Here is a 57,671-nt window from a genome sequence, read left to right as displayed (position 1 = left end):
CGGATTCGGGCTCACGCTTCCCCGTCCCAAAGTGGCCAGTTCCAGCGCCCGGCGCATGAAGAGTATGTCGTTTGGTAACCAGTCAGCCATTCGCAAAGAATAAAGAAACGTCCAATGTCAGGGGTTGGACGTCAAATGTCAAAAGTGGAATGCCAAATGTCAGCAAGATTTTGCAGATTTACGCAAAATTACGCATCTGCATGACCACGGCTAAGTCGCTGTTTGATTCGCTGGTCGGACAACTGCAGGGCTACCGCCCCGAAGAAGCCCGCGCCATTATATACCTGCTGTTTGAACATTTTCTGCGGTTTCGCCGCACGGACGTGATTGTCAATAAACCGCTGCCCGCCCAGCAGCCCGACTGGGCCGAACTGGTGCGGCGGCTGAACGAACACGAACCCGTGCAGCACCTGATCGGGACGACGGAATTCTGCGGCCTGGAGTTCCAGGTATCGCCTGCCGTGCTGATTCCGCGCCCGGAAACCGAAGAACTCATCCGGCTCATCGTCCGCGACTACGCCGAAGCGCCGTCTCCACTGAACATCATCGACCTCGGTACGGGCAGCGGCTGCATTGCCGTGACACTCGCCCGCTTTCTGCCGCAGGCCACCGTCACGGCCTGGGATTTGTCGGAGGAAGCCCTCGACATCGCGCGCCAGAACGCCGAGCAACTCCAGGCCGAAATTCTGTTCGAAAAACGGGACATCCTGAAGGCCGATGAAGAGTCCCCGTCCGCCGGTCCGAGCCGTTTTGACTGCGTGGTGAGCAATCCGCCCTACGTCACGCACTCGGAAGCCGCCGAAATGGAGCCGAACGTGCTGCGGTACGAACCGCACCTGGCCCTGTTTGTAGAAGACACCGATCCGCTGCTGTTCTACAAGGCCGTCGCCGATTTTGGCCGCGCCCACCTGACCGAAGGCGGGGCCTGTTACGTAGAAATCAACGAACGCTTTGGCGACGAAACCCGCCGGGTATTCGAGGAACGCGCGTACCGAACGGTGCAGGTATACAAGGATATACACGGGAAGGACCGTTTTGTAAAGGCAACGATATAATTGAATTTTGAATGAGTGAATGAGCGGTCCGCCGCTGCGGTGAATGACTGAATAGCTCTGACTGGGGTTGAATCTGCGAAGCTAATCAGTCATTCAATCATTCAATCATTCAATCATTCCCATGACTACCGATCTCACATATCACAATAAAATCCGCCGCGTTTTCGACGAGATGGGGCAGGTCGTAGTGGGGCAGCAGGCGCTGCTCAACCGGCTGCTCATCGGGCTGTTCACAGGCGGACATATTCTGCTGGAAGGTGTCCCCGGCCTGGCCAAAACGCTGACCATCAGCACGCTCGCCAAAACGCTGCAACTGGATTTCCAGCGCATTCAGTTTACGCCCGACCTGCTGCCCGCCGACCTCATCGGCACGATGATCTTTAACCAGAAATCGGGCGACTTTGAAGTGAAGCAGGGGCCGGTTTTTGCCAACCTGATTCTGGCCGACGAAGTGAACCGCTCCCCGGCAAAGGTGCAGTCCGCGCTGCTCGAAGCGATGCAGGAGAAACAGGTGACGATTGGCGAGGAAACGTTCGTGCTCGATAAGCCGTTTCTGGTGCTGGCGACGCAGAACCCCGTCGAGCAGGAAGGCACCTACCCCCTGCCCGAAGCGCAGGTGGACCGGTTTATGATGAAGGTTTTTGTCGGTTATCTGTCGAAGGACGAAGAACTGGAAGTGATGCGCCGGATGTCGAACCTGAACTTCGATTACGAGGTGAAACCGATGCTCGACAAGGACGATATTTTCGCCATCCGCGACGAGATCAACAAAATTACGATGTCCGAAACGCTCGAACGGTACATTGTGGAACTGGTGTTTGCCACGCGCCGCCCGCTGGATTATGCCCTGCGCGACGAGGCCCGGTACATCCAGTACGGCGTTTCGCCCCGCGCGAGTATCCACCTCAACCGCGCCGCCAAAGCCCTCGCCTACTTCGACCAGCGGGATTATGTACTGCCCGAGGACATCAAGGAGATCGCGCCGGACATTTTCAACCACCGCATCCACCTCAACTACGAAGCCGAGGCCGACGGCGTCACGACGCTGCAAATCGTCGATTCCATTCTGCGAAAAGTGGCGATTGGACGGTAACAAAACCGGGGTTTGACCGCTCCCTCGAACTGAAAACTCACCCCAGGGCTGTGTCCGCACAGCCTTTTTTGCTTTGTCGGGAATGAGCAGCGGCGTCAACGGGCTATTTGGTAAAAATCCTTTTCCGAAAAGATTCAGGGCGTAAAAAGATTACGTTGAGCCGCGGCTAGTATTGGCTTCGTAACCGACAGGCATTTTGCCTTCTACCAACTCCCGGTCCGATGAAACCTCTCAAAGCAACCCTCAAACAGGCCTGGCCTTATCAGCAGGACAGCCTGAACCTGCCCGTCCGTGATCTCGGGGCCGCCCTGCCCTTTTACGAAACGACGCTGGGTTTCCAGCTCGAATCCCGACAGGAAACGCCCTGCCCGTCAGTCGTTCTGGCCAGAGATCACATCCGAATTGGTCTGGCCGAAAATGGCGGCGATCCTGAGCAGGACGGCTGTTTTTTTGAAGTCGACAATCTGGAAAACGCATGGGCCGAGTTGAAAAGCAACGGCCTGACGGCTGAACGGCCTCCCATTACGTCGCAACAGCACGGCGATGTCCACTGGAAGGTGTTTTTTGTGGTGGCTCCCGACGGACTTTGCTACTGTTACGGCGAACGGCAGCCGACCTGACGGGACGCCGCCCGGCTCCCTTTCCCAGCGAATCTGCCACGATTCTTTACGACGGATAGCGTTCAGTCACCGAATCGCCACGTCCCAGACTTTCGCGCGGCGGGCCTGTCCGTCCGGCCCCTGCACATAGAGCGTCACGACGTAGAGGCCGGGTTGCTGGTAGGCGTGAATCGGGTGCTGCTCGGTGGAGGTGGTGCCGTCGCCGAACTCCCATTTCCAGGAGGTGATTTTGCCTTCCGAATTATCCTGAAAAGCCACCAGCCGCCGTTTTTCGTCCAGCAGTTTGAAGCTCCAGTCGGCCGTGAGGGCTTTTTTCAGGGACGTTTCCAGCGGCATGAGGCGGAAAGGCAGCAGATACGAGGCGTTGCCGTACATCGTGTGCTCTTTCGAGAGGTTCCAGAAGCCGTTGTTCTTCTCGGATTTTACGTCGTCATAATCGATAATCGCCCAGCAAAGGCCCACGTTTTTGCCTTCGGTCAGCGGCGTTTCCACGGCCCGCTGCGGCCCTTCCGAACCGGCATAATCGAAAGGCGTAATCCAGAATTCCAGCGTCAGCCGACCCGACTCGCCGGGTTTGAAGTTGTACGAAGTCGCTGCGTTGGCGTACGGCAGGCGCTTGATCCACGGCTGCGACCCCCAGGCCAGTGTCCAGTCCTTGCCTTCGGCGGGCGTAAAAATGTGGTAATTTTGCGCGTGAACGCCGTGGAAGGAGAAATACGCGTCCCACTTGTCGAGGTTTTTGTTGGGATGAAAGCGGTCGATGAGCGGCCCGCCCGACTGGTCGCCGTCCACGACGATTTCGAAGGTGTCGTTGTGCAGGTCGGGACGGGCAAAATCCCAGTAATTGTCGTAGGCTTCGTAGAGAAAATACAGCCGGTTGAGGCCCTTCACCCAGGCCACTTTCACCTTCACATCCAGATTCTTCGGGTCGGCTTTGGGCTGTTTGCCGCTGTCTTCGATGAGCTGGTCCATGCCCACGGTGTACGACTCCGGCACCATCGCCCAGTCGTCGGCCTTCCCGTCGATGCGGGGAATGCGGTCGGCGGGAAACTGGAAGATTTTGAACGAACGGGTATCGGGAACAGCCGTGGTGGAGGCCGGTGGCGTTTGTGCCCACGCTGACATTGCCAGCAAGCTGGAAAGAAAAATCGGGCAGAGGCGTTTCATCAAACTCATGGTCAGGTTTGGGATTGGCTTTCACGCAGATATTCGCAGATTGGAGGCGCAGATTTCCGCGGATTTCTGCGTTCAAAAGCAGCGAGCATCTGCGCGAAATAAATCAATGACAACTCACGCCTGCACGACCGCTTCCAGCCGTTCCGGATACGCCGCTTTTCCCTCAAAATCCCTCAAATTCAACCCTTTCACGTTTACCGCTTCGACGGCGTGGGTGAAGTAGTCGGGGACGTTTTTGCCCCATTTCACCCGGCAGTCTTCGAGCGTGATGTTGTCGGCGTGGCGCAGGCTGATGCCGGGTGTACCGTGCTTTTCGATGTCAGCAATCACCTTCGTCGGGCGGTTATCGAACAGCCCGCCTTTGTATTTCGTCCAGCGGTCGAAAGTCACCTCCACGTTTTTCAGCGTCACGTTCTGCACGCGGCTGTTGGGCATGCCTTGGACGCGGATGCTGTTTTCGGCCCGGCCGGTCACGTTTTCGACGCGGATGTTGCTGATTTGCCCGACCTTCGTTTCGGGCGTCCGCGGGATGGCCGTGAACGAAATCGCCTCGCCCCGGCCCCACCACGGGTCCGAATGGTAACGCGACACGAATTTGATGTCTTTGAACAGAATATCCCGGACGTTGCCACTGTCGCGGAGCTGAATCGTCAGGCCGCGGCAGCTGGTCTTGATTTCGCAGTTCTCGAAACGAACGTCGTGCACGTCGGACGTCGTTTCCGTCCCGATTTTGACGCCTGAATCCTGGGTTTCCAGCACGCAGTCTTTCACGACAATCCGCGCCGACGGGCCATAGTCCTTCGCCTGGCGGGTAGCCTTGACAACCACGGCATCGTCGCCGCAGACGATGTGGCAGTTTTTAATTTCCACATCGCGGCAGTGGTCGGGGTCGATGCCGTCGCAGTTGGGCACGTCGAGGTGGTTGCGGACCTTGAGGTTATCGACCAGCACCTGTTCGCAGCCGAGCATGTGCAGGCCCCATTCGGGTGCTTCGGCAAACGTAATGTCTCGGATTTCGAGGCCCCGGCATTCGGTCAGGATGAACATTTTCGGCCGCCACTCTTTCGGAATCCACCATTCGTTTTCTTTTTCGTAATGGTCCATGAAATCCAGCGCCCGGCCGTTCAGTTTGCCCGTGCCCGAAAGGTGCAGATTCTGCGCCCCTTCGGCCAGAATGACGGCTCCGTTTTTATAGTGCTTCGGATCGGTGCTGATGACGAGTTCCGCATCGTCGGCGAGGTGAAAATCGATGTTGCTCCGCAGTTGCAGCGTCCCGACGAGGTATTTGCGCTTGCCCGGCACCACCACCCGCGACCCGCGCCCTTTGGCCGCCGCCGCGTCGATGGCGCGCTGAATGGCTACGGTATCGAGCGTTTTGCCGTCGCCCCGCGCCCCGTATTTGAGGACGTTGAACTCCGTTTTGGCGGCCGGACCCGCCAGGGACAGAGAAGATGGAACGAGCAGCCCCAGGGCAGAAAGTCCCAGCAGGCGACCGCCGGAGTTCAGGGCTTGCCGCCGGGTTATGGATTCGTCAGACCAGTTCATAGAAAGGAAAATAGCGTCGTTTTGGGACGATGATCATCAAAAATGGGCTTTTAAGCGCTTTTTGCCTTCATGCACTTTCCTGCTCATACAGTCGAAACCGTATGATCCAGAACTATAAAGCCCGGTAGTCAGGCGGGCAACATTCAGGCAGACGCTTCTTTTCTCCCTAAATTAACATAGGTACCGTGACCAGATTCGCCCCGCTGCTTATTCGGTCCGCAGGCTTTTCACCGGGTTCATCCGGGCGGCTTTCAGGCTCTGGAAACTGACGCTCAGCAGGGCAATCAGCACCGCCAGCCCACCGGCCGCCGCGAACATCCACCACGCAAGACGAATCTGGTAGGCAAACCCCTCCAGCCAGCCACGCAGCAGGTACCGGGACAGCGGCCAGGCCAGCACCGTAGCCACCAGCACCATCCGGAGAAAATCGCCCGCCACCAGAAGCCAGAGGCTGGTCAGCGAAGCTCCCAGCACTTTCCGAATGCCGATTTCCTTCGTCCGCTGCGCCACGGTCAGGGAAATCAGTCCGTACAGACCCAGGCAGCAAATGAGCACGGCAATGGCGCAGGCAACACCGATCAGGCGGGCCATTACCTGTTCGGTTTGGTAAAACTGCGCTACTTTCCGGTCCAGAAAATCGTAGGTAAAGACCTCATCCGGGTAGATACGCTGCCAGGTCTGCCGGATGCGTTCGAGCGTCCCGGGCAGATTCCGGCCCTGGATACGGATACCGACCTGCCGGTACATGCTCGCGTGGCTGCCAATCACGCAGGGGCCGATTTCTTCCCGCAAAGAGCGCTGGTTGAAATCCCGGACCACCCCCACAATCGGCAGCGGAACCGACGAAAGGTAATATTGCAGCCGTTTGCCCAGCACCTGATGCGGGTGGCGGAAGCCTAGTTTGTGCAGCAGGGTTTCGTTGATCAGGTACTCGCAGATGGTATCGCCGGGAACGAAATTCCGACCGGCCAGCAGCTGCAATCCGTACGTCGGCAGGTAGTGCACATCGCCCAGACGCTCCCGGATGGGGTACTTTTCCCATTCCGGTTGGCCGTCAAATTTGAACGAACCCCCGTTGAGCTGTTCGCTGGCTGGCGGCAGGTGGTGGAGGCTGACCGATACAATACCGGCCTCCCGCAGAAGCTCCTGCCGGAACGTCTGCACCGCGGCCTGAGCGCCCGCCGGAAAGGGCACCACCACGACGTTTTCTTTCCGGAAACCGAGATCGGCACTTTGCAGGTACCGAATCTGCCACGTAACCACTATCGCGCCCAGAATGAGCCCCTGGCACACGACAAACTGGACGACCACCAGCGTCCGCCGGACGTTCAGGCCCAGGCCCGCGGCTGTCGGCAACTTCCCCAGCAGCGCCGACCGGGGGGAGATTCCGGACAAAACGGCGGCCGGATACCCGCCCGCCAGCCCAATGACCACCACTAGCAACAGAGCCAGATACGCCAGCGTAACTCCGTCCAGAGGAAAGGCCAGCGGGAAGCCGACCCAGTTGCTGAAAAAGGTAAGACCGCCCGTGACCCACAGCAGAGCCAGCCCAAAACCCGCTCCGCAGACGAGCGCCGCTTCGAGCAGAAACTGGCCGATCAGCTGGCTCCGCGAACTGCCCAGGGTTTTCCGGACCCCGGCTTCCTTGCTGCGCCGGAGGCCCTGCGCGATGGTCAGGTTCACGAAGTTGATGCAGGCCGCGCCGGTCAGCAGGAAGCCCACCACCGCCAGCGACCAGAGCAGTGACGAACGAACGGCACCACCGCCCCGCGCCACATCGAAGTGAAATTCCCGCATCGGCTGGACCTGGAACCGAAAAATGGCGGCGTCTGCTCCGTAATGCTTTTTCGCCAGGGCGGGCAGCGCTTTTTGTAGCTCCGAAGCGGCGCTGGCGTCTTTCAGCGTGAAATAAAGCCGGTTGGTGCTGTTGAGAAAATACCAGTCGGCGGGGTTGAAATCCGGGTAAAGGCCTTTCAGCGTCGCCATCGAGATAAACAGGCCAATGTCGGTATCGGTGGTCGGCGGCGGGTCGGCCAGCAGTCCGGTCACGGTGACCCGAATCTGGTTGTTGAGCGTCAGGATTTTCCCGACGGGATTGGCCGAACCGAAGTATCTTTTCGCCCAGGAGTGGGTCATAACGGCCGTATTCGGCTCGCGGAGGGCCGTTTCCGGATTTCCTTTCAGCCAGGTATAACTCATGATGCCGAACCACTGCGGTTCGACGAGCGCCGTTCCTTTTTCTTCCAGAAACCGAATCGGCTCCGACGGGCCGTTGCTGGCGACGGTCAGCTGGCGGTTCATCATCAGAAAAGCCGCCCGCTCGACCTGCGGAAACTCCGTGCGCAGGACATCCGCCAGCGGCAGAGGCGCTTCCGGATTATACTCCACCGAGCCGTCGGGCAGGTACAGATCGGTGTTGACCCGGAAAATGCGGTCGTACCGGGCGTGGTGGCGGTCGGTACTGAGGTGATGCCGCAGAAAAAGAAAAATCAGGAGGCCCACGGCCAGACTGACGGACAATCCGGCGAGGTTTATGAGCAGATAAACGGGCTGCGCGCGCAGGTTTCGCCAGGCAATTTTCAGGTAACTAGCTACCATGCCAGAAAGGTTAAGTCACCGCCAAATTACGGACAATCCGGGCAGAAGCGGCAGTTAAAAAACGTTAACCGTCAACAGGTAGGCTTCAGGACCCCGTTTTGCACCCAGCCGTCGCGCACTCCCCACCCGGTGCCTCACCGGACAAAAAGGAATTTGCCTGCTGGTGAAAAAAGTGCGATTTTTAGGGGCCATGATGGAGGAAAAGCGACACAGACAACGATGGTTCTGGCTGCTGGGCAGTCTGCTGGCGGCGTGGTGGACGCTGCTCGCACCGGCCCAGGCCCGCCCGGCAGAAGCGGCCGGACAGCCCTCCTGCTGCATGGTGTCGGCCGCCGACAACGATTCTCCGAACCCGGTCCCGACGAAGGATATCAACCGGGTGGATACGCACTCCCTGATGGCCCTACCGGTCGTTCGGGTCAATCTGCCGGTCACCTTTCCGCCGGTCAGCGTGCCCGTTCTGATTACGAATTTCTTCCGGCTCCTTCCGTTCCGTCAGCCCGTCCGGGCGTCCCGGCTCCTGACGCCGGTGCCTTCCATGCACCGGATGCTGGCCCACCAGATTGCCATCAACGCCCCCTGAGGAGCCTTTTTTCCGGTTCAATGGCCCTTTGCAAGCGGCCGCTTCTGCTTTGTCCGGACGGGTCCGGACAGCCCATTTCCTATTTTTTTCATTGGTTGATTGCGGCTCCGTGACCTTCTACGGGAGCCGTCCCTGACCTTTTTTGCTGACGTATCTGGTCCGTCATGGCACGACTTATACTGAATTACCGAATTTTCTGGCTGGGCGCGCTTATCAGCCTCAGTCTTTTTATGGCTTACTGGGGCACCCGGATTCAGCTTTCTTATCAGATTGCCCGAATTCTCCCGTTATCCGACCCCATTCAGCAGCATTACGAACAGTTTAAAACCCGGTTCGGGGCCGACGGGGCGCTGATGGTCATCGGCTGGCAGGACGAGCGCTGGTTTGATCTGCCGCTGTACCAGGACTGGTACGACATGACCCGGCAGGTCGAACGGCTGAGCGGGGTGAAACAGGTGCTGTCCACGGCCCAGCTCTTCACCCTGCGCCGCGACAGCACGGCCTGGTGCGTGGCGCCGCTCGTGACGCAGCGCCCCACGACCCAGGCGCAGGCAGACAGCATCCGGCAGCAGGTGCTCTCGCTCCCCTTTTACCGGGGTCTGCTGGTCAACCCCGACACCAAAGCGACCCTGATGGCGGTTACGTTCGACGAGAAAAAACTGAACTCCCGCGACCGCATCGCGCTCGTGGATTCGATCCGGACCTACGGCCAGCGGTTCAGCCAGCGGCATCAGCTGGCCCTGCATTATTCGGGACTGCCTTCCATCCGCACGGAAGTGATGAAAAAAGTGTCGGGCGAAATGACGCTGTTTCTGGCGCTGGCGGCGGCGGTCACCGGGCTGCTGGTCTGGGGCCTTTTCCGGTCGTGGCGCGTGGTGGCCCTCTCGCTGGTGGTCGTCGGCATGGGCGTTTGCGTCAGCATCGGCACGCTGTCGCTGCTGGGTTACGAAATTACGCTTCTAACGGGCCTGCTGCCGCCGCTGCTGCTGGTGGTGGGCGTGCCGAACTGCGTCTTTCTGGTCAATCGCTACCGGCAGGAACTGGCCCTGCACGGCGAGCAGCGGCGGGCGCTGGATACGACCATCCGGGAGGTGGGCCTGTCGGCGCTGCTGGCCAACGTCACCACGGCCATTGGGTTCGGTGTGTTTTATTTTACCAACAGCCGCCTGCTGATGGAGTTCGGGCTGGTTGCGGCCATCTGCGTGCTGGCGGTTTATGTCATCTGCCTGCTGCTGGTGCCGATTTTCCTGAGTTACCTGCCGGTGCCCCGCCTGGGTTCGCAAACGCCGGAAGCCGCCGGGCGCTGGAGCCGGGTGCTGGCCGCTATCGACGGCTGGGTTCATACCCGTCGCCGGTTGATCTACGGCATTATCTCGGTCATTACGGTGGTGAGCGCCCTCGGCCTGCTGCGGATTCAGGTGGAGGGCTATGTGGTCGACGATTTACCCAAGAACGACCCGGTGTACACCGACCTGCGGTTCATCGAGCAGCATTTCAAAGGCGCGCTGCCGTTCGAGATTATGATTGATACGGGCCAGCCCAACGGCGTCACCGCCCAGGGAGGCCGGATGTTTTACACCGTCCGGGCCCTCGAACGGGTCATGGACGATTACCCGGAATTTTCGCAGGCCCGCTCGCTGGTGGACGCCGTTCGGTTTGCCTACCAGATGTACCGGGGCGGCGAAGCCCGGTACTATGTGCTGCCGCCTTTGCTGGAGTTTCAGAAGCTGGCGGGGACGTTTTCCCTGACCGGCAACGGCACGGGTACGCCCGCAATGGCCAAGGCCTTTATCGATAAAGACCGGCGCATCGCGCGGGTGAGCTACCAGATGGCCGACATCGGCTCCCGGCGGATGCAGTCCCTGATGGCGCACCTGAAACCCCGGCTGGATTCGCTTTCGGCCCGGTCGGAGTACCAGATTCACCTGACCGGCCACAGTCTTGTGTTTCTGCAAAGCAACTCGTACCTGATGGGCAATCTCTACGAAAGTCTGCTGATGGCCATTGTCCTGATTGCCATTGTGGGCATGTTTCTGTTCCGGTCGGTGCCGATCATTCTGCTTTCGAAACTGCCGTGTCTGATTCCGCTGGTGGTGACAGCGGGGGTGATGGGCTTTACCGGCATTCCGTTCAAGCCTTCGACCATTCTTGTTTTCAGCATTGCGTTCGGCCTTTCGTCGGACGGGACGGTGTATTTCCTAACCAGTTACCGGGCCCATTTGAAACGCGGGCTGGAGCCGTCGGCCGCCATTTCGGGAGCCATTGCCGAAACGGGCCGAAGCCTGATCGATACGGCGCTGATTCTGGCGGGCGGCTTTTCGGTCTTCGCCCTGTCGGGCTTTGGCGGAACGGCGGCGTTGGGTACACTGGTGGCCACGACCGTTCTGATGGCCTGCCTCACCAACCTGATTCTGCTGCCGGCCCTGCTGCTGAGTCTGAAGCGCTACCGGGTCTGACGTTTAATCGAAAAACAAGCCAAGCGTATGAAACCGTTTTTGTTTTTTCTGGCCCTTAGCCTCTTTTTGGCCGGTTGCCAGGAGCAGCGGGAGCCGCAGACCGACCGATGGGAAAAGATGCGGCAACAACCGCCCGGCTACCGGGTTGTACGCATTGAGGGCTGTGAATACCTGCGTTTTGAAACCACGCACAGCTATGGTGTTCTGACGCATAAAGGCAATTGCGACAATCCCATTCACTGTTACCGGGATACGACCCAAAACCGGCCGGTCGTTACCGCAGATGTATTCGCCCCGGTGGATGCTCCCCCGGTGAGCAGTCCTTAGAACTTCTTTTTACTCCGCAAACGGGTTATGACTCATTTACCGCCTTTGATCAGGGATCTGGCCCTGATTCTCGGAGCCGCCGCCCTGACGACCCTGTTGTTCAAGTGGCTTCGGCAGCCCGTGGTGCTGGGTTATATTCTGGCCGGGCTGCTGGTCGGTCCGAACCTGCCCCTGTTTCCGACCATCACGGACCAGGAAACGATCCGGGTCTGGGCCGACATCGGCGTGATTGTGCTGCTGTTCAATCTGGGCCTTGAATTCAGTCTGAAAAAACTGGCCAAGGTCGGCGGGGTCGCCTCGCTGACCGGGCTGGTTGAAATTTCGGGCATGCTGCTGCTGGGCTACCTCAGCGGTCAACTGCTGGGCTGGTCGTTGCTGGACAGTCTTTTTCTGGGCGGCATCGTGGCGATTTCGTCGACGACCATCATCTTCCGGGCGTTTGACGAACTGGGCATCAAAACCCAGCAGTTCGCCAGCCTGGTATTCGGGCTGCTGGTGGTGGAAGACCTGGTCGCTATCCTGCTGCTGGTGCTGCTGTCGACGGTGGCCGTCAGCCACCAGTTTTTCAGCGTCGAAATGGCTACGGCGGTGGTCAAACTGGTGTTTTTTCTGGTAATCTGGTTTGTCGGCGGCATTTTTCTGGTGCCTTCGCTGCTGGGAGCGGTCCGGCGGTTCATGAACGACGAAACGCTGCTGGTGGTGTCGCTGGCCCTGTGTCTGGGCATGGTGCTGCTGGTGACCGGGGCCGGTTTTTCGCCGGCTCTCGGGGCGTTCATGATGGGCTCGATTCTGGCCGAAACGCTTTATGTCGAACGCATTGAGAAGCTTCTGCACCCCATCCGGGACCTTTTCGGGGCCGTGTTTTTTGTGTCGGTGGGCATGCTCATCAACCCGACCATGCTGGTTCAGTACGCAGGACCGATTGCCCTGCTGACGTTCGTCGTCATTGTCGGCAAGGCGTTTTTTGTCACGCTGGGAGCCCTGCTGGCCGGGCAACCGCTGAAAAATTCGCTGCAAACGGGCCTGAGCATGACCCAGATCGGCGAATTTTCGTTCATCATCGCCACGCTGGGACTGACGCTCAAGGTGACGGCTCCTTTTCTGTACCCCATTGCCGTGGCCGTATCGGCCCTAACGTCCTTTACCACGCCCTACCTGATCCGGGCGGCGCTCCCGCTTTATTCCTGGCTGTACGCCCAACTGGGCAAGCGCACGCAGTTTCTGCTCAACCGGTACAGTGCCGACGCCCAGAGCCTGAGCACGACCAGCGCCTGGCGGCAGTTTTTTCGGTCGCTGATTCAGACGATGCTCATCAACGGCGTTTTTTCGGTCGGCATCCTGATGCTGACCTGGCGCGGGCTGCTTCCGTTTCTGCTCCGGACTTATGGGGATGAGGGCTGGGTCAGGCCCGCCGTCGGGTTGCTGGCGCTGGTGGCCCTGATGCCGTTTTTGTGGGCGCTGGTCATCAAGCCCGTCAAGCCCGTTCCCCTTGTGCCGGCTAACTTTCACCCGAACGCGTACCGGGGTCCCCTGCGAGTGCTGTCCATCAGTCGGGTGATGGTGGGGCTGATGCTGCTGGCGGTATACGCGAATCTGTTCTTCTCCCTGACCGCGTTGCTGGAGATTCTGGCGGTGCTGCTGCTACTGTACTGGGGCATCGGCAAACGCCTTCCGATTTTTTACGGCTGGGTGGAGCAGCGTTTTCTGCTGAACCTGCACGCCCGGGAGCGCAACCTGCAGGCGCGGCCCGGCGGCAGTCTCCGTCCGTGGGACGCGCACCTGGCGTACGTGGAGGTGGCTCCGGAATCGCCCGTGGCCGGAAAAACGCTGGCGGAACTGGCCCTGCGCGAGCGCCACGGCATCAACATCGTTTCGATCGAACGGGGGCGGCTCACCAAACTGGTGCCCACCCGGCAGGACCAGCTGCTGCCCGGCGACCGGCTGGCCGTGATTGGCACCGACGAGCAACTGGTGGAGTTCCGGAGCAGTCTGGAAGTCCGGGAGCCGCTGGGGGAACATCCCGACCCGGAGGTATCGCTGAAGCGCTTCCGGGTGGAAGAATCGTTTGAGCTGATCGGGCAAAGCATCCGGCAGTCGGGGCTCCGTGAACGGACGCAGGGTCTGGTCGTCGGCATTGAGCGGCAGGGCAAGCGGTACCTGAATCCCGAATCCGACTGGGTATTCCAGGCGGGAGATCTGGTCTGGCTGGCCGGGAATACGCGGCTGATCCGGCAGTATATTGAAGCGAGTAAACTGGCGGGGTGAGAAGGGAGGAGGACTTCAAGTTCTTTATAAGTGTAATCCTACACCGTCCTAATTTCAGGGAAGCTTACATAGAGAAGTTGAAATAACTTCAGACCAATATAATCAATTCTTAAAACCTCCACTTAACCGTTATGTAGTAAATTTTGTAAACTATTCAGATGGGCAATATTCAATTGAAGAGTGCAATTAAATCTTACGTAGCTTTACCCATACTAAATAAGACGCAAAAACTACAAATAAACCTCGATATAATTTTTTTAATGCTAAAATTACTTTTTACGAAGCCTATATTAAATAGTTCGACTTTCCACAAATTTTAATGAAATTTTTTGTCTTACGCTCATCTTTAGACCAATAGTAATCTCCAGGTTGAACGTAAACAAGGTTGAATATATCAGACCAATCATTTGGTGTAATGGTTAACGTAGTCATTATTGAAAGCTGCCTTAGCCATTCATCAAAAGTTGAAATAAAAAGATCTATTGCCTCCCAATTAATATTGTTTGATCCTACCAACTGAGCAATTATATTTTTAGTTACTTCAAAATGTTTAGCCTTTGCACTTTCGGTTGTCATCGCTCGCCTATAGGCCCCACGTTCAGAAACTTTACTCTGAATATCTAACTTCAAAGCCATAACTTTAGAATTTAGCTCAATACCTACATTAGAATATTCATCTAAATGGGGAAGTAATAACTCTTTGCTTGGCAAAATCTCATTATCAATTATATACTCCAGAGCCTTAAATGCCTCCCACCCATCATTTACACTGTAATCTAAGCCAGATAGCTTTTTTATGTACTCTATAGGCGTTTCAGTTATAACTATGCTACTCCTCTGATTAAATGCAATCACGGCTTCACGATAAAGTTTATAATTATTTATAATATTATAAGTAGAACAAAACTCCTGTGCAGTCACAAACGTGCCAATAAGATGCTTGTTTTGTATTTCAAGCTCCGAAATGTTTCCAGCCGAGAGCCAATACCAAATATTTGTATCACAAACCATGCATTTACTCTTCATATATGCCTAACTATTAATCAATTAATACTACCTTAACAATAATCATAAGCTTTACTCATCGATATATTCCATAATAGTACCTATAGAATAAATATCATGAAAATTATTCACGACTTTCCACCTCCCTTCCTTTGCCGGGTTAACTACTAAGTCGTTAGAATCCACTTTACAGTATAATAGTCTAAACGTTAAACTATATAAGCTTTGTGAATCCGGACTGTATAATATAGATGCATCAATTGTTATATCGACAGTACAAGAGCTAACGTCTTCAACATTAGTAAACGAAAAATCTATTAATTTTTTGCCTTTAAAGCTCTTATTCAAAGCTCCTGCCATCTGTTTCTGTGTTTTATTAAATGGCAAATAAAGGAGTTTTGCCATCTCGCCATAGTTCCCTTCCTTCCAAGCAAATATAAATTCAACTAGAGTTCTTTCAGGCGTATTAAGTTTATAGTCCTCTGGCTTTCCAAAAGAAGGTATGTCTATACCTATTTGTAAAGGTTTACGTTTAAAACTATCCATCGACAAAACTTCTTCTAACGAGTCTTCTAATGACTTCCACTCCTTTATGGCATCATCTACCGTTTTACTCTTTTCAATTTCATATTGTTGTTTTCTAGATTGCTCGCTATATTTTGAAGCTAATAAGTCTCTAACGGCAAATAGAAGTGCCCAACATTTAACAGCAACGTCAATATTAGCATATCCCAGATCCCTTCCGTGCATTATACCGTTCCTGTATGGTAGCGTAATCTTTCCTTTTTGTGTTACACTTCGAGTTTTGTATAAAATTTCTTTCAACATACTCAAGCCTGAATCAGCACCTACAATTGAATCCCAGGCTTTTAAATCAGACTTTTCAGAAAAAAAACCAAAACCTTTCGCTGCATCTGAAACAACCCCGTCTACCATCATAAGGACTACTGGTACACATGCATGGTATCTACCGTTTCTATAATCTTCATACGCTAATTTTATAAGATGCAATCGGTCTTTAAACCATTTTACACTCCAAAGGAACCTCAATCCCGTCTCTATACCTTTTTGATCGTAATAATTAATAAGAAACTCTTCAGCTGTAATAATGTCTTTAGTCCTCGCTACGTCAACTGCTTTTTTTAAAATATTATAATTAAAGTATTCTGCTGCAACCCATCCCCTCGGAACGAATGTTTTATTGAAGGCATCTGGAGCGCTTTTAAGTTCACTAAACTTAGACTTCCACTCCATAACTTTTGCAGCATCTTGTTCATTTTTGACAAGTGCTTCTAACTCCTTTATCTTCTCTTCATATAATTTAAAGGTTGGATTTTGACTTACCTTCATAAAGCATTGTTCTTAGGTTGTTAGTGATTCGTTATAATTTTAGCTTGCTTAAACATCACAATTACCGTAGTAGTATTCACATACTGCTTAAACAATGTTGGGGATTCAAACCGAGTTATAAGCAAGTTAGCGTCTGCCTTCAATTGTGAAACGTTGAATGGAATGGCGACTCCATTCAGAGCCTTGACGGTACAGGCAGCCCTGATAGGTTTAATGGCAAGTTATGACGAATTTCCTACCTGTCCAACGGAACGAAAGCTTGAATAGCTAGAGGTAGTGACTGCAATTCTTTACACCTTCCTAACTAGTCGTGGCGTAAGTACAATGCTAATGTAGAATTATACCCGTCAACTTATTTCCTTGGCTTGCGGTGTACCACTTTTACGGGCGTTGAAGCAGGATGAGAGTTTGGAGAAGCTAAATAATAATTCAACCAAAAACAAAAAAGCACTTAGCGTTATCTGCTAAGTGCTTTTGTCTGTGGGAGTTGAGGGATTCGAACCCCCGACCCTCTGCTTGTAAGGCAGATGCTCTGAACCAGCTGAGCTAAACTCCCTTTTTTCTTACCGCTTCGGCTTTTTCTTCCGTTTTGGTGATGCAAAGGTAGGGCTTTTTTTGACCTCTACGCAAGTCTTTGTCCGAAAAAAGTTTGATTATTTTTTGCAAAAACGGTTAATACGCTCGTTTTGACGGGGTTCTGTCTTGAAAAAAAGTATCGCGGAGCTGAACGGGGAAGAGCGGAGTTTAGCCGAGTAGTACATCCTTCGCTGAACTCCGTTCTGCTCCGCCTGGCTCCGCGATCCAGATCTCTCCTACTCGAAGTTCAGATACAGCGACACGGTATGCGTGTTCAGCCGCCGGACGCTCTGGTTGTACTGGTTGACGTTTACGTTCGGCTGCTCGAAGAGGTTGACCAGACCGTGGGAAAAGCGCAGTTCGGGCGCAAATTTGAAGAATTCAAAAAACTGCTCCAGCCCAACGCCGTATTCCACCGCCACGTCCGTGTTCTTGGTCAGCAGACGGCTGCTGCCGGTCACCTCCCGCCGGCGCACGTTGGTTTCGATACCCAGCGAAATGCCCGCCAGCGCGTACATGCGCGTGTTGTGCCGCCGCTGGGATTTGTATTTCAACAGAATCGGCAATTCCAGCCAGGCGGATTCCCGCGTCTCCTTGCGCGTCGGCGCATTGGCGTACTTGTATTCCAGCGTCCGGCCATACAGCGAAATGGCGGGCGTCATCCGTACGTCCCAATGCTCTGTCATTGCGGCGTTCATGACAAAACCCACCCGGAAACCCGCTTTGGAAGGCGAATACAGCTGATAGGCCGAATCCTGCGTCACATAGGCATCGGAATATTTGACGTTGAAGCGCGTCACGGGCAGGGCAAACAGAAAGCCGTAGTGCACCACCTTATCGTCGTAGCCTTCCTGGTGAACGCGCCGGTAGCGCACCGTCGACTGCGCCTGCACAGTCTCCCCGGCCCACAACGCCAGCAACAGCGCCGTCAGCGCGATTTTTTTCCGATGTAAATAGAGCAAATGCCGAACGTAAGGGGTATCCATCGCGTGTTGGTAAAACCAGCCTGTTCGAAAATCCGCAGAAAATCGGGGCCGTCCGGGAACGCCTGTACCGACTCCGGCAAATACGTGTAGGCCGACGGGTCTTTCGAGATCATCCTCCCGATCAGCGGCAGGATGGTGTTCGAGTAAAAACTGTAAAACTGTTTGAACGGAAACAGGCGGGGCTTCGAAAACTCCAGGACAAGGCACGTTCCGCCGGGACGGGTCACGCGGTGCATATCGGTCAGGCCACGGAGCAGATTTTCGAAGTTCCGCACTCCAAACGAAACGATAACCGCGTCGAAATCATTGTCCGCAAACGGCAACTTTTCGGAATCCCCCGACCGCATTTCGATGATATGGTCCACACCCAGTTTTTTCATCTTCTCACGGCCCACGCTGAGCATTCCTTCCGAGATATCGACACCCACAATCTTCTCCGGATTCAGCTTCAGCGCCTCGATGGCAAAATCGCCCGTTCCGGTGGCAATGTCGAGCAGGCGTTTGGGCGCTTCGGGTTTGAGCAGCCGGATGGCTTTCTTGCGCCAGTAAATGTCCACACCGGCGCTGAGGAGGTGGTTCAGCAGGTCATATTTGGGCGAAATGTTGTCGAACATCTCCGCCACCTGCTCGCGTTTGCTGGTATCTTTATCTTTGTAAGGTACGACGGCCATAGGTCAATGAAGAATGAAAAATGAAGAATGAAGAATGAATTATGGCGGCGAAGTCGTGCCCAAAAGGCTGATTGCCAGCCTTCATTATTCATTATTCATTATTCATTTGATAATTCACGCTGCAAATGTACTCCTGAGTTTTCATAACTTGGCTGTGAACCTTAAAGTTTATGAACCCACTTTTTCCCTTTGCCTTTTTGTTTTTCAGCGTTTTTCCGCCGGATGAGGTCGCCCGGCTGCACCGCCGGATTCTGACACTCGATACGCATGCCGACGCCCCGATCAACCTCCAGAAACCCGGTTTTGACGTCGGCAAACGGGGAACCGTCGCCAAAGACGGCACGCAGATCGACTTCCCGCGCATGAAGGAGGGCGGCATGGACGCCATGTTTTTTGCCGTTTACCTCGCCCAGGGCCCCCGGACGCCCGAAGGCCATGCCAAAGCCAAGTCCGATGCCCTGGCGATTTATGACCGCATTCACCAGTCTCTCAAAAAATACCCGCAGCTGGCCGAACTCGCCCTCACCCCTGCCGACGCCTACCGGCTCGAAAAAAGGGGCAAACGGGCCGTGTTTATCGGCATGGAAAACGGCTACCCGGTCGGGGAAGACCTCTCGCTGCTGAAAACGTACTACGACCTCGGCTGCCGTTACATCACGCTCTCGCATTTTGCCAATAACGCCATCTGCGACTCGGCGACGGACCCCGACGGGCCGCTGCACAACGGGCTGAGCGCATTTGGCCGCAACGTGGTCGCCGAAATGAACCGGCTGGGCATCCTCATCGACGTGTCGCACGTGTCGGACAAAACGTTCTACGACGTGCTGGCCCTCTCGAAAGCGCCCGTCATTGCCTCGCATTCCAACGCCCGAGCCCTCTGCGATTTCCCGCGCAACATGACCGACGACATGATTCGGGCGCTGGCCGCCAACGGCGGGGTGATTCAGGTCAATTTTGTGAGCGATTACCTGCGCAAACCGTCCGACGAGCACCGCCGCGCCCTTACGCAGGTCCGGATGGCGAGCGTGGGCCGGGTGATGACGCCGCAACTGGAAGCCCGGCAGCAGGCCCAGACCGACTCCATCAAGCGGGTTTACCAGCACGAACGGGCCAGCGTCGCGGACATTGTGGCCCACATCGACCACATTGTCAAACTGGCGGGCATCGACCATGTCGGCATCGGCAGTGATTTCGACGGCGGTGGTGGGGTCGATGGGCTGGAAGATGTTTCGGAAATCGAAAACCTCACGCGGGCGCTGGTGAAACGGGGCTATTCGGAGCAGGATATTGCCAAAATCTGGGGCGGAAATCTGCTCCGGGTGCTGGGACAGGCGAAAAAGTAAGTCGTCTGGCGAAGCGTCTGCCAGACAACCAATAGAACTCCGGCCTTTCCGTCTTTTACCATCATCACGCATCTTTTCCATGAACCGCTCCGACTTTCTGAAAACATCTGCGCTGGCGGGGGCCGCCGTGGTGGGCCGTCCCCTGATTACCTTTGCGCAAAAATCGACTTTTCGTACGGCGCTCATCGGCTCGGGCTGGTGGGGCATGAATATCCTGCGCTGCGCCATGCAGGCGGGCGAATCCAAAGTGGTGGCCCTCTGCGATGTCGACGGGCGGCAACTCACCAAAACCGCCGAAGAGGTCGGCAAGCTCAGCAGCGACCGACCCAAGCTCTACCGCGATTACCGCGAACTGCTCAGCCGCGAGAAACCCGAAATTGTGATCGTCGCTACGCCGGACCACTGGCACCCGCTGATTGCCATCGAGGCCATGCGGCAGGGCGCCCACGTGTACGTGGAGAAGCCCATCGGTCATACCGTCAACGAAGGGCGGGCGATGGTCAAAACGGCGCGGGATACGGGCCGGGTCTGTCAGGTCGGCACGCACCGGCGCGTTTCGCCGCACAACGTTTCGGGCATGGAGTTCCTGAAATCCGGCAAAGCGGGCAAAATCGGCATGGTGCGGGCCTTCGTGCATTACGCAGGCGGACCGGGCCAGCGTGTTCCGGACGAAGAAGTTCCGAAAGAACTGGACTGGAATTTTTACTGCGGCCCGGCCCCGCTGGTGCCCTACAACCGGACCATTCACCCGCGCGGCTTCCGGAATTACCTCAATTTTGCCAACGGCACGCTGGGCGACTGGGGCATTCACTGGCTGGACCAGATTCTCTGGTGGACGGAAGAAAAATACCCCAAAAAAGTCTTCTCGACCGGCGGGCGAGCCATCAAACAGGACAATACCGACGCCCCGGACCACCAGGTGGCGGCCTTCGAGTTCGAAGATTTTACGGCCGTCTGGGAGCACCGTCAGTTTGCGGGTAATAATGCCGAAAAAACGCATCCCCGGCAGGCGGTCGGCGCGTACTTCTACGGCACCGAAGGGACGTTCCACATGGGCTGGCTCGACGGATGGACCTTCTACCCCGCCGACGCCAATAAACCGGTCATTCACCAGGATGCGAAGCTCGACAAGCCCGACGACCAGAACATTGCCCTGCTCTGGACGGATTTTCTGGACGCGATCAAAAGCAAGCGCCGCCCCGTCTGCGACATCGAAATCGGGCACCGCTCCACCAACGCCGCCCTGCTGGGCATGCTTTCCTACAAACTGGGCCGCAGCATCGCGTGGGACGGCGAGAAAGAGCAGATTCTGAACGACCCGGAAGCCAGCAAACTGCTCAGCCGCGACTACCGGGGCGAATGGCAGTATCCGGTATAGTCAACATAGTCGTAAGTCATAAGTGGTAAGTCGTAAGTGATCCGCCGCTTACGACTTACCGACTTACGACTGTGCAGACTTGCGACTACTTCTAAAACAGCCTGCCCCTTTCCGGAGTTGTATGAGGGCAAGTTTGTTTACCCATGCCCAACCACCTGCCAGAAACTCCCGGCCCTCTTGACCGCGCGGCTTTGCGATATCTTGCGCGCGTTTTCGAGACCGACCACCCCTCCGATGAGCCGTTTGTGCTCACCAATTCGGAGCGGCGGCTGGTTCGATTGGGCGAATTCGGCACGATGCTGCTGTCGGCCGCGCTGGGTTGCCTGACCGTGCTCGCGTTCTTTCTTCCGCACCGGTTCTGGCCCCTTTTGTTTACGAAAACGCATCTGGGCTACTGGGACTGGCCGTTTATCAGTTTTCTCTTTGCCTTTCTGCTGCTCTATCTGAACGTATACACGCTGACGGCGGTGCACGGCATGGCCATCAAGTTCATTTCGCTGGTCTGCCAGTTTCCCCGCTACCACGACCCCGACTACAACAAGCACCTGAACACGGTCGGGGCGGTTTCGCTGCGGAAAGGACTGCGGGCGCACCTGCTCAATCCGCCGCCGGTCATTCCACAAACGGTTCCCTGGCATCTCTGGGGCGCTACGCTTAAAGCCCTTGCGACGGCCTTTCTGGCTTCGCTCCTGCTGCGCTGGCAGCCCGATGATCTGCCGCCGGTGGGGCTGATCTGGCCCTCGGCGCTGGCGTTTGCCGCCTGGGACGGCTGGACTTCCCACAAAATTCTGCACGATGCCCGCATCCGGATTCTGGCCCCGCTCACGATTCGGCAGTTTGTGAACGAACTGGCGGAAGAATACGGCCGGACGCCCGAGTTTCGCGAGTGGGTTCCCATCGTGCTCCAGCATACCTGCGTCGGCAAAGCCAACGACAGTTATCCGCATCTGGTGCTGTACCACCTGCTCGCCGGCCGGTTCGGGCCTTTACCGGACGCGGCCGAGGCACCGCAGCTCCCGCTGACCGACTGCCCCGGTTCCATCCAGCCCGGACTGGAACGGCTGCTGATTTTTTCGGTGATTATTGACGGTCGCCTGGGTATTTCGGAAACGGCAACCCTCAACCGCCTGCGCAGCGCGGGCTGGCTGAAAACGCCCCTGGAGGAAGTCCGGACGCAGCTCAGCCACTTCCGCGCCGGTCAGGGCCTCTGGGTCTGATTTTGCCCGACGGCGGGGCGGTAGATTGCTTCTTTTCGGGTCTTTTTCAGACACGATGAAAAGACTGAACCTGCTTTTTCTTTTTCTGATTCTTTCCCTGAAGACAGTGGCCCAGCAGCCCGTTCCGCTGATTCTGGACACCGATATTGGTCCGGATTACGACGATGTAGGCGCTATGGCCGTGCTGCACGCGCTGGCCGACCGGGGCGAAGTGCGACCGCTGGCGGTGATTTCCTGCAACAAACACGAACTGGTGGTGCCGACCATCGACGTGCTCAACACCTGGTTTGGCCGCCCGAACCTACCGACCGGAGCGCCCAAAGGGCCGGGCGTAACCGACGGAGCGTGGCAGAAATGGCCCGAAATGCTGGTCGCCAAATACCCGCACCGCATCCGGTCCACGGCTGAGGCACCCGACGCCGTGGCAACCTACCGCCAGATTCTGGCCCGCCAGCCCGACCGCAGCGTTACCATCGTCACCATCGGTTTTCTGACCAATCTGGCGGATCTGCTGGAATCTAAACCAGATCAGTTTTCGAAATTAACGGGCCGTCAGCTGGTCGAAAAAAAGGTGAAACACCTCGTTTCGATGGCAGGGCTGTTTCCCAAAGGACGGGAATTCAACGTGTATAAAGATTCGTTAGCGGCCGAACGGGCGTTCAATCAATGGCCGACGCCCGTCATTCTGAGTGGATTTGAGATTGGCCGGGAAGTGAAAACGGGGCCGCGACTGCTGGCCGATGCAACCCTGCAAAGCCCGGTGAAAGACGTTTTTGCCCTGTGCATGCCCAAGGCCAAAGAAGACCGAAACGGCCGGATGAGCTGGGACCAGACCGCCGTGCTCGTGGCGATCCGGGGAGCGGCCCCTTACTACACGCTTCGCCGGGGCCGCATGACCGTCAACGGCGGAACCAACGGCTGGCAGGACGATCCCGGCGGACCGCACGCCTACCTGGTGGAAGCCATGCCCGTTGCGCAGGTAACCGAAGTGATTGAGAAACTGATGATGCACCCAAAAACCGCAAAGGCAAAATAGGCGGTTAGGTTTCCGAGTTTACCGCCTCACTGCGTTTTATTTCCACTTTTTCGATTTTCTTGTCGTCCGCGGAAATCACTTTAAACCTGAACGGTTCGAGGCTTACCTCCTCACCCGCTTCAGGAACGCGGGTAAACAGTTCCAGCAGCAGACCGGCCAGGGATTCGCTTTCGCCTTTCACTTCGTCAAAAAAGTCGGCGTCCACGTTCAGGAGACGGCAGATATCGACCAGCGGCGTACGGCCTTCGATGACGAGCGTCTGTTCGTCAACGCGCTGGTAAGGCACTTCGCCCTCCTCGTCGAACTCGTCGTTGATGTCGCCGAAAATCTCTTCGATGATGTCTTCCATCGTGACCAGTCCGCGGGTACCGCCGTACTCATCGACTACCACCGCCAGGTGCACCCGGCGTTTCTGAAAATCCTGCAGCAGATCGTCGATTTTCTTGGTTTCGGGGACAAAATAAACCGGACGGATGAGCGTCTGCCAGCGAAACGACTCTTCCCGGTGCAGGTACGGCAGGAGGTCTTTGATGTAAAGCATCCCTTCAATCTGGTCGATCGACTCGCGGTAAACCGGCATCCGGGAATAACCCGATTCGTTGATCTGGCCGAGCAGTTCGGCAAACGTCAGGTCTTCCGCCACGGCGACGATATCGACCCGTGAGCGCATCACCTGCCGGACGCTCAGGTTGCTGAAATTAACGATGCCCTTGAGCAGTTCCCGTTCCTCGTGCGTGGACGAGCTGCTCGTCAGTTCCACGGCCTGGCTCAGTTCCTCCATCGACACCTTGTAGCCGCGCTTCTGGATGCGCTGGTCCACCACGTTGCTCAGATTTACCAGCAACGCCGACCACGGCCGGAACAGCAGCATCGCCAGCGACGCCAGCGGGGCAATCCGCTTGGCCACGGCGAGGCTATTCTGACTGGCGTACACTTTGGGAATAATTTCTCCGAACAACACGATCGCGAGCGTCACCACCACCGTCACCCCGGCCAGCGTCCAGCCCGAAATGGGCTGAAACTGGTTCAGTTGCCAGACCAGGTAGGTCACAATGACTACGGTGGTCAGGTTCAGCAGGTTGTTGAAAATAACGAGCGAGGCCAGCAGGCGGCGGGGCCGGTCCAGGAGCTGTACCACCCGCTGCTCGGCCCGGTTCTCGCTGACGCGGCAGGTCGTCCGGTCTTCGGGGGAAAGCGTGAAAAAAGCCGCTTCCGCGGCCGATGCCAGGGCGGCCAGAAACAGCACCACCAGCAGCACGACGGCATACGGCGCATAAAAACTAAAATAGGTACTCCAGACATCCGTCAGGAGTACCTTACGTAAGAGCGGGTCACTCTCCATGAATAACGTTATTGGTGAAACGGAGCCGGTCGGTCATTAGAACGGCAGATCGTCGTCGCCGGAATTAGTGAATTCCTGCGCAACCGGCTGCTGCTGGCGGGGCTGCTGGGCCGGGCGCTGGGCCTGCTGAGGCTGCGCCTGCGGGGCCGGAGCGGCCTGCTGACGGGGAGCGGCCTGTTGCTGCGGGGCGCCGTAGGACTCGCCGCCCTCCTGCCCGTCCGGACGACCGCCCAGAAACTGGAACGTGGTGGCCCGTACGTTGAGCGAGAACCGCTCCTTGCCTTCCTTGTCGGTGAACGTCTCCGTCCGCAGGCGGCCTTCCACGTAAAGCTGGCTGCCCTTGCGGACATACTGTTCCACAATCTTGGCCTGTTCGTTCCAGACCTCCACGCGAAACCATTCGGTCGATTCGACCGTCTCGCCGGTCCGTGACTTATATCGTTCGTTGGTTGCTACACTAAAACGAGCCACGACCGCCCCTCCGTCGAGGTAGCGTACTTCGGGATCGTTGCCTACATTACCAATGATGATTACCTTGTTTAAGCTTGCCATAAAAGCCTCAAATTTGACGATGAAAAGATAGGGACTAAACAGATAAAAATAACTAAAAAAGCTGACTTTTGCAATAGTCTGCTATTAACATAGGCTTCGGTAAACGCTCAATTTCAGCCGGTTCGAAGAATTTTGCCTCTTCCGGCAGCGCCAGTTCCACTCCGGCCGGAATCGTGACCCGCCAGAATTTCGCCCGGATGCGCTGGTGCGACAGAAGCTGCGTCCGCTCCTCGGCCTCCCCGCTGAAGAAGCCTTTCCTCAGTATATCCTTTGACGTATCGTGGTCCATTAAGTAACGGAAAGCCTCTACCGGTTCATCGGTTTCAATCAGCGGAAAATCATAGAGTTGATGCCAGACATCCCGTTTCCGGCGCTCTTTGAGGGCAATTCGGCCCTGCTGTTCGATCACCAGATAATTAAAAAAGCGTTCGCGGACGGGTGCTTTTTTGCTTTTTACCGGCAACAGCTGCTGACGCCCGGTCTGGAAGGCCACGCACCGCTGCTGAAACGGGCACAGCAGGCAGTCGGGCGCGACGGGCGTACACTGGATCGCCCCGAATTCCATCAGCGCCTGGTTGAAACTGGCCGGATCATCGGTGGTCTGGATGAGCTGGTTGGCCAGCGTGGAGAAGGTCTTTTTGGCGCCGGTCGTGGTAATATCCTCGGTAATGCCAAAGATTCGGGCGAGCACGCGGTATACGTTTCCGTCCACCACGGCCACTTTTTCGCCGAAGGCAAAAGACGCGATGGCGGCCGCCGTGTAGGTGCCGATGCCCTTCAGGCGAAGCAGGCCGTCGTAGGTTTGCGGGAACCGGCCGCCAAACTGTTCGGTAACCAGTTTCGCGGTTTGGTGCAAATTTCGGGCCCGGGAATAATAGCCGAGTCCCTGCCAGAGCCGAAGCAATTCGCGTTCGTCGGCGGCGGCCATTTCCTGTACGGTCGGGTAGGTTTCCAGAAAACGGCGGTAATACGGAAGACCCTGCGCCACGCGGGTCTGCTGCAGGATAACCTCTGATAACCAGATGGGATACGGGTCGCGGGTGTGCCGCCAAGGAAGGTCGCGCCGGTGGTAGTTATACCAGGTGATCAATGTATCCGAGAAAGGCGGAACCGTTTCCTTAGAGTCTGATTGCCAATTCAAAATATTTCGTAATGTGGTGTCGTTGAGAAGAAAAAACAAAATTTTGTGTTTCAACTTCAACGAGAATGCTCTACCTTTGTACTCCCAATTTTTGAGGAGCTAAAATCCCAACAACTAATTGAACCTTAAAGTTTAGTACGAACGTGACGAAAGCAGACGTAATCGCAGAAATTGCCGAGAAGACAGGGATCGACAAGGCAGATGTTCAGCACACTATCGAGACGTTCTTCACCGTGATTAAAAACAACCTGGCGAAGGACGAGAACATCTACGTGAGAGGGTTCGGTAGTTTCATTAACAAGAAGCGCGCGAAGAAAGTAGCCCGTAACATCTCCAAAAATACGGCGATGGTGATTGATGAGCACTACATCCCGAGCTTCAAACCCGCCAAAGTTTTTGTTGAGCAGGTGAAGTCGTCGGTCAAGCGCGACGAGAAGGTATCCGCTTAAGTTAAACCTGATAAAAGAGAACAGACAGTAGATTGAAGGCCCGGCGGATGTCCCGTTTGTCTTTTCTCTTGTTTCTCTTCTCTTTTATCTTCCAGCAAAGATGAACAAATCCATTCTTCTGGTTGTAGGTACGGCAGCCCTGCTGACGGTCGGACTTTTCAGTCTGCCCAAAGGCGTCGTGAGCAGTCAGGAGCGAAAGCTGAACAGCGGTCAGCAGCAGACGCAGACACAGGCCAGCATGCCGGACTCGGCGGCCAGCCTGCCGGCCAGCGCCGGAATGCACCAGCAGCCTCTGAACGCCGAACAGCAGAAAGAACTCGAAGGCGTGAAAGCACGTTACGCCGCCGCCGGGGCCGGGCAGAAGCCGAAGGTCGGTCTGGAGTTGATGGAAGCGTATCGGAAAGTAAGCCGCTACGACAGCGCCGCCCGGGTCGCTGAAGAACTGGCAACGCTCGACCCGACGGAGGCATCCCTTCTGCGGGCCGGCGATCAGTATTACGAAGCGTATGGTTTTGCGGCGGACGCCCAGAAATCAGCGGCTTTGGGGCAGAAAACGCGGGACCTTTACCAAAAGGCCCTCGACAAAAACCCGAACCTGCTGGCAGCCAAGGCCAACATGGCCATGACCTACGTAACGACCGAAACGCCCATGCAGGGTATTTCGCTGCTCCGTCAGGTGCTGGAGCAGGACCCGACCAACGAACTGGCCCTGTTTAATATGGGGCTGCTTTCGATGCGGTCGAACCAGTGGAGTCGCGCAGCCGAACGCTTCCGGGCGATTCTGGCCTCGCACCCCGAAAACACCAAAGCTCAGTTTTACCTGGCCATCAGCCTGAGCGAACTGGGCAAAAAAGAGGAAGCGAAACAGTTGCTTGCGCAGGTGAAGGAACGGGAGAAAGACCCGGCCATCCAGCAGGCCATTCGCGAACTTGAAAAGGAATTGTAACGTACCCACGGTCGGACCGTGGGTACAAAAGTCTAACCATTAAACTTTTTTAAACATGCCTTGCGGAAAAAAACGTAAACGCCACAAGATTGCTACCCACAAGCGGAAAAAGCGGCTGAGAAAGAATCGCCACAAGAAAAAATAAACAGTCGGTACGCTAACCCCAGCGTTACCGACTTGATGCCGGCCAATCGGAAACCATGCGCTTGTGCGACAGGTGGCAAACCTGCCCGGCAGCGTTCCGATTGCCCGGCTTTTGTTTATTTTCCGGCATTTTAACCGCACATTCATCTTGTGAGTAACGAATTAGTCATTAGTTCGACTCAGAAAGGTGATCGGATAGCACTTTTGCAGGACAAAAGACTGCTGGAGTATCACGTTGAAGAGTCTGACAGCAGCTTCACCGTTGGCGATATCTACTTAGGAACTGTTAAGAAATTAGTGACGGGCCTCAATGCGGCGTTTGTAGACATCGGCTACGAAAAAGACGCCTTCCTGCATTACCTGGATTTGGGGCCGAACATCAATTCACTCAACAAATTCACGAAAGACGTCATCGCCAAACGGGCCAATACCGGTCGGCTGAACGGTTTCAAACTGGAACCGGAAATTGAAAAACACGGCAAGATTGACAAGGTATTGAGTAAGAATGCACCGATTCTGGTGCAGGTAGTGAAAGAACCCATCTCCACCAAAGGCCCGCGCCTTTCCTGCGATATTTCGATTGCAGGGCGGTTTCTGGTCCTGGTGCCGTTTGCCAGTTCGGTCAATATTTCGAAGAAAATTACCGACAAAGCCGAACGGACCCGCCTGCTGCGCCTGATGTCGTCCATCAAGCCGCAGAATTTTGGCGTCATCGTCCGGACGGTGGCCCAGGGCAAAAGCGTCGAGGAACTCGACCGTGACCTGACCAACTCGCTGGACAAATGGGAAGCCGGTATGAAGGTGCTGCGGGAGGCAAAACCCCGCGACCGTATTATCGGGGAGATGAACCGGGCTTCGTCCATTTTGCGCGATATGCTCAACGAGTCGTTCGACAGCATCGTTGTCGACACGCGCGAGATGTACGATGAAATCAAGAACTATATCCACGAAATTGCCCCCGAGAAAGAAAAAATCCTCAAGCTCCACCAGGGGAAAATGAAGGTTTTTGAAGCACTCGGGCTCGAAAAACAAATCAAATCGCTGTTCGGCCGTTCGGTCTCTCTGCCGGGAGGCGGCTACCTGATCGTCGAACATACCGAAGCCCTGCACGTCATCGACGTCAACAGTGGCAACAAGTCCAATTCCGAGGAAGACCAGGAGGCCACCGCCCTGAGCGTCAACAAGGAAGCGGCCAAAGAAATTGCCCGCCAGCTCCGGCTGCGCGATATGGGCGGCATCATCGTCGTGGATTTCATCGACATGAAAAAGCCCGAAAACAAAAAGCTGATCTTCGACGTGATGCGGGACGAAATGAAGTCCGATCGCTCGAAGTTCACGATTCTGCCCCTGACCAAATTCGGTCTGATGCAGATCACGCGGCAGCGGGTACGTCCGGAAATGAACGTGGCGACCCGGGAAACCTGCCCGACCTGCGGCGGCAGCGGAACCATCCAGGCCAGCATCCTCATTACGGATGTGCTGGAAAGCAATCTGGAGTACCTGCTGACCAAGCAAAATGAACGCGGTGTGCAGATTATGGTGCACCCGTTTCTGTACGCCTACTACACCAAGGGATTCCCTTCCCGACGGATGCAGTGGTATTTTAAATACAAAGCGTGGGTTACGCTGGTGCAGGACAGTTCGCTCGGCATCAACGAGTTCAAGTTCTACCACAAGAACGGCGAGGAAATCGAGATTACGACGGTCTGATTCCGGAATCCATGTCAACAAAAGGTTGTCCGCAAGGGCAGCCTTTTGTTGTTTTGTAACTTTCCGAACCCATTTGGGTTTAATTGCAAATAGCCGCTTATGCCTGACACCCCTTCCTCGCCCTGGTTTATCCGTCATCTGCCCTTAGTCATTTCCGGCCTGCTTCTTTCTTCCATCACGCTGGCCTACGCACTGTCTCCGGATTTTCGCGACTTTCTCAAAGAAGCCTATACCATTCTGACCAGCGACGACGAAGCCCGGATTTCGGCCTGGGTCAACCGGTTTGGCTGGCGGGGGCCCCTCCTGCTGATTGCGGCCATGATCGTGCAGATTTTTATGCTGGTGATTCCTTCGTGGATTCTGATGGTGGTTTCGGTGCTGGCCTACGGGCCGTTCTGGGGCACGCTGCTTTCGCTCACCTCCACGATGGCGGCTGCGGCGGTGGCCTACGGGGCAGGAAAGTACATTGGCGACGTGGCGGTGGAGAGCCTCATCGGACAAAAGAACCTGCGGAAAGCCGAGGAGTGGGTAAAGCAGTATGGTTTCTGGGCCGTTGTCCTGGCCCGGATTTCGCCGGTCGTTTCGGGCGACGCGGTCAGTCTGGTGAGCGGCGTGACCGAAATGCCCTTTGGCCGCTTTATCGGCGCAACGCTGGCGGGCGCGGCCCCGATGGCGGTGGCGATCGGCTTTTTTGGCGACAACACCAGCCAGCTGAAAGAAGGGTTCTGGTGGATTTCGAGCGTCAGCGCGGCGATTTTTGTGGGGTATCTGCTGACGCGAAAGAAAAAAGAACCGGCGGCCTGAAGACGTTTCCGTCGGTCCGCCGGTTAGAGCCTGAGACGGGCCGAAGCCCGCTCGTACGGGATTATTTCAGAATCGGTTCGAGCGCCTCCCGGTTTTCCTGCAGCCAGGCGTGGATGTCGGTCACAATTTCCCGAATGCCCAGTTCCGGTTTCCAGCCCGTCAGTCCTGTCACTTTCGAGTTGTCGGTGATGTACAGGCGGATGTCGGCGGCCCGGTTTTCGGTGACCTGCTTGATGGGAATGGTTTTGCCCGTCACTTCCTGACAGATCTGGGTCAGTTCCTGCAGGGAGGCGCTGCTCTGGGTGCCGCCGCCCGCGTTGAGGATTTCGCCGTTCACCGCGTCGATGTTGTGGAGTTCCCAGTCGATGAGCCGGTAGAGGTCGGCGATGTGCAGCATGTCGCGGGTCTGCTTGCCCGTACCGCCGTACCCGATGTACGCCAGCTGCTGCTCAAAGAAGTGCTTGGCAATCCAGAGCACCATCACGCCCTGGTCCACCTTGCCCATCTGCCACGGACCCGTGATGACGCCGCAGCGGTTGATGACCGTTTTGAGGCCGTAAAATTCGTTGTATTCCTGAATAATCAGTTCGGAAGCGAGTTTGGTCGTGCCGTACAGCGACCGGGCGCCGTCGAGCGGGAAGTTTTCGGCAATGCCACTGGACGAAACGCCCGGCACCGGCTGGTTGTCGCTCAGCACGAAACGCGTGTCGCTTTCCTCAAAATTCAGCGTTTCAATGGTCTTGATGGGATACACCCGGCTCGTCGAGAGGAAGATGACGTTCGCCTTTGATTTGAGGGCGAAGTTCAGGCAGTTGACCGTCCCGAAGAGGTTGGTGTTGATCAGGTAGTCCGGGGTTCCATCCAGTCCGGCCAGTACAGAGGGCTCGGCGGACGCTTCGATGATGGTATCCACGGGCGGAATAGCGTCGAAATCCTCCTTGCTCCGGATGTCCCCGTGCACAAACTGGATGCCGGCCCGGGTGAGCCGCGACACGTTGAGTTCGGAGCCTTTGCGCTTGAGGTTGTCGAGGACGTAAATTTCGTACTGTGGATAGGCTGCCTTGAGCGAAAGTGCCAGCGACGAGCCTACAAAACCGGCCCCGCCGGTGATGAGGAGTTTCATGAATGTAGAAGTTGCAATGTGGCAATCAGACTAAGGTGCAAAGAAACAAAGCGGCAGAGTGACAAAGAAACAAAGCTTATCGTATGATCAAACTCTTTGTTTCCCTGCCACTCTGCCGCGTGACTTCTTCCGTTTAACTGTTGATGCGCTTCAGCTTGACGTTTTCCACCGGCCGGATCACCAGCGGGACTTTTTCGATCTTCACCGAACTGCTGTCGAGGCCAAACCAGCGGTCTTCCGGGGTGGTGTAGCCTTTGATGAAGAAGTACAAATCCATCACAATCCGTTCGTTGAAGGGCAGATCGTTTTCGTAGGAAAGGAACTTCTCCAGCACAACGAACCGGAAATCCCCAATCACGTTCTGGCGGTGCAGCGACGCGTACCGGCTCGTGATATCCACCTCCTTGTTTTTCACCATGTCTTCGATCACCTTCCGGAAGAACAGGTTAATGCGCTGTTCGACCCGGAAACCGAGCCGGAAAGTGACCTTGTACACGTCGTCCGTCGCAATCGTATTGACTTTATACTCCATCGTGTACGGATCGTCCGTGGTATCGACGTGGACGAACCAGTAGATGTCGGCCCGTTTGGGTCGTTTCTGGAAAATGGAGTAAATAATCTTGGATTCAATTTCGGAAGCCCGGGCCGCGTTGCTCATAAATACGAGGTGCGTGGCGTACTTCGGAATGCTGATGTCGCGGCTCAGTTCCTTGAAGGGCTGAATGTACTGGTCGATCTTGACGTACTCCGTCAGCCGAAGCTTGATCTTGCTGGCGCTCAGCCAGATAATCATTACCCCGGCCATAATGCCCGCAATCAGCACCGACACCCAGCCTCCGTCTACAAACTTCGCGAGGTTGGCTACCAGGAAGCTGCTTTCGATGAAGAGATAGAGGACGAGGAACAACAGTACCCCCCACGCGTTGAACTTGTGCGTGTACATGTAGTAACTGAACAGAATCGTACTCATCATCATCGTGAGCGTAATGGCCAGCCCGTAGGCGTGTTCCATTCGCGAAGACTCCCGGAAGTACAGCACGACGCCCACACAACCCATAAACAGCATCCAGTTGATACTCGGGACATACAACTGCCCTTTCTTGTTGCTGGGATACACCAGCCGGACTTTCGGCCAGAAATTGAGCCGGATGGCCTCACTGATGAGCGTAAACGCGCCGGTGATCATGGCCTGGCTGGCAATTACCGTCGCCGCCGTAGCAATCAGAATACCCGCGAAAAGGAACCATTCCGGCATTAACCCGTAGAACGGATTGCGGTCGCCGAGCGTCTGTCCGGCCAGTCCTTCGACAAAGGCGCCCTGCCCGAAATAATTGAGCAGAAGGCAGGTTTTCACGTACACCCAGCTTACCCGAATGTTGCCCCGGCCGCAGTGCCCCATGTCCGAGTACAACGCCTCGGCCCCCGTGGTCGAAAGGAAGATCGACCCCAGCAGCCAGAAGGCCCCCGGAAAATCGCGGAGGAAGTGGAAAGCGTAATACGGGTTGATCGCCTGAAGAATAGAGGGATCGTCCAGTACATGCAGCAGACCCAGCGTTCCGAGCATGGTGAACCAGATCAGCATGATCGGTCCAAAAGCCGTACCGACGACGCTGGTACCAAACGTCTGGATCAGGAACAGAAAGGCCAGAATACCGATGACGATAGGCACGGTCGGAATGTCCGGATAAATAATCCTGAGCCCTTCGACCGCCGACGAGACCGAGATGGGGGGCGTTATGATACTGTCGGCCAGTAGCGAACTCCCCCCAATTATCGCCGGTATCGTCAGCCAGCGGGCATGACGCCGTACCAGGGCGTAAAGCGCAAAGATGCCCCCCTCACCCCGGTTGTCGGCGCGCAGAATCAGGATGACATATTTGATGGTGGTTTGGAACGTGACGGTCCAGAAAATGCAGGAGAGCGCCCCCCTGACGATGTCCATTTGAATGGGAATGTCCGAGCCAACCACAGCCCGGAGCACGTAAAGCGGCGAGGTTCCAATGTCGCCATAGATGATACCAAGAGCCACCAGCAAACCTGCGGGGGTGGCTTTGTCCATCAGCCGTTTATCTTCCATAAAGAATGTGCCTAGTGAGCAGGCACGGCTTCGTAAAGTGCGGCAAAGATAAACAGTTAATAGTTATGAGTTGTGAATTATGAATTATGAATGCGGAATAATTGAACGACCCGGCAAGAGGAGACAGGGCCTGAATGGCTGGAAGGTTAGATGGCTCCAGCCTTTCCGGCGGAGCTAACCCTTGCAGCCATCCAGCCATCTAACCATTGGAGCCATTCCTCATACCGCCTCCACCAGCAGAAAAGCATTCAGGCCGATGATCACGATGGCAATAAGCCAGCTTGCCAGCTTCAGCCAACCGGGGTTGACGAATGGTCCCATCTTCAGTTTGTTGCTGGTAAACTGCACGAGCGGCACCACGGCGAAGCTGAGTTGCACCGACAGCACCACCTGGCTAAAAACCAGCAGATCGGCCGTGCCCCGTTCGCCGTACAGAATGGATACCACCAGCGCCGGCACAATGGCGATCAGGCGGGTAATCAGCCGGCGCAGCCAGGGCTTCAGGCGCAGATTCAGAAAACCTTCCATCACGATCTGCCCGGCCAGCGTGCCCGTCAGCGTGGAGTTCTGGCCCGATGCCAGCAGCGCCACCGCAAACAGCGCGCTCGCGGCCGTAGCGCCCAGCAGCGGATTGAGCAGTCGGTGGGCATCTGTGATGTCCGCCACGTGCCGGTTGCCCGAAAAGTGAAACGCCGCCGCGGCCAGCACCAGAATCGCGCCGTTGATGAAAAAGGCCAGAAAAAGCGAGCCGGTCGAATCAATCGTGGCAAACTTGATGGCGTTCCGGCGGCCCGCTTCCGTCCGGGAAAAATTACGGGTCTGCACAATGCTCGAATGCAGGTACAGGTTGTGCGGCATCACCGTCGCCCCCAGAATGCCGACGGCCACGTAAAGCATACCGGGATTGGTGATGATCTCCTTGCGGGGAATCAGTCCGCCCGCTACGGCCAGCCAGTCCGGACGGGCGAGCAGCAGTTCGTAGGCAAAACAGCCGAGAATAACGAAGATCAGGCCCGCCACCAGCCGTTCGAGCCACTGAAAGCCTTTCTGCTGCAGAAACAGCAGCAGCAGCACGTCGGCCGCCGTGATGCACACGCCCACCGACAGCGGGATGCCAAACAACAGGTTCAGCGCCAGCGCCGCCCCGATCACTTCGGCCAGGTCGCAGGCGGCAATGGCCACCTCCGCCAGCGCCCAGAGCGCCAGCGCAACCGGACGGCTGTATTCCTCCCGGCAGGCCTGGGCCAGATCGCGGCCCGTGGCAATGCCCAGTTTCAGGGCCAGATGCTGCAGGACAATGGCAAAGAGGCTGGAAATCAGCACCACCGACAGCAGCGCATAGCCGTAGCGCGAACCGCCGGCAATGTCCGTCGCCCAGTTGCCGGGGTCCATATACCCCACGGCGACCATCAGTCCTGGACCCAGAAAAGCGGACAGCCGCTTCCAGAATGAGCCGGTTTCCGATACCGTGATGCTGGCGTGTACTTCCGGAAGCGACACGTTCGCTTCTTCTTTATTGGTAGGTATGATAATCTGTCGTTTCCACTGCGCCAGTAACGAATGTTCCATAACGTCTGGTGCTCCCTCAGGAAGCGGCCTTTTTTCGTTCGTCTTATTTTTTATTTCGCACTCCATAACACATTCTTTAGAGCAACTACCCAAAACTAATAAATGTTTCTAAAATTAATTTTAGACTGCTCTAAAAATTTTTACCTAAATTATAAAAAGGTAAATTTGCTACCATGCATTCATTCACCGAAGAAAATTATCTGAAGACCATCTATTACCTCTCGGCCCGGCACCAGGCGGAGGTAACCACCAACTCGCTGGCCGAAATGACGGCCACCAAAGCGGCGTCGGTTTCGGATATGCTGCGGAAACTTTCTGAAAAACAGCTCATACATTATAAAAAATACCAGGGCGTCCGGCTCACGGAGGAAGGCGAGCGGCAGGCGCTGCGCGTCATTCGGCGGCATCGGCTCTGGGAAGTGTTTCTGGTTGAAAAACTTGGCTTTGGCTGGGACGAGGTTCACGAGATGGCCGAGGAACTGGAACACATCCGTTCGGAGGAACTGGTCGAGCGGCTGGATTCCTTTCTGGGTTACCCCCAGTTCGACCCCCACGGCGACCCCATTCCAAGCCCGGCGGGGCAGATGCCGCAGGTCCAGTACCGCAAACTCTCCGACGTGCCGGTCGGCGGCGAAGTACAGGTCATGGGCGTGCTCGAACACTCGTCCGAATTCCTGCAGCACCTGGACAAAACCGGCCTTACCCTCGGCTGCCGTCTTCGCATTCAGGAAATAAACGGCTTCGACAAGTCCGTAGCCGTACAAATGAGTCCCGAAAAGTCGTTGTTTATCAGTAATGAAGTTGCCCGAAATTTGTTAGTCAGTGAGAATCAGTCGTAAGTCAACAAAGTCGTAAGTCGCTCCGCTTCAATCGAAATCAGGCAGAGCCACTTACAACCGCAGCGGCGGACCGCTTACGACTACGAGACTTGTGACTTCCGATTTGTGACTTCCAGCTTTATGAAATTATTAGACCGCTATATCCTCGTCCGTTTTCTCCAGACCTACCTGTTTGTCGTCCTGGTTATTGTCCTGATTGTCTGCGTAATCGACTACACGGAGAAGGTGGACGATTTTTACAAGCACCAGGCCCCGACCAGCAAGATTCTGTTTGATTATTACCTCAATTTCATTCCGTACTGGGCCAACTACATCAGTCCGCTCATGGTCTTCATTGCCACGGTCTTCATGACCTCGCGATTGGCGGCCAAGTCCGAAATCATCGCCATTCTGAGCAGCGGCGTGAGTTTTATGCGGCTGCTGGTCCCGTATTTTATCGGAGCCACGCTGCTGGGCGTAGCGACGTATTTTCTGGTCGGCTGGGTGATTCCAAAGGCCAACAAAACCCGGATTGCCTTCGAACTGCAATACCTGAAAGACGCCTACACCTACACGGGCCGGAACGTTCACCTGAAAGTGGCCCCGGATGTTTACGCCTATCTCGAAAGCTACAACAACCAGATCAACACCGGCTATAAGTTTACGCTGGAACAGGTCAAGGGCAACCAGTTGCAGCAAAAGCTGTCCGGCGACCGCATCGAGTGGAACAAGGACAAGAAAAAGTGGACCATCTACGACTACTCGGTCCGTTCCTTCAACGGGCTTCAGGAGTCGCTGAGCCAGGGGCAGAAGGTGGATACGCTGCTGAACATGTACCCTTCGGACTTCGACAGCGACTACAGCCTTTTCGAAACGTTTACCTTTCCGGAACTGGACAATTACATCGACCTGCTGAAAAGCCGGGGTGCCGACGGGGTGGAAACCTACGTGCTGGAGAAGTACTCCCGGCAGACCCGCCCGTTCGCCATCATCATCCTGACGGCCATCGGCGTCATCATGTCCGCGCGGAAAAGCCGCCGGGGCGTGGGCTGGCAGGTGGCGCTGGGCTTTCTGCTGGCGTTTGTGTACCTGCTGTTTTTTATGATGGCCAAGGGCATTGCCGAATCCGGGAACCTGAATCCGCTGATAGCGGTCTGGCTGCCCAATGTCATTTTTGCGGGAATTGGGGTGGTGTTGTATCATACCATTCCGCGCTAGCGTATGAAACCAACCTTCAAAGACTTCGTTCACCTCCATTTTATTGTCTTTATCTGGGGCTTTACGGCCATTCTGGGGCTGCTGGTCACCCTCCCGGCGCTGACTCTGGTGGTCTACCGGACCCTGCTGGCGGCCATTGGTCTGTGGCTGGTGCTGCGCTTTCAGGGAGCCATGCGGCCCGTAACGCCGGCCGACCGGACCCGGCTGCTGCTGACGGGCGGTCTGGTGGCCCTGCACTGGGCCACCTTTTTCGGAGCGGCCCGGCTCGCCAACGCGTCGGTTTGTCTGGCGGGCCTGGCGACCGGCTCGCTGTGGACGAGTCTGCTGGAGCCACTGGCTTTTCGTCGCCGGGTCAAACCGGTGGAAGTGGCGCTGGGGCTGGTGGTGATGGCGGGGCTGTACGTGATCTTCCGCTTCGAGTTCGACCGGGCGCTGGGCCTGTCGGTAGCGGTGTTTTCGGCCATGCTGTCGTCCCTGTTCACCATCATCAACAGCCAGTTTACCCGGCGTTATTCGGCCCTAACGATAACCTTTTATGAAATGACAGGGGCGTTTCTGGGCTCACTGGTATTTTTGGGTCTATATTTGGGGCTGTCCGGAGAGGCGGCAACCCTGATTCCGGCCGGGAATGACTGGCTCTGGATTGGGATTCTGGCGATTGTCTGCACGGTGTATGCCTACTCGGCCTCGGTGCAGCTGATGCGGAAATTTACCCCGTTCGCCGTTAATCTGACCGTCAATCTGGAGCCCGTTTACGGCATTGTCCTGGCTTATCTGGTCTTCGGCGAAAGCGAGCGAATGACCACCGGTTTTTATCTGGGTACGCTGGTCATTCTGGCCGCCGTTCTTGCCTACCCGATGCTGAACCGGACGGCCAGACGATTGAGTCGTGAGAAACTGGAAATGAATAATGAGCAATGAATAGGGAATAGCGCCCTTGTTATCCGAACGCCTTCCCTTCATTCTTCCTTATTCGTTATTCATCAAGAAACACATGCAAAGCACATTTCCCCGCCTGCTCACCGCGGGTTTACTTCTGGGCTGCCTGCTGGTCGCGGCATTGCCGCTCGTTATGCTGGCGTTCTACAACCACCCTTCGCCGGCCGACGATTACTGTTTTGCGGACACGGCCATCAAGTTTGGGTACTGGCAGGCCCAGAAATTTTACTACGAAGGCTGGTCCGGACGGTATTTTCAAAACATGATTGTGCACGCCAACCCGCTGGTCTGGAACTGGCGCGAAGGCTATCATATCCAGCCTCTTTTGGTACTGCTGCTGCTCTGGGTCTCGTTTTTTTACCTGATCCGGCAACTGACCCGTTCCTTTACCACGACTGCCGTTCAGGCGGTGCTGGCGTCGGGCGCGATGGGACTTTTCCTGACGAACCTGGTGACGGTCGCCGAATTTTTCTACTGGAACAGCGGCATGGCCACTTACGGACTTTCCTGCGCCCTCATCCTGCTGCTGATCGGAACCTTTGTGGCCCACGACCGGCGGCGCTTCGACTTTTCGGGCTATCTGGTGGCGGAGTTTCTGCTGGTGGCGGCCATCATCGGCTCCAGCGAAACCAGCATGCTGATGGTGCTTTCGCTGCTGGGGATGCTGGGCCTCTGTTTCCTCATTTACCGTCGCCGCATCCCGGCCTCCTACCTCATTCTGCTCGGGCTTTCGGCCGCCTGCTGCTATTTTATGATCAAAGCGCCGGGCAACGCGGTCCGGCTGGCGGGCAATTCGCAGAGCCAGAACGTGGTTTTTTCGTTTATCGAAACCGTTAAGTACAGCCTTCGGTATTTTCCGAATCTGGTGCTGCGGACGCCCATTCTGCCCCTCTCGCTGCTTTTTCTGCCGGTGGCGTACCGGCTGACGGAGAGCCGCAGTCCGTTGCGGGGCGCGTTTGCGGTTCATCCGCTGCTGGCGCTGCTGCACGCGGGGGCTACGGTCTTTGTGCTGACGTTCCTCCACTTCTGGGCGGTGGGCATTCCGCCGGTGACCCGCCTCATGAACGTGGTCAACATGGTGTTTCTGCTGGGCTGGTTCTATAACCTGACCATCCTGGTCCGCGTTTTCCGCCAGCGGGTCGGCGAACTGTCGTTCCTGACGAGTCCTTCCCTGCCGCTGGTGCTGGCCGCCGGTTTGCTGACGGTGCTGACGCTTTACCTGAACCCGATGCTGCGCATGACGTACGGCGACCTGCGCTACGGCTACGCCAAACAGTACGATCTGGCCATGAAACAGCGCTATGCCTTGATGGCCACCGGCGCCGCCGATACCGTCGCCCTGGCTCCGCTGCCGGTGGTGCCCGCCTCGCTGGTCACGGAAGACATCCGCGACAATCCCGAACACCTCTGGAACCGCTGCTGGGCCAGTTATTACCATAAAAAAGGCGTGCGACTTCAGGCGTCCCAGCCCGTCGACGGCACGGCCCATCTTCAGACGACTCAACAACCATGATGCATCTTTCAGAGCCGCTCAGGCGGATTTCGCCGGTTTTGATTGCCCTGCCCATCCTTGGCTTCACCGCCACCCTGCTGGCCTATGCGGTCAATATTCCGTGGATGGACGATGTGGAATCGTTTCTGGGCTTCATTACGGCGTACCTCAATGCCCCTACCCTTTCGGAGAAAGTGACGTGGCTCTTCAAACCCAACAACGAGCACCGGATTCTGGTCGCCAAGCTGGTGACCGTAACCATGCATGCCCTGACGGGGGAGGTAAATTTCCGGTGGCTTATTCTGGCGGCGTACGGGTTTCTGCTCGGCATCCTGTGGATTCTGTACCGGGTTTTCCGGACGATGAAGCTGCCGCTGCTGGCCTTTCTGCCCGTTCCGCTGGTGCTGTTGCAGCCGCAGTACCACCTGACGAGCAACTGGGCCGTCACGGGGTTGCAGCACGAGGTCACGCTCTGTCTGGTGCTGGCAGGGGTCTACCTGCTGTCGGGCCGGGGCAGGGGTCGCTTTGCCGGGGCAATTGGGCTGCAGCTGCTGGCTTCCTTTTCGATGAGCAACGGCCTTTTTGGCTGGATAGCGGGCGGCAGCGTGCTCTTTGCCCGGCGGCAGTTCGGCAAGCTGGCCATCTGGCTGCTTTTCGGCATCGGGGCTATCTGGTATTATTTTTACGACTTTAAAGGGGCGCAGGGCAACGAAAGCAGCGTGGCGTTTTTCCTCCGCTATCCGTACCTGACGCTTACGGGCTTTTTCACTTTTCTGGGCGGCCTCTTCGACTTTACGCCGGATGCTCCCATTTTTCGCCGGAGCCTTCTGCCGACGCTGGCGGGGCTGGTGCTGGTGTCCATCATGGTCTACCGGCTGGTCCGCCTGATCCGTCCGTGGCTCAACAACTGGGCGGGCGTTCCCGCCGAAACGGCCCGGCGGCAGTACTTTTTCGTGGGGGGCTACACCTTTCTGCTGGTCACGGCGGTGATTATCGCCTTTCTGCGGCCCCGTTTTGGCTACCACGTCATGCTCGTGAGCAACTACACGATTTATCCGGCCCTGCTGGTCTGCCTGCTGTACCTGCACCTGCTGGGTGAGGCGAAAACCGGGCGCGTGGTCTGGAGTCGGGTGATCGCGGGCACGGCGCTGGGCGTGCTGGTTTCGGGCGTGATGTATTTCCGTCATCTGCCGGTGATGGCGGAGCGGAAACTCCGGCTGGAGGCGTACGCCTTTAACCAGAAATACAACGGCAACGGTCTGGGCGCGATGGTCGGCAGCGACTACGCCCGCTTTCTTCAGGGCTGGATGCAGGATGCCGTTCGGGCGGGGATTTACACCTATCCGGTAACCGATTTCGAAACGCAGCTTCCCCGGTCGGCGCAGCCGGTGCCCGCCCTGACGTTCGACGTGTCGGAGGAGGCGGATGCGTTTAAGGTCAGTTCGTCGGCGTACGGGGAACCGCTGCGGGGCGGGCAGAATGCGTGCCTGATTGTCCGGTCGGCTACCCATACGTATCTGTTTCCGGTCGTCACGCAGTTTCGGCCGGCGCCTTTCTTTCTCAAGCGTCCGGCCGCGGGGCTGGCCGCCGAGGTTCTCAAGTCGGCGCTGCCGCCGGGCACCTACCGGCTGGGGCTGCTGGCCGTTCCGGGAAAAGAGCCGGTCCGGTATTCCACCCGCGAGATTGCCGTTCGATAGGCACTATTATTGTAAGAAACTAAAACTGAAGCCCGTCGGCAGAAACCAATGGAGCCTGAATTGGCATCCTGACGACAATTGGCTAGTTTTATAAAATATTTGGCAGGCAGTACCACTTACAACGAGCCGCGTATGTACTCAACTTTCGTCTCCGTCATCATTCCCTGCTTTAATGAGCAACAGGTTGTGCACGAGACATATGGCCGTCTGACGCGCGTCATGCAGGCCCATTTTACGGACTACGAACTGATTTTTATAAACGACGGCAGCCGGGACGCCACGCTGGTGATCCTGAAAGATCTCGCCCGGCAGGATTCGCACGTCCGGGTGCTGTCGTTCTCCCGTAACTTCGGCCACCAGCCCGCCGTTTCGGCCGGGATTTCCAGCTGCCGGGGCGACGTGGCGGTGATTATTGACGCCGACCTGCAGGACCCCCCCGAGTTGATTCCGGACATGGTCAAACTCCAGCAGGAGAAAAGCTGCAATGTCGTGTACGCCGTCCGCGCCGTTCGGGAAGGGGAAACGTTTTTCAAGAAATTTACGGCCAAGGCTTTTTATCGGACCATCAACTACCTGTCGGAAGTACCGCTGCCGGTCGATACCGGGGATTTCCGGCTCATCGACCGCAAGGTGATCGATGCGTTCAATCAGCTGCCCGAACGCAACAAATACATCCGCGGCCTCATCAGCTGGGTGGGCTTCAAACAGGAGCCGATCTACTACCAGCGGGCCGAGCGCTTTGCCGGGGACACCAAATACCCGCTGAGCAAAATGCTGAAATTTGCCCGGACGAGCCTGCTTTATTTCAGCCACAAACCGCTGCGGGTCGCTTCTTCGCTCGGCGTTATCAGCGTCGGCATCGCCCTGCTGCTGCTGCTCTGGGTAATCTACAACATCATTTTCCTGCCGAACCAGCTGGTCCACGGCTGGGCATCCATCGTCATCATCGTGATGTTTTTTGGCGGAATCCAGATGCTGACCATCGGCGTTCTGGGCGAATACCTCAGCAGCGTTTTCGACGAAATCAAGAAACGTCCGGAGTTCATCATCGACGAACGGATCAACTTCACGCCGACCGCCTCCATGCAGAACCAGCCGGAAGCCAAGGCGCTGGCCACGGACGCCTGAAAGTGCCTTATCGCGAAGGTGAGCCGGAACGGGCGGAGCTTCCCCCGCTGCTGGTTTCCGCTTGCCGTTGCGAAACAACCTGTTAACCCGTAATCGCATCGATGTCTCTGCCCCGTAACGAATCCCTTCTCTCCCGAATACTCGTCTGGCCGCTGCTGCTGGCTCCCCTGGTGCTGCTGGCGGTCCTTTTTGCAAAATACGTCGTCAATATCCCGTATCAGGATGATTTTGACGCCCTGACGGGGCCCGTCGCCGAACTGTCGAAGGGGCCGGGGTTCTGGAAAAGTCTGTACATCCTCTACGTGCAGGACGACGAACGGCGGATTATTTTTGACCGGCTAATGGCGTATGTGGTCTACCGGGTCAACGGCATTTTCGACCACCGCCTCCTGATTGCGTTCGGCTGTCTGTCGCTGCCGGGGCTCTGGCTCCTGTTTGGCCGCAGCATCCGCAAAATGGGTTATGGCTGGTGGGCCGTGCTGCCCGTTTCGCTGATTCTGTTTCAGCCCCGCTATTACGAAACCGTGCTCTGGAGCATGCTGCCGACGCAGCATTTTGCGGTTTATTTCTTCGCGCTCTGGACGTTCTATCTGCTTTCTAAGCCGCAGCGCTGGGCCTTTACCGCCGCCATTTTCACCGAAATGATCGCCATCTGCTCCGACAGCAACGGCTCCTTTGCCTGGGTGATCGGCATGGCCATTCTGCTTTACCAGCAGCGCTACCGGCATCTGGTGGTCTGGATTGTGGCGATGCTGCCCGTTATTTTCATGTATTATTACAAACTGGAAATTCCGGCCTACCGTCCCAAGCTGAGCGACAATCTGCTGAAGCTGCCCGGCGTGGTTATCCACGAATTTTTTGCCTTTGCGGGCATTCCGGCCGACCCCGGACCGAAGTTTGCCCTGAACCAGCGGATTCTGGTCACCACCGTCGCCGGCGTTCCGCTGGTGGTCGGGGCGGCCTGGTGGCTGCTGGGACTGCTGAGCCGCTACCCGGTACTGCGCTGGCCGGTCTGGCTGCAACGCCCGTCGGCGACCTTTCGGCGGTTTCCCGAACCGGTCGGTTTTCTGACCGGCGCTCTGCTGCTGCTGCTGCTGACGATGCTGGCCTACGCCACGGCCCGGGCGGGCGACGGCATCGGCCCCATCTTCGTGAGCCGCTACAAGCTGATTGCCTGTCTGGTGGTGCTGGTGACCTACGGCCTTGCGCTGGCGGCCGTGCCGAACCGCTGGCGAAACCGGGTGGTGGGCGCTTTTACGGGCCTGGGTCTGCTGTTTTTCGCTTCGGGATACTTCCAGTATTTTGAAGGGCTGGTCAATTTCCGCCGGGCGCTGCTGATCGACGCGTATTCGTGGCAATACACCCGGACGCTCCCCTCCTCGCCGATCTACCTGTCGTTCCGCCAGCAGGTGGACGCTTTTGTGCTCGACGCGCTGGAGGCCGGAACGTACCGCTTCCCGGAAGGAATTTACACCGACCTGCGCGAGCTGGCCGGCCGCGACACGACGGTTCGGCAAGACCTGTACGCGAAGATTCTGCCCGGTGGCAAATACCTGTCGGTCCGGGACGAGCGCTTTGCCCGCGGACCCGGCATCGACGACGGGGCCTATACCGTCCTGCACGGCGATTCTCTCACGTATCTGTTCCCGACGCTTCAGAACCGGTACGGCATCCGGCTGGCGGTTACCCATTTCCGGTATTTTGCCAAAGGCTACGAATCGACGCCCATTCTGCTGCAGTCGCTGCAACCGGGAACGTACCGGGTGGGAACGCTGATCGTGGAAGGCGACCGGCGGCGCGTGGAATACAGCCGCTGGAAACTGGAAAAAACACCAACAGATGTCCGCTTATTGCCATAGCAGGTCGTTGCCTAACAAAATGTCGGCGGCGTCGGCGAAAAGATGTAATTTTACGATTTGAAGGACCAACTTTTGACTGACCTTGTCTGATCCACAGATTTCCATCGTAGCCCCGCTTTATAACGAACGCGAATCGTTTCCTCATCTCGTTCCCCGGCTGAATGCCCTGATGGATGCCTCGCCGTTGTCCATTGAAGTCGTTCTGGTGGACGACGGAAGCCGGGACAATACCGCGGAGCTTATGCAGCAGGTAGCCCTGGCCGATGGGCGCTACCATTGTGTTTTTCTGGCCCGTAACTACGGTCACCAGATTGCGCTGACCGCCGGCATGGCCGCCGCGCGGGGAACCGAAGGTCTGTTCATCATCGACGGCGACCTGCAGGACCCTCCCGAGCTGCTGCCGAAATTCTACGCGAAACTGAAAGAAGGCTACGATGTCGTGTATGCGGTCCGGAAGAAACGAAAAGAAGGCCTTCTGAAGCGGACGGCCTATTTTCTGTTCTACCGGTTCATGAAATCGATTTCCTACGTGGACATCCCGCTCGACAGCGGCGACTTCTCGCTCATCAGCCGCCGGGTTGCCAACGTACTGAATAAGATGCCGGAAGAAAGCCGGTTTATCCGGGGCATGCGGAGCTGGATCGGCTTCAAGCAGATCGGGGTGGAATACGAACGCGACGCCCGGGCCGCCGGTGAGTCGAAGTACTCGTTCAAAATGCTGCGGCGGCTCGCCTACAACGGCATTTTCAACTTCAGCGAATACCCCATCAAATTTGTGAGCCGGCTGGGCATGTTTTCCATTGGGGCGGCGCTGCTTTATTTTATCCAGACACTTATCAAAAAATACGTCTTCGGCGACGTGCCGGAGGGCTTCACGGCGACGGTTTTCCTCATCATTCTGTTCAGCGGGGTGCAGTTGATCGCGCTGGGCCTGATCGGCGAATATGTGCTCCGCATTTTCTTCCAGACCAAAGGCCGTCCCCTGTTCGTCGTTCGGGAAGTGATCCGGGAGCAGGAACGGCTGGGGGACGACCTTCCGGTTTTTTCGGACGAAAAAGTAAAGGCGTCTTCGTAGAGACGCAAGATCCTGCGGCTCCGTCCGGGCCTTTTCTGAGACGCAGTTTTTTGCATCCGTACGCGTAACATGGGGCCGCCGTGGAGACGTAAGCTGTTGCGTCTCTACCGCCCACCACAATCATGCTTTTCAATTCCCTCCAATTTCTGATCTTCTTTGTCGTCGTCACGCTGGCTTATTACAGCCTGTCGTGGCGGGGTCGCTGGGTGTTGCTGCTGCTGGCGAGCTGTTATTTCTACGCCGTTTTCAAGCCCGCCTACATCGTCATTCTGTTTGCCACCATTGTCATCGACTACTATGCCGGGTTGTGGCTGGAACGGACGCCGGTGGGCCCGCGACGGAAGTGGCTGCTCATCGTCAGCCTGATTTCCAACATCGGCATCCTGGCGTTTTTCAAGTATTTCGGCTTTTTCACGGATATTTTTGTCGGGCTGCTGGATTTTGGCGGACTGGATGGAGCAGCGCAGTCCGTCGATCGGTTTGCCCTGCGCGTGCTGAATAAAGTGCTGCTGCTGTTCGGGCAGGAATCGGCGGCCTCGTTCAGCATTGTGGATACGATTCTGCCGATTGGGCTGTCGTTTCACACGTTTCAGGCCATGAGCTACACCATCGAAGTGTACCGGGGCCATCAGAAAGCGGAGCGGCATTTTGGTATTTACGCGCTGTACGTCATGTTTTACCCGCAGCTGGTGGCCGGGCCCATCGAGCGGCCGCAGAACGTGCTGCACCAGTTTCACACCCATTTTCACTACGACTGGGAGAACGTCAAGGCCGGGCTGATGCAGATGGCTTTCGGCTTTTTCAAAAAAGTGGTCATCGCCGACCGCATGGCCCTGGTCGCCAATTACGGCTTCGACAACCCGACCGAACAGAACGGCCTGACGCTGCTGGTGGCGGCCCTCGCCTTCACCATCCAGATTTACGGCGACTTCTCGGGCTATTCGGATATCGCCATCGGAGCCGCCCGCACGATGGGCTTTACACTGATGGAAAACTTCCGGACGCCCTATTTTTCCCGGTCGATCACGGAGTTCTGGCGGCGCTGGCACATTTCGCTCTCGACCTGGTTCCGGGATTACCTGTACATTCCGCTGGGTGGCAACCGCGTGAGTCCGGGGCGGCGCTACCTGAACGTCTTCATCGTGTTTCTGGTGAGCGGTCTGTGGCACGGTGCCAGCTGGAACTACATCATCTGGGGCGGGCTGCACGGTGCCTACCAGCTCCTGGCGGGCTGGCGTGACCGGGCGTTTGCCCGCTGGGGCCTTACCTTTCCGGAAGACAACAAAGCGTACCAGCTGCTCCAGCTCGTGCTGACCTTCGTGCTGGTCATGCTGACCTGGGTGTTTTTCCGGAATCACAAAGCGCCGGTCGAAAACGCGTTTTACATCATTCAGAAAATAGTGACGGCGCCCTTCGAGGGGCCGCTGCAATCGCCGCTGAACACGGCGGAGCTCCTTTTTTCGGTGGGGCTGGTGGCGTTGCTGTTCTGGAAAGAGAAGTTTTACCTGACCATTCCGACCCGAAACAGCCTCGTGTTCTGGACTGTATTCCCGCTTCTTTGCCTGCTTTGCTATTTCTTTGGCGTCTTCACCTCGAACCAGTTCATCTATTTTCAGTTCTAACGGGGGTCCAAACGCTGAACCCGCCCGGTAACCTTTCCTCCAGGCAGTGGTTCATTCCTGTAAAAGCCTTGTTTAGCGTTCCCTAAGCCCTTATTTTCGGCCCCATAACTTTCTTACCTAAAACATCCGCATGGAATCACTTTTCTCAGCCGAATCGATTATCAGCCTTTTGACGCTGACCTTTCTTGAGATTGTACTGGGTATTGACAACATTATCTTCATCTCCATCGCCGCCAACAAGCTCGCGGCCGGCGACCAGCCCAAAGCGCGGAACATTGGCCTCGTCCTGGCGATGATCTTTCGGGTAGCGCTGCTGTTTGGAATTTCGGTGCTGATTTCGCTGAGTCAGCCGTTCACGCATATTTCGACGGGCTGGCTGCAGGCCGCGCCAACCGGCCAGAGCGTGATTCTTTTCGTCGGCGGGCTGTTCCTGCTGTACAAAGCCACCTCGGAGATTCACCACAAACTGGAAGGCGGCGAAGGCGAACAGACCGCCGGCAACGCCCCGAAAGGCAAAGCCACCATCAGCAGTGTTGTGGTTCAGATTGCGATCATCAACATTGTCTTCTCCATCGACTCCATCCTGACGGCCGTCGGTCTGACACAGAACGTGACGGTGATGATCATCGCCGTGGTGCTTTCGGTGCTGATCATGATGTTCTTCGCCGGGCCGGTAGGTCGTTTCGTGAACGAACACCCGACGATTCAGATGCTGGGGCTGGCCTTCCTGATTATGATCGGTTTCATGCTGATCGCCGAAGGGGCTCACCTGTCGGAACTGGTCGTGCTGAACGCCCATGTCGGCACCGTTCCGAAAGGCTATCTGTACTTCGCTATTGCGTTCTCGCTTCTGGTCGAATTCCTCAACATGCAGTTGCGCAAGCGGGAGGCCCCCGTTCAGCTGCGGGGGTATGAGGAGCAGGCGAAGCGGGAAGGGGTTATCTAAAAAAATCCGGGGGCAGAGCGCCGATTCTGAAGCGCTCTGCCCTTTTTCTATTGATTGATCACGGCGAAGGCATTGATCAGCCCCGGTTCTTCGCTGAGGTTGTTTTCTCTGGATGCTTTCTCGATCAGGTCTTTCTTTTCGGGGAAAAGGGCGGCCAGTGCTTTGCGCGATCGCTGAAGCTTGTGCAGCGAACCGTCGGACTTCATGGCAAAATACTGCTCCGCCTTGCTGAACTCCTTCGTTTTGGTAGCCGAGTTGTAGACCTGCAACTCCATTACATTCACTTTTGTCTGTTTCAGAAGCTTGATCGGGCCGTCGTACAGCAGCTGGTAGAACGGATTGCCCGGCCCGGCGGCGACCGAGACGAATCGCAGCGTGTCTACCCCATTGAGCATGGAGAAGCCCTTGATCTGGCTGGCGGTCAGACGGTACGGCTTACCCTTGTCTTCGTATTCGAGTTCCCCGGCATAGGCGTCAAAGCGGACTTTCAGGCCCGAATACACCTTATCGTTCAGCGACGTAACGGACCCGACCGTCCATGCGTCGTTCAGGTAGGGCGAGCCCTGCACGTCTGTGTACTTGTTGGCAAAGATGATCTGTCCGTTGATGTCTTTAAGAAAAGCCGCCTGGCCCAGGGAGGTTAGGGGCCAAAGCGACAGAAAGCCGAAAGCGGTGAGCCATTTTGTCAATTTCATCGGAAAAATTCAGGATTGGGGTAAAGTTGATTACCAGGGTCTTTTCAAAGATAACCATTTGCCCCGGAAGCCGAACGGTTTTTTCGTACCTTTGCCGCCATAAAAACTGATTCTGACCCTTTATTTTGCAACTCGCCGACCAACTTCAGGAAATTCTGCGCAGCCTGAGCCGCTTCGGGCCGGAGCTGTTTCTGGTTTTTGGTATCGCCGGTCTGGTCATCACCGATCTGCTTCTGCTCCGTCAATCTCCCGCCCGGCACCGGGCCGTTATGCTGGGTCTCAGTCTGCTGCTGGTTGTGGTGGCGGGGACGCTGGTAATCGGGCAGTTCGGGCAGGATAGCGGCTTTTTGTTCGGCAGTCTGCTTTTCCGGGACGAACAGGCCATTTTCTTCAAACTCGTGGTCACGGTGGCGGCGGGGGTGGCCGTGCTGCACGCCTCCCTGACGCGGCCGCGGCTCCCGCTCGACTGGCTTCCCATCCTGCTGGCGCTGCTGCTGGGACTGTACCTGATGACGATGTCGGTCAATCTGCTGATGATTTACCTCAGCATCGAGATCGTTTCCATCAGTTCCTATCTGCTGACGGCCCTTTCGGGCACTCGCCGCGCGTCGGAGGGCGGCATCAAATACCTGCTTTTCGGGGCGGTCAGCTCGGCGATCATGCTTTACGGCATCTCGCTGCTCTACGGGCTGACCGGTACGCTCGACCTGACGAGCTCGCTCGTGGAGGTCGAACTGGCCAAGAACAGTCCGTACGTGGTTTATCTGGCGAGTCTGCTGCTGCTGGTCGGCCTCTTTTTCAAACTATCGCTGGTTCCCTTTCACGTCTGGACGCCTGATGTGTACGAAGCGACGCCGACGCCCGTGGTTTCCTTCTTTTCAGTAGCTCCTAAAGCGGCGGCCCTGCTCATCCTGATGCGTGTGCTGACCTCGCTTCCGGCCAACTTTCAAACGCCGCTGGCGGTCATTGCGCTGGCGAGTATTACGCTGGGAAACCTGTCGGCCCTCTGGCAGACGGACGCCCGTCGTCTGCTGGCCTACTCGACCATTGCCCATGCCGGGTTTCTGCTGGTCGGCATTTCGGCTTTTAGCGAAGCGGGGTTCGACGCCGCCACCTTCTATGTAGCGACTTATCTGTTCATCAACATGGCGGCGTTTCTGCTGATTGACCTCCTGGCCGATGCCCAGGGCGGCCAGCTGACGCTGCGGTCGCTGGAGGGGCTGGGCTTCCGGCATCCACAGCTGGCGCTGGCGCTGACGGTGGTGATGGTGGCCCTGACGGGTCTGCCGCCCACGGTGGGCTTCACGGCCAAACTGCTAGCGTTTTCGGCCCTCTGGGAAACGGCGCAGCAATCGGGTAATCCGTGGCAGGTGGCGCTTTTTGCCATTGGTCTGCTGAACGCCATTCTCTCGCTGTTTTACTACCTCAAATTTCCGTACCTGCTGTACTTCCGGACAGCGACCGGGCCCGAAACCGAGGCTGCTGCCCAGCCCCGCGGTGCTGGCTGGCTGGCGCTGGCGCTGACTTTTCCGATTCTGTTATTTTTCTTTCGGCCGGATTGGCTAATGACCTGGATCGCGGGATTTTGAACGCGGCGCCCGTAGGCAGACGCATTAAAACTTACTTAAAACACCCGTTTTTTGCCCGACCTTCCTACCTTTGTACAAGCCGGTCCGAACGAAATAACCCGTCCGTCGGTTACCATTTTATCAAGCATCATCCCTGACATACATGAGCGACGCGATTAAGCACGAGTGTGGCATTGCACTCATCCGGCTCCGCAAACCGTTTCAGTATTACATCGATAAATACGGTACCCCCCTCTACGCCGTCAACAAACTTTACCTGCTGATGGAGAAGCAGGTGAACCGGGGTCAGGACGGGGCCGGGGTCGCCAATATCAAGATTGATGTACCGCCGGGACACCGCTATATCAGCCGCTACCGCTCCGTTGAGCAACAGCCGGTGGCGGATATTTTCGGCAAAATCAACAAGAAATTCCGGAAGGCCGTCAAGCACCACAAAGACAGGGCGCTCGACGGGCAGTGGCTGCAGGAAAACGTGGCGTTTACAGGGGAAGTCTGGCTTGGACACCTTCGCTACGGTACCCACGGCGCCAACGAAATTGAAAACTGCCACCCCATGCTCCGCCAGAGCAACTGGCGGAGCCGCAACCTGGTGATGGCGGGCAACTTCAACATGACCAACGTAGAAGAGCTTTTCAACAAGCTCGTTTCGCTGGGTCAGCACCCGAAAGAAAAAGTCGATACGGTGACGGTGATGGAGAAAATCGGCCACTTCCTGGACGAGGAAAACCAGCGCGTGTTCGACCGTTTCAAAGGCATCTACGAAAATCCGGACCTGTCGGACATCATTGAAGACAACCTGGACCTGCAGCGTGTCCTCCACCGCTCCTGCCGCGATTTCGACGGCGGCTACGCGATGGTCGGCATGACCGGCTTCGGAGCGGCCTTTGTGGCCCGCGACCCGTCCGGCATCCGTCCGGCGTACTACTACGCCGACGACGAAGTCGTGGTAGTAGCTTCCGAAAAACCGGCGATCAAAACCGCCTTCAACGTCGATTACAGCCAGATTCGGGAAGTGACGCCCGGCCATGCGCTGATCATCGACAAGTACGGCGAATACGACGAATACCAGTTCATTCAGCCGACCGAAAAGCGTTCGTGCAGCTTCGAGCGCATCTATTTCTCCCGCGCAACCGATCCGGATATTTACAACGAGCGGAAAATGCTCGGGAAACTGCTGATTCCGCAGATTCTGAAGGAAGTTGATTACGACCTCGAAAATACGGTCTTCTCCTACATCCCGAATACGGCCGAAACGGCTTTCTTCGGCATGGTGGAAGGACTGGAAGAATACCTGTTCCAGAAACGTAAACGGGCCATCATCGAAGGCGGCCTGAGCAACGAAGAACTCGACAAACTGCTGGCTTTCCGCCCCCGCATCGAAAAACTGGTTTCGAAAGATGTGAAGCTCCGGACGTTCATCACGGACGATGCGCACCGGGATGACATGGTTTCGCACGTGTACGACACCACGTTTGAAGTGATTAAAAAGGGCGTGGATAATGTGGTGGTCATCGACGACTCGATTGTCCGCGGGACTACGCTGGAAAAGAGCATCCTGAAAATGCTCGACCGGCTGGGTCCGAAGAAAATCATCATCGTCTCCTCGGCCCCGCAAATCCGTTTCCCGGACTGCTACGGCATCGACATGTCGAAGATGAAGGAGTTTGTGGCTTTCCGCGCCGCCATGCAACTGCTCCGCGACCGGGGCCTCGACAACCGGGCCGATGAGGTCTACGCCCAGTGCGTAGCCGCCATTGAATCGGGCAACGCGTCGGCCGAAAACTACGTAAAGGCTCTTTATACACCGTTTACCCACGAAGAACTTTCGCAGAAAGTCGCTGATATCGTGACCCCGAAAGGCATCAACGCGGAAGTGGCCGTCCTCTTCCAGACCGTCGAGAACCTGCACCGGGCCTGCCCGAACCATTCCGGCGACTGGTACTTTACGGGCAATTACCCCACGGCAGGCGGCAACAAGGTCGTCAACAAAGCCTTCGTCAACTTCATGGAAGGCAAAATTGTCAGAGCCTACTAAAAAGAGTTAAGAGTTAAGAATAAGCTCCGCTTGATCGGGTAACCTGTTTCAGCGGAGCTTTTTTTTAACTCTTAATTCTTAACTCTTAATTTTTAATTCCTCCACGAAAGGGCGTTGATGTTTCTCCCGATTTTCCGGCCTTCCCGGAGTCCGGTATCGTTGTCCTGCCGGGTATGAATACCGCCCAGAAAACGGGAATAGGCAGATTCTTCGGCGGCTTCCCAGAGCGAACCGAAGGAACGGGCCTTGAAATCGACCTTGCGGACCGCGTCGCGTGTACGGCTGACGTGCGAGTTGTCGATGAACGAAAAGTTTTCTCCGAACACACTCTCGAGTACCGTCACCGCCGCGGCGGATTGGGTTGCGTGCCCGGAAACAAAGCCCGGAAACGGCGGGGCGGGCCAGAACGGAACCCAGGCGGGGTCGATCGCCCGGCGGACGAAGGTGTAGGGCCGTTCGTTGAAATGGGTGTATTTGCACCGCCAGCAAAGAATGAACGCGTCGGCCACGGCAATCCCCGTTCGGGCCAGCGCCTCGGCCGCCTCGGCCAGATTCGCCTTCCGGCTCTGGATGGCAATGCGGGCCAGATTGTAAGAATGCCCGGGAGGAGTAAACGTTTCGCTCGGGTCGTCGGCCCACCAGACGGCAATTTCCTTTTCTTCCTGCGTCAGCGCCCGGTTTTTGGTGTATACTTCGAGGTACTGGGCAAAATACTGCGACCGGACATCGGCCGAATAAGGAATGGGTTCCGGAATCGGCATGGCCGCGTTGACGGCCAGAAACGTCCGGTTACTTCCCCAGAACGGCTGCATGGGCGGACGGCCATTCTCGGTCGGCTGCCAGTTTCCCGGCCGAACCGGCACCGCGTAGTCCGCCGGAAAATTCCGCAGATACCCTTCGTGCCCGCGGTCCGTCTTCGACCACGCGAAGATGGCTTCGGCAACCGCTTTTCCAAACGCGGCCGACCGGTTGGCAACGTCCTCGCCCGCTTCCCGGCGGTACTGGCTCTGCAAAGTTGTTTCGAGCGAATCAATGCGCTTTTTGTTCGCCTCCGACGTATTGGCAAACAGGCCGCGCAGGATCTGCGCCTGGGCGGCATTCGCCGATGCTGGCCAGTGGTAGGTTCCGGATTCGGGCTTCGGCAGGGTGGCCAGACCATTCAACTGTCCGGCCAGTGACCGATTGCCGTTGACACCCGGCACCACGGCCTCGTAAAGCGTCAGCCCGCCGTATCCCAGCGACCGGGCGGCGACGGGCGGCGTGAAGCCTGCGGTGCTCCGGATGAGGTCCAGGTGCATCTGTGACCATTGCAGGGCCACGTCGGCGTTAAAATCGGCGGCAGAACGGCCCTCCGGCGTTACGTCCGGGTCGGCATTGTGTTTACAGCCTGCCAGGGTCAACAGCAGGCACAGGATAGCAAAATTGAGTAATCGGACATGGCGCAGCCACCCTCCTTTTTCGGTAAATAAACACTTGTTCATGAAGACAGAGAAAAATTAACAAGTTGGCAGGCTTCAATAGCCAAAGAAAAATACGGCCTCCGCGCAGGCAGTGGCTTGTCTGATTATGACTCTGAAAATCGATTTAGGTAACATGACGTTTACAACTCTTGACGAGCGGTAAGTTTTTAAGCACCCCTGCTGAAAACCGCCGCCCGTTTTTGTAATTTTGATTATGCGTATTCCTGAAGAAATAATTGAACGCATCCGGCAGTCGGCAGACATTCTGGAAGTGGTGGGTGATTATGTTTCGTTGAAGAAAAAGGGCCAGAACTATAGCGCGTGCTGCCCGTTTCACAACGAGAAGACGCCATCGTTCAACGTCAACCCGGCCCGGCAAATTTATAAATGCTTCGGCTGCGGCAAGGCGGGTGATTCGGTCCGGTTCATCATGGACATCGAAAACGTGAGCTACCCGGAGGCCCTGCGGTCGCTGGCGAAGAAATACAGCATCGAAATTCCGGAGCAGGAAGCTACGCCCGAAGAGTTGCTGCGGCAGAATGAGCGCGAAAGCCTGTTCATCGTCCTGAATTTTGCGAAAGACTTTTACCGGAAACAATTGCTGGAATCGGAGGATGGCCGCGGAATCGGGCTAAGCTACTTCCGCGAACGGGGTTTTCTGAACGATACGGTCGATGCCTTTGAACTGGGCTACAGCGCCGACGTCTGGGACGCGCTCCTGCTCGAAGCCCAGAAACGGGGCTATCGGCCCGAACTGCTGGCCAAAGCCGGTCTGATCCTCACCAACGACCGGGGCCGTACGTACGACCGCTTCCGGGGCCGGGTTATTTTTCCGATTCATAACGTGTCGGGGCGGGTCATTGCCTTCGGGGCACGGATTCTGGTCAACGACAAGAACCAGCCGAAGTACATCAACTCACCGGAAACGGAGGTTTACCATAAAAGTCAGGTTCTTTACGGAATCTTTCAGGCCAAGCAGGCCATCCGCCAGGAGGATGTTTGTTTCCTGACCGAAGGCTATACCGACGTTATTTCGCTCCACCAGGCGGGCATCCGCAATGTGGTGGCTTCGTCCGGCACCTCCCTGACCATCGAGCAGATTCGCCTCATCAGCCGCTTCACCGAAAATGTAACGATTCTGTACGACGGCGATGCGGCGGGGATCAAAGCGGCCCTGCGCGGGCTGGATATGGTTCTGGAAGAAGGGCTGAACGTGAGCGTGGCTTCGTTCCCGGACGGAGACGACCCCGACAGTTACGTCCGGAAGGTCGGCACAGAAGCGTTCAAGAAGCACCTGCAGGACCATACGCAGGACTTTATCTCGTTCAAAACGGAAATGTTGCTGCGGGATGCGGGCGATAATCCCTTCAAACGGGCCGAGGTCATCACCGAAGTCGTCCAGAGCATTACCAAAATTCCCGACGCCATCAAGCGGCAGGTGTTTTTCCAGAAAACGGCACGGCAGCTCCGGGTAGACGAGCAGACGCTGATTTCGGAGAGCAACAAACTGCTTCGCAAACAGCAGGACAAGCCGGTCCGCCCCCGGAATGAGCCCAGCGCACCGCCCGCCGAGCCGCCTTTTGATGAGTTTTGGGGCGACATGCCCGTCGAACCGGCACCGGCGGCCCCCGAGCAGCCGGCCAAGCCCGCCGTCAGCCAGGTCCAGACCCTTTATTACCGGCACGAGGAAGAATGCCTGCGCCTGCTCCTGAATTATGGTCCGGTCGAACTGGAGCCTTCCGTTTCGCTCTGCCATTACATGCTGCACGAGCTGAACGGGATTCAGTTTGTCACTCCGCTCTTCCGGGATATGCTCAACGACATCCGGGCCGGGTTTGCCGAACAGGAAATCCGGTCGGCGGAGTACTTCCTGCGGCATTCGTCCAGGGAGGTGCAGCAGCAGACCGTGCATCTGGTGACGAACCGCTATGAATTGAGCGACGGCTGGCTGAAGCACGAGATTTACGTCCCGACCGAACTGGACAAAATTGCGGATGCCGCTTATGGCAATGTGCTGCGACTAAAGAAAACCATTGTAGAAGATAAGATGGAGGCTGTCAAGCGGCAGATTGCAGAGGCCCAGGACCGGCAGGAATACGAACAGTGTATCGAATTGATGACCGAGTTCAAGCATCTAAAGGAAATCGACAAGCAGATCGCGGCGGAACTGGGCACGGTCGTAACCGGATAAAAAACGGCCCCTCCTGCTGACAGGAGGGGCCGTTTGTGGATATAGTTAAGGGGTTAGGGTTTCCTTATTAATGTTCCTGCTGCATCCAGCTCTCGAAGGCTGGATTTTTCATGCGCAGCCGCGACAGAACCACGTCAACCCGGTGATTGACCTGTTGCAGAATCATGGCGTCCTGCTGCAGTTGCAGTTTGATCGGCAGCGCCATCGTTACGTCCGTCTCAGGAGCATCAGCCAGCAGATCGCACAGCACGCCCATTACTTCCTGCTGCAGCATGCCCAGTTCTTCAATGTTTTTGCTTTCCCGCAGCGCGGCCAGCGGATTTGAGCTCGTTTCCTGTTCCCGGCGAAACCACATGATGCTGTCGGCCAGCAGGTAATACCGCTGGTGAAGTCCGTTGATTGCCTTTGTCCAGACGTTTTCAAACGATACACTGTCGTGAGCGAAGGGAAGCGAAAGATTGGTAGAAGTCATCATATCGTTGTCTGAATGCAACAGGCCGACTTTCGGCGCGTCTGATTTGAGTTACGGTTTCTTAATTTGGTCTATTTATCCGGCCTTTCGGCCTTAAAAAATTCATTGTCAGATGCCTGCCTGAACAGTAGTCGATAATTTCTTTACAAATCGACGCAGAGTGTCCTGACTTACAGACACGGGCAGGTGCGTGTTCACGTGGTTAAGGACCTGCTGTGGCTGGCGGGCGTACACCTGCATGGCTTTCAGGACCTCCTGCACGTGGTAATCGTTGGCAGGATTCAGTTTCGGCTTCAGTCCCCGGCCCGGCCGGTCGGAAAGCGCATCGAGTCCGCCCTTTTCCCAACGATTGAGCCAGTTGTAAATGCTGCGGCGATCAACTTCAAAGACCTCCATCAGTTCAGTAACCGTCAGACCGTGGAAACTGTACAGAATGCACTGGCAGCGCTTGCGGAAAGCGTTGCTTGAATTTTCACGAATTGCCTTTCTCAGAAGGTCAACTTGTTCGTTGGTCAGGCTCTTGATCTTGCGCATAGTTTCGGTTGAGTATCGGGTTGAAATCGTAATCGACAACCGAAACTACACCCTTCGCTCCCCCCAATGCAAGCGCACATGCGCGAAATGACCAATATGCTGCGTGAAATGACTAAATAATTATGCCCCTACCGGGTGAATTCCGCATTTTTTCCGGTTTTGGTCTTTTTGGGGGCTTGGAAGAGAGCGAATTATTTACCGGACTCCTGGCACGGTTTTGTTAGTCATTTCACGCAGCATATTGGTCATTTCGCGCATCCGCATTTGGCAATATTAGTATACTACATGTAGCTTCAACCTGAGCAACCGTATACAGGCGTATCATGAACCGTGCAGAAGAAAAGAAGAATGAATCAGGGCCTTCGTTTAGCATTAAGCGAAAGGACTTTTCAATACTTGTGGCTCAATCTGAATTATTTACCTGCGAGGTTCTGTGCCAGTTACTGAAGCAGCAGGGATATAATGTAGTCGGCAAAGCGGTTGAACTGGAAGATACCGTGCAGCAGATTCGGACCAAGAAACCGGAGTGCGTCATTCTGGAGTCAGAGATTTCGGGCCAGCAAAGCCTGGATGTTGTCAGACAAACGGATAATTCGGAGAAGCGGACCAAATACATCCTGTATACGAGCAAACCGGACATGCGCCTGGTTGCGATGGCCATGCAGTCGAACTTCTACGGCTTTCTGTACGCCAAAGACGGCCTGGACGAACTGTACAAGTGTTTTCAGACCATCAACACGGGCGGCTATTATTACAGCCCGGGT

At 56.3% G+C, this 57,671-nt stretch carries 47 protein-coding genes and 1 tRNA gene (2 of these 48 running past the window's edge); 29 read left to right on the top strand and 19 right to left on the bottom strand.

All coding sequences use genetic code 11. The features are described from left to right. A protein-coding gene (gene ribD, locus ORG26_RS16010; protein ID WP_266363500.1) for a bifunctional diaminohydroxyphosphoribosylaminopyrimidine deaminase/5-amino-6-(5-phosphoribosylamino)uracil reductase RibD crosses the window boundary here: on the bottom strand, positions 1-90 show its beginning. Its footprint begins 960 nt before the window's first position; the window shows 90 of its 1,050 coding nt (coding positions 1-90); the start codon lies at positions 88-90; the stop codon falls past the left edge of the window. A gap of 110 nt (positions 91-200) precedes the next feature. Here ribD and prmC point away from each other — a divergent pair, with 110 nt between their 5' ends. From prmC to ORG26_RS15995, 3 genes are all read left to right on the top strand, one after another. Further along, a complete protein-coding gene (gene prmC / locus ORG26_RS16005; RefSeq protein ID WP_266363498.1) occupies positions 201-1,055 on the top strand; it encodes a peptide chain release factor N(5)-glutamine methyltransferase in 855 nt (284 codons plus the stop codon). Positions 1,056-1,176: 121 nt separating this feature from the next. After that, positions 1,177-2,148 (top strand): AAA family ATPase, encoded by a 972-nt coding sequence (locus ORG26_RS16000; protein ID WP_266363496.1) that lies wholly within the window; start codon positions 1,177-1,179, stop codon positions 2,146-2,148. A gap of 221 nt (positions 2,149-2,369) precedes the next feature. Beyond that, complete coding sequence (locus ORG26_RS15995; RefSeq protein ID WP_266363494.1) at positions 2,370-2,768, top strand: VOC family protein; 399 nt, start codon at positions 2,370-2,372, stop codon at positions 2,766-2,768. Between the two features lie 66 nt (positions 2,769-2,834). Here the strand turns inward: ORG26_RS15995 and ORG26_RS15990 are convergent, their stop codons facing one another. The 3 genes from ORG26_RS15990 to ORG26_RS15980 form a co-directional block, all read right to left on the bottom strand. Further along, positions 2,835-3,944, bottom strand: a complete 1,110-nt coding sequence (locus ORG26_RS15990) for a PKD domain-containing protein (protein ID WP_266363492.1) — start codon at positions 3,942-3,944, stop codon at positions 2,835-2,837. Between the two features lie 114 nt (positions 3,945-4,058). Further along, the gene (locus ORG26_RS15985) at positions 4,059-5,489 is read right to left on the bottom strand and encodes a glycoside hydrolase family 28 protein (RefSeq protein WP_266363490.1); all 1,431 of its coding nucleotides are present in this window, start codon (positions 5,487-5,489) and stop codon (positions 4,059-4,061) included. Positions 5,490-5,696: 207 nt separating this feature from the next. Then, positions 5,697-8,087, bottom strand: a complete 2,391-nt coding sequence (locus ORG26_RS15980) for an ABC transporter permease (RefSeq protein ID WP_266363488.1) — start codon at positions 8,085-8,087, stop codon at positions 5,697-5,699. A gap of 163 nt (positions 8,088-8,250) precedes the next feature. On the opposite strand from ORG26_RS15980, the gene ORG26_RS15975 reads away from it, so the two are divergent. From ORG26_RS15975 to ORG26_RS15960, 4 genes are all read left to right on the top strand, one after another. Then, positions 8,251-8,670, top strand: a complete 420-nt coding sequence (locus ORG26_RS15975) for a hypothetical protein (protein ID WP_266363486.1) — start codon at positions 8,251-8,253, stop codon at positions 8,668-8,670. A gap of 164 nt (positions 8,671-8,834) precedes the next feature. Then, positions 8,835-11,126, top strand: a complete 2,292-nt coding sequence (locus tag ORG26_RS15970; RefSeq protein WP_266363484.1) for an efflux RND transporter permease subunit — start codon at positions 8,835-8,837, stop codon at positions 11,124-11,126. 27 nt (positions 11,127-11,153) lie between these two features. After that, entirely contained in the window at positions 11,154-11,453 is a 300-nt protein-coding gene (locus ORG26_RS15965) for a hypothetical protein (RefSeq protein ID WP_266363482.1), read from the top strand. Between the two features lie 27 nt (positions 11,454-11,480). Beyond that, positions 11,481-13,718 carry a cation:proton antiporter gene (locus ORG26_RS15960; RefSeq protein WP_266363480.1) on the top strand — a complete coding sequence of 746 codons (2,238 nt, stop codon included), beginning with the start codon at positions 11,481-11,483 and terminating at the stop codon, positions 13,716-13,718. Between the two features lie 285 nt (positions 13,719-14,003). Here ORG26_RS15960 and ORG26_RS15955 read toward each other — a convergent pair whose 3' ends face one another. From ORG26_RS15955 to ubiE, 5 genes are all read right to left on the bottom strand, one after another. Further along, positions 14,004-14,729 (bottom strand): hypothetical protein, encoded by a 726-nt coding sequence (locus ORG26_RS15955; protein ID WP_266363478.1) that lies wholly within the window; start codon positions 14,727-14,729, stop codon positions 14,004-14,006. A 66-nt stretch (positions 14,730-14,795) separates the two neighbouring features. Further along, positions 14,796-16,073 carry a hypothetical protein gene (locus ORG26_RS15950; protein ID WP_266363476.1) on the bottom strand — a complete coding sequence of 426 codons (1,278 nt, stop codon included), beginning with the start codon at positions 16,071-16,073 and terminating at the stop codon, positions 14,796-14,798. 481 nt (positions 16,074-16,554) lie between these two features. Beyond that, a tRNA-Val gene (locus ORG26_RS15945) sits at positions 16,555-16,629 on the bottom strand. 256 nt (positions 16,630-16,885) lie between these two features. Continuing rightward, on the bottom strand, positions 16,886-17,611 hold the full coding sequence (porT, locus tag ORG26_RS15940; RefSeq protein WP_266363474.1) for a type IX secretion/gliding motility protein PorT/SprT: 726 nt from the start codon (positions 17,609-17,611) through the stop codon (positions 16,886-16,888). Beyond that, positions 17,578-18,306 (bottom strand): bifunctional demethylmenaquinone methyltransferase/2-methoxy-6-polyprenyl-1,4-benzoquinol methylase UbiE, encoded by a 729-nt coding sequence (ubiE, locus tag ORG26_RS15935; RefSeq protein ID WP_266363472.1) that lies wholly within the window; start codon positions 18,304-18,306, stop codon positions 17,578-17,580. Before ubiE ends, porT begins: the two co-directional genes overlap by 34 nt. 170 nt (positions 18,307-18,476) lie before the next feature. Between ubiE and ORG26_RS15930 the strand changes: the two genes are divergently transcribed. The 4 genes from ORG26_RS15930 (at position 18,477) to ORG26_RS15915 (ending at position 23,280) form a co-directional block, all read left to right on the top strand. Beyond that, positions 18,477-19,649, top strand: coding sequence for a dipeptidase (locus ORG26_RS15930; protein WP_266363470.1), 1,173 nt, complete (start codon positions 18,477-18,479; stop codon positions 19,647-19,649). 79 nt (positions 19,650-19,728) lie between these two features. Further along, the gene (locus ORG26_RS15925) at positions 19,729-21,027 is read left to right on the top strand and encodes a Gfo/Idh/MocA family protein (protein ID WP_266363468.1); all 1,299 of its coding nucleotides are present in this window, start codon (positions 19,729-19,731) and stop codon (positions 21,025-21,027) included. 191 nt (positions 21,028-21,218) lie between these two features. Then, positions 21,219-22,244, top strand: coding sequence for an LBF_2804 family protein (locus ORG26_RS15920; protein WP_266363466.1), 1,026 nt, complete (start codon positions 21,219-21,221; stop codon positions 22,242-22,244). 55 nt (positions 22,245-22,299) lie between these two features. Continuing rightward, positions 22,300-23,280: a nucleoside hydrolase gene (locus tag ORG26_RS15915; RefSeq protein WP_266363464.1), complete on the top strand. Its 981-nt coding sequence runs from the start codon at positions 22,300-22,302 to the stop codon at positions 23,278-23,280. A 4-nt stretch (positions 23,281-23,284) separates the two neighbouring features. Here the strand turns inward: ORG26_RS15915 and gldE are convergent, their stop codons facing one another. The 3 genes from gldE to mutY are packed head-to-tail and all read right to left on the bottom strand — an operon-like array spanning position 23,285 to position 26,264. Beyond that, positions 23,285-24,622: a gliding motility-associated protein GldE gene (gldE, locus tag ORG26_RS15910; RefSeq protein WP_266363462.1), complete on the bottom strand. Its 1,338-nt coding sequence runs from the start codon at positions 24,620-24,622 to the stop codon at positions 23,285-23,287. Positions 24,623-24,658: 36 nt separating this feature from the next. Beyond that, the gene (locus tag ORG26_RS15905) at positions 24,659-25,174 is read right to left on the bottom strand and encodes a single-stranded DNA-binding protein (protein WP_266363460.1); all 516 of its coding nucleotides are present in this window, start codon (positions 25,172-25,174) and stop codon (positions 24,659-24,661) included. Positions 25,175-25,226: 52 nt separating this feature from the next. Beyond that, positions 25,227-26,264 carry an A/G-specific adenine glycosylase gene (mutY, locus tag ORG26_RS15900; RefSeq protein ID WP_266363458.1) on the bottom strand — a complete coding sequence of 346 codons (1,038 nt, stop codon included), beginning with the start codon at positions 26,262-26,264 and terminating at the stop codon, positions 25,227-25,229. Between the two features lie 194 nt (positions 26,265-26,458). Between mutY and ORG26_RS15895 the strand changes: the two genes are divergently transcribed. From ORG26_RS15895 to ORG26_RS15880, 4 genes are all read left to right on the top strand, one after another. Continuing rightward, a complete protein-coding gene (locus ORG26_RS15895) occupies positions 26,459-26,764 on the top strand; it encodes an HU family DNA-binding protein (protein WP_266363456.1) in 306 nt (101 codons plus the stop codon). A gap of 100 nt (positions 26,765-26,864) precedes the next feature. Continuing rightward, entirely contained in the window at positions 26,865-27,710 is an 846-nt protein-coding gene (locus tag ORG26_RS15890; RefSeq protein ID WP_266363455.1) for a tetratricopeptide repeat protein, read from the top strand. A 294-nt stretch (positions 27,711-28,004) separates the two neighbouring features. Further along, the gene (locus tag ORG26_RS15885; protein ID WP_266363453.1) at positions 28,005-29,564 is read left to right on the top strand and encodes an Rne/Rng family ribonuclease; all 1,560 of its coding nucleotides are present in this window, start codon (positions 28,005-28,007) and stop codon (positions 29,562-29,564) included. A 99-nt stretch (positions 29,565-29,663) separates the two neighbouring features. Further along, positions 29,664-30,368, top strand: coding sequence for a TVP38/TMEM64 family protein (locus ORG26_RS15880; RefSeq protein WP_266363451.1), 705 nt, complete (start codon positions 29,664-29,666; stop codon positions 30,366-30,368). Between the two features lie 61 nt (positions 30,369-30,429). On the opposite strand, the gene ORG26_RS15875 is transcribed toward ORG26_RS15880, so the two are convergent. The 3 genes from ORG26_RS15875 to ORG26_RS15865 all read right to left on the bottom strand — a co-directional run bounded on the left by ORG26_RS15875 (position 30,430) and on the right by ORG26_RS15865 (position 35,137). Beyond that, a complete protein-coding gene (locus ORG26_RS15875) occupies positions 30,430-31,491 on the bottom strand; it encodes an NAD-dependent epimerase/dehydratase family protein (protein ID WP_266363447.1) in 1,062 nt (353 codons plus the stop codon). 133 nt (positions 31,492-31,624) lie between these two features. Then, a complete protein-coding gene (locus tag ORG26_RS15870) occupies positions 31,625-33,568 on the bottom strand; it encodes a KUP/HAK/KT family potassium transporter (RefSeq protein ID WP_266363445.1) in 1,944 nt (647 codons plus the stop codon). A 219-nt stretch (positions 33,569-33,787) separates the two neighbouring features. Further along, positions 33,788-35,137 (bottom strand): Nramp family divalent metal transporter, encoded by a 1,350-nt coding sequence (locus ORG26_RS15865; protein ID WP_266363443.1) that lies wholly within the window; start codon positions 35,135-35,137, stop codon positions 33,788-33,790. A 173-nt stretch (positions 35,138-35,310) separates the two neighbouring features. On the opposite strand from ORG26_RS15865, the gene ORG26_RS15860 reads away from it, so the two are divergent. The 10 genes from ORG26_RS15860 (at position 35,311) to ORG26_RS15815 (ending at position 47,931) form a co-directional block, all read left to right on the top strand. Beyond that, entirely contained in the window at positions 35,311-35,976 is a 666-nt protein-coding gene (locus tag ORG26_RS15860; protein WP_266363441.1) for a metal-dependent transcriptional regulator, read from the top strand. A gap of 120 nt (positions 35,977-36,096) precedes the next feature. Next, positions 36,097-37,173: an LptF/LptG family permease gene (locus ORG26_RS15855; RefSeq protein ID WP_266363439.1), complete on the top strand. Its 1,077-nt coding sequence runs from the start codon at positions 36,097-36,099 to the stop codon at positions 37,171-37,173. Positions 37,174-37,176: 3 nt separating this feature from the next. Beyond that, positions 37,177-38,094 (top strand): DMT family transporter, encoded by a 918-nt coding sequence (locus ORG26_RS15850; protein ID WP_266363437.1) that lies wholly within the window; start codon positions 37,177-37,179, stop codon positions 38,092-38,094. A 73-nt stretch (positions 38,095-38,167) separates the two neighbouring features. Then, positions 38,168-39,625: a DUF6056 family protein gene (locus tag ORG26_RS15845; protein ID WP_266363435.1), complete on the top strand. Its 1,458-nt coding sequence runs from the start codon at positions 38,168-38,170 to the stop codon at positions 39,623-39,625. Next, a complete protein-coding gene (locus ORG26_RS15840) occupies positions 39,622-41,301 on the top strand; it encodes a hypothetical protein (protein ID WP_266363433.1) in 1,680 nt (559 codons plus the stop codon). The genes ORG26_RS15845 and ORG26_RS15840 overlap by 4 nt, the downstream gene beginning before the upstream one ends. Positions 41,302-41,433: 132 nt before the next feature. Next, a complete protein-coding gene (locus ORG26_RS15835) occupies positions 41,434-42,429 on the top strand; it encodes a glycosyltransferase family 2 protein (protein ID WP_266363431.1) in 996 nt (331 codons plus the stop codon). A 101-nt stretch (positions 42,430-42,530) separates the two neighbouring features. Then, positions 42,531-44,288 (top strand): hypothetical protein, encoded by a 1,758-nt coding sequence (locus tag ORG26_RS15830; RefSeq protein WP_266363429.1) that lies wholly within the window; start codon positions 42,531-42,533, stop codon positions 44,286-44,288. A gap of 82 nt (positions 44,289-44,370) precedes the next feature. Further along, positions 44,371-45,363, top strand: a complete 993-nt coding sequence (locus ORG26_RS15825; protein WP_266363427.1) for a glycosyltransferase family 2 protein — start codon at positions 44,371-44,373, stop codon at positions 45,361-45,363. A 122-nt stretch (positions 45,364-45,485) separates the two neighbouring features. After that, positions 45,486-46,985, top strand: coding sequence for an MBOAT family O-acyltransferase (locus tag ORG26_RS15820; RefSeq protein WP_266363425.1), 1,500 nt, complete (start codon positions 45,486-45,488; stop codon positions 46,983-46,985). A 130-nt stretch (positions 46,986-47,115) separates the two neighbouring features. Continuing rightward, the gene (locus tag ORG26_RS15815) at positions 47,116-47,931 is read left to right on the top strand and encodes a TerC family protein (protein WP_266363424.1); all 816 of its coding nucleotides are present in this window, start codon (positions 47,116-47,118) and stop codon (positions 47,929-47,931) included. Positions 47,932-47,978: 47 nt separating this feature from the next. On the opposite strand, the gene ORG26_RS15810 is transcribed toward ORG26_RS15815, so the two are convergent. Beyond that, entirely contained in the window at positions 47,979-48,626 is a 648-nt protein-coding gene (locus tag ORG26_RS15810; RefSeq protein WP_266363422.1) for a hypothetical protein, read from the bottom strand. Between the two features lie 125 nt (positions 48,627-48,751). Here ORG26_RS15810 and ORG26_RS15805 point away from each other — a divergent pair, with 125 nt between their 5' ends. Both ORG26_RS15805 and ORG26_RS15800 read left to right on the top strand, forming a co-directional pair. After that, the gene (locus ORG26_RS15805; RefSeq protein ID WP_266363420.1) at positions 48,752-50,215 is read left to right on the top strand and encodes an NADH-quinone oxidoreductase subunit N; all 1,464 of its coding nucleotides are present in this window, start codon (positions 48,752-48,754) and stop codon (positions 50,213-50,215) included. A 142-nt stretch (positions 50,216-50,357) separates the two neighbouring features. Then, on the top strand, positions 50,358-52,250 hold the full coding sequence (locus ORG26_RS15800) for an amidophosphoribosyltransferase (protein ID WP_266363418.1): 1,893 nt from the start codon (positions 50,358-50,360) through the stop codon (positions 52,248-52,250). Between the two features lie 92 nt (positions 52,251-52,342). Here the strand turns inward: ORG26_RS15800 and ORG26_RS15795 are convergent, their stop codons facing one another. After that, positions 52,343-53,731, bottom strand: coding sequence for a vanadium-dependent haloperoxidase (locus ORG26_RS15795; protein ID WP_266363416.1), 1,389 nt, complete (start codon positions 53,729-53,731; stop codon positions 52,343-52,345). Positions 53,732-53,924: 193 nt separating this feature from the next. On the opposite strand from ORG26_RS15795, the gene dnaG reads away from it, so the two are divergent. Beyond that, positions 53,925-55,901 (top strand): DNA primase, encoded by a 1,977-nt coding sequence (gene dnaG, locus ORG26_RS15790; protein WP_266363414.1) that lies wholly within the window; start codon positions 53,925-53,927, stop codon positions 55,899-55,901. 67 nt (positions 55,902-55,968) lie between these two features. Here dnaG and ORG26_RS15785 read toward each other — a convergent pair whose 3' ends face one another. Both ORG26_RS15785 and ORG26_RS15780 read right to left on the bottom strand, forming a co-directional pair. After that, positions 55,969-56,376 carry a hypothetical protein gene (locus ORG26_RS15785; protein ID WP_266363412.1) on the bottom strand — a complete coding sequence of 136 codons (408 nt, stop codon included), beginning with the start codon at positions 56,374-56,376 and terminating at the stop codon, positions 55,969-55,971. Positions 56,377-56,481: 105 nt separating this feature from the next. Further along, positions 56,482-56,907, bottom strand: a complete 426-nt coding sequence (locus ORG26_RS15780; RefSeq protein WP_266363410.1) for a helix-turn-helix domain-containing protein — start codon at positions 56,905-56,907, stop codon at positions 56,482-56,484. 398 nt (positions 56,908-57,305) lie between these two features. Here ORG26_RS15780 and ORG26_RS15775 point away from each other — a divergent pair, with 398 nt between their 5' ends. Next, positions 57,306-57,671 carry the 5' portion of a LuxR C-terminal-related transcriptional regulator gene (locus ORG26_RS15775; protein WP_266363408.1) on the top strand. The gene runs 258 nt beyond the window's last position, so the window shows 366 of its 624 coding nt (coding positions 1-366); it begins with the start codon at positions 57,306-57,308; its stop codon lies off the right edge, out of view.

It is taken from the genome of Tellurirhabdus rosea (assembly GCF_026278345.1).
Taxonomy (GTDB): domain Bacteria; phylum Bacteroidota; class Bacteroidia; order Cytophagales; family Spirosomataceae; genus Tellurirhabdus; species Tellurirhabdus rosea.
The sequence above is the reverse complement of the archived record's forward strand: the minus strand, read 5'-3'. Positions and strand labels throughout refer to the sequence as shown.

Coding starts and splice junctions, on each gene's coding strand:
- ORG26_RS15835 (WP_266363431.1), top strand. CDS start 41,434: ATGTACTCAACTTTCGTCTCCGTCATCATTCCCTGCTTTAATGAGCAA.
- ORG26_RS15955 (WP_266363478.1), bottom strand. CDS start 14,729: ATGGTTTGTGATACAAATATTTGGTATTGGCTCTCGGCTGGAAACATT.
- ORG26_RS15820 (WP_266363425.1), top strand. CDS start 45,486: ATGCTTTTCAATTCCCTCCAATTTCTGATCTTCTTTGTCGTCGTCACG.
- ORG26_RS15960 (WP_266363480.1), top strand. CDS start 11,481: ATGACTCATTTACCGCCTTTGATCAGGGATCTGGCCCTGATTCTCGGA.
- ORG26_RS15875 (WP_266363447.1), bottom strand. CDS start 31,491: ATGAAACTCCTCATCACCGGCGGGGCCGGTTTTGTAGGCTCGTCGCTG.
- ORG26_RS15850 (WP_266363437.1), top strand. CDS start 37,177: ATGAAACCAACCTTCAAAGACTTCGTTCACCTCCATTTTATTGTCTTT.
- ORG26_RS15800 (WP_266363418.1), top strand. CDS start 50,358: ATGAGCGACGCGATTAAGCACGAGTGTGGCATTGCACTCATCCGGCTC.
- ORG26_RS15995 (WP_266363494.1), top strand. CDS start 2,370: ATGAAACCTCTCAAAGCAACCCTCAAACAGGCCTGGCCTTATCAGCAG.
- gldE (WP_266363462.1), bottom strand. CDS start 24,622: ATGGAGAGTGACCCGCTCTTACGTAAGGTACTCCTGACGGATGTCTGG.
- ORG26_RS15980 (WP_266363488.1), bottom strand. CDS start 8,087: ATGGTAGCTAGTTACCTGAAAATTGCCTGGCGAAACCTGCGCGCGCAG.
- ORG26_RS15840 (WP_266363433.1), top strand. CDS start 39,622: ATGATGCATCTTTCAGAGCCGCTCAGGCGGATTTCGCCGGTTTTGATT.
- ORG26_RS15860 (WP_266363441.1), top strand. CDS start 35,311: ATGCATTCATTCACCGAAGAAAATTATCTGAAGACCATCTATTACCTC.
- ORG26_RS15830 (WP_266363429.1), top strand. CDS start 42,531: ATGTCTCTGCCCCGTAACGAATCCCTTCTCTCCCGAATACTCGTCTGG.
- ORG26_RS16000 (WP_266363496.1), top strand. CDS start 1,177: ATGACTACCGATCTCACATATCACAATAAAATCCGCCGCGTTTTCGAC.
- ORG26_RS15930 (WP_266363470.1), top strand. CDS start 18,477: ATGAACCCACTTTTTCCCTTTGCCTTTTTGTTTTTCAGCGTTTTTCCG.
- ORG26_RS15950 (WP_266363476.1), bottom strand. CDS start 16,073: ATGAAGGTAAGTCAAAATCCAACCTTTAAATTATATGAAGAGAAGATA.
- ubiE (WP_266363472.1), bottom strand. CDS start 18,306: ATGGCCGTCGTACCTTACAAAGATAAAGATACCAGCAAACGCGAGCAG.
- ORG26_RS15985 (WP_266363490.1), bottom strand. CDS start 5,489: ATGAACTGGTCTGACGAATCCATAACCCGGCGGCAAGCCCTGAACTCC.
- ORG26_RS15915 (WP_266363464.1), top strand. CDS start 22,300: ATGAAAAGACTGAACCTGCTTTTTCTTTTTCTGATTCTTTCCCTGAAG.
- ORG26_RS15970 (WP_266363484.1), top strand. CDS start 8,835: ATGGCACGACTTATACTGAATTACCGAATTTTCTGGCTGGGCGCGCTT.
- ORG26_RS15845 (WP_266363435.1), top strand. CDS start 38,168: ATGCAAAGCACATTTCCCCGCCTGCTCACCGCGGGTTTACTTCTGGGC.
- ORG26_RS15905 (WP_266363460.1), bottom strand. CDS start 25,174: ATGGCAAGCTTAAACAAGGTAATCATCATTGGTAATGTAGGCAACGAT.
- ORG26_RS15880 (WP_266363451.1), top strand. CDS start 29,664: ATGCCTGACACCCCTTCCTCGCCCTGGTTTATCCGTCATCTGCCCTTA.
- ORG26_RS15965 (WP_266363482.1), top strand. CDS start 11,154: ATGAAACCGTTTTTGTTTTTTCTGGCCCTTAGCCTCTTTTTGGCCGGT.
- ORG26_RS15890 (WP_266363455.1), top strand. CDS start 26,865: ATGAACAAATCCATTCTTCTGGTTGTAGGTACGGCAGCCCTGCTGACG.
- ORG26_RS15990 (WP_266363492.1), bottom strand. CDS start 3,944: ATGAGTTTGATGAAACGCCTCTGCCCGATTTTTCTTTCCAGCTTGCTG.
- ORG26_RS15865 (WP_266363443.1), bottom strand. CDS start 35,137: ATGGAACATTCGTTACTGGCGCAGTGGAAACGACAGATTATCATACCT.
- ORG26_RS15810 (WP_266363422.1), bottom strand. CDS start 48,626: ATGAAATTGACAAAATGGCTCACCGCTTTCGGCTTTCTGTCGCTTTGG.
- ORG26_RS15785 (WP_266363412.1), bottom strand. CDS start 56,376: ATGATGACTTCTACCAATCTTTCGCTTCCCTTCGCTCACGACAGTGTA.
- ORG26_RS15870 (WP_266363445.1), bottom strand. CDS start 33,568: ATGGAAGATAAACGGCTGATGGACAAAGCCACCCCCGCAGGTTTGCTG.
- ORG26_RS15925 (WP_266363468.1), top strand. CDS start 19,729: ATGAACCGCTCCGACTTTCTGAAAACATCTGCGCTGGCGGGGGCCGCC.
- ORG26_RS15815 (WP_266363424.1), top strand. CDS start 47,116: ATGGAATCACTTTTCTCAGCCGAATCGATTATCAGCCTTTTGACGCTG.
- dnaG (WP_266363414.1), top strand. CDS start 53,925: ATGCGTATTCCTGAAGAAATAATTGAACGCATCCGGCAGTCGGCAGAC.
- prmC (WP_266363498.1), top strand. CDS start 201: ATGACCACGGCTAAGTCGCTGTTTGATTCGCTGGTCGGACAACTGCAG.
- ORG26_RS15780 (WP_266363410.1), bottom strand. CDS start 56,907: ATGCGCAAGATCAAGAGCCTGACCAACGAACAAGTTGACCTTCTGAGA.
- ORG26_RS15795 (WP_266363416.1), bottom strand. CDS start 53,731: ATGAACAAGTGTTTATTTACCGAAAAAGGAGGGTGGCTGCGCCATGTC.
- ORG26_RS15855 (WP_266363439.1), top strand. CDS start 36,097: ATGAAATTATTAGACCGCTATATCCTCGTCCGTTTTCTCCAGACCTAC.